The sequence below is a fragment of the Seohaeicola sp. 4SK31 genome (assembly GCF_028802875.1).
GTDB lineage: Bacteria > Pseudomonadota > Alphaproteobacteria > Rhodobacterales > Rhodobacteraceae > Seohaeicola.
Genome location: NZ_JARAMP010000005.1, coordinates 110,928 through 166,420 on the forward strand (window position 1 = coordinate 110,928; position 55,493 = coordinate 166,420).

58 protein-coding genes and 1 riboswitch (1 of these 59 only partly in view) are annotated in these 55,493 nt (G+C 64.6%); of the genes, 29 read left to right on the forward strand and 29 right to left on the reverse strand.

The genetic code is table 11. The annotated features are described in order from the left end of the window. Positions 1-49: 49 nt before the first annotated feature. Positions 50-1,330 carry a polyhydroxyalkanoate depolymerase gene (phaZ, locus tag PVW27_RS05980; protein ID WP_274555987.1) on the reverse strand — a complete coding sequence of 427 codons (1,281 nt, stop codon included), beginning with the start codon at positions 1,328-1,330 and terminating at the stop codon, positions 50-52. Between the two features lie 109 nt (positions 1,331-1,439). On the opposite strand from phaZ, the gene PVW27_RS05985 reads away from it, so the two are divergent. The 4 genes from PVW27_RS05985 to PVW27_RS06000 all read left to right on the forward strand — a co-directional run bounded on the left by PVW27_RS05985 (position 1,440) and on the right by PVW27_RS06000 (position 5,497). After that, entirely contained in the window at positions 1,440-3,233 is a 1,794-nt protein-coding gene (locus PVW27_RS05985) for a PHA/PHB synthase family protein (RefSeq protein ID WP_274555989.1), read from the forward strand. Between the two features lie 130 nt (positions 3,234-3,363). Continuing rightward, positions 3,364-3,807, forward strand: coding sequence for a phasin, PhaP (locus tag PVW27_RS05990; protein ID WP_274555991.1), 444 nt, complete (start codon positions 3,364-3,366; stop codon positions 3,805-3,807). A gap of 147 nt (positions 3,808-3,954) precedes the next feature. Next, complete coding sequence (phaR, locus tag PVW27_RS05995; protein ID WP_274555992.1) at positions 3,955-4,524, forward strand: polyhydroxyalkanoate synthesis repressor PhaR; 570 nt, start codon at positions 3,955-3,957, stop codon at positions 4,522-4,524. 7 nt (positions 4,525-4,531) lie between these two features. Next, the gene (locus PVW27_RS06000; protein WP_274555994.1) at positions 4,532-5,497 is read left to right on the forward strand and encodes a LysR family transcriptional regulator; all 966 of its coding nucleotides are present in this window, start codon (positions 4,532-4,534) and stop codon (positions 5,495-5,497) included. Here the strand turns inward: PVW27_RS06000 and PVW27_RS06005 are convergent. The 13 genes from PVW27_RS06005 to PVW27_RS06065 all read right to left on the reverse strand — a co-directional run bounded on the left by PVW27_RS06005 (position 5,494) and on the right by PVW27_RS06065 (position 17,934). Then, positions 5,494-6,726 carry a DegT/DnrJ/EryC1/StrS family aminotransferase gene (locus tag PVW27_RS06005; protein ID WP_274555996.1) on the reverse strand — a complete coding sequence of 411 codons (1,233 nt, stop codon included), beginning with the start codon at positions 6,724-6,726 and terminating at the stop codon, positions 5,494-5,496. The genes PVW27_RS06000 and PVW27_RS06005 overlap by 4 nt on opposite strands. Before the next feature lie 92 nt (positions 6,727-6,818). Further along, entirely contained in the window at positions 6,819-8,123 is a 1,305-nt protein-coding gene (locus tag PVW27_RS06010) for an NAD(P)/FAD-dependent oxidoreductase (protein ID WP_274555998.1), read from the reverse strand. 102 nt (positions 8,124-8,225) lie between these two features. After that, a complete protein-coding gene (locus PVW27_RS06015) occupies positions 8,226-9,584 on the reverse strand; it encodes a glutamine synthetase family protein (protein WP_274556000.1) in 1,359 nt (452 codons plus the stop codon). 1 nt (position 9,585) lies between these two features. After that, positions 9,586-10,263 carry a type 1 glutamine amidotransferase gene (locus tag PVW27_RS06020; protein ID WP_274556002.1) on the reverse strand — a complete coding sequence of 226 codons (678 nt, stop codon included), beginning with the start codon at positions 10,261-10,263 and terminating at the stop codon, positions 9,586-9,588. A 106-nt stretch (positions 10,264-10,369) separates the two neighbouring features. Further along, the gene (locus PVW27_RS06025; RefSeq protein WP_274556003.1) at positions 10,370-11,704 is read right to left on the reverse strand and encodes a glutamine synthetase family protein; all 1,335 of its coding nucleotides are present in this window, start codon (positions 11,702-11,704) and stop codon (positions 10,370-10,372) included. Positions 11,705-11,891: 187 nt separating this feature from the next. Then, positions 11,892-12,698, reverse strand: a complete 807-nt coding sequence (locus PVW27_RS06030; protein ID WP_274556005.1) for an ABC transporter permease — start codon at positions 12,696-12,698, stop codon at positions 11,892-11,894. Next, complete coding sequence (locus PVW27_RS06035) at positions 12,695-13,579, reverse strand: ABC transporter permease (RefSeq protein ID WP_274556007.1); 885 nt, start codon at positions 13,577-13,579, stop codon at positions 12,695-12,697. Before PVW27_RS06035 ends, PVW27_RS06030 begins: the two co-directional genes overlap by 4 nt. Positions 13,580-13,675: 96 nt before the next feature. Further along, positions 13,676-14,404, reverse strand: a complete 729-nt coding sequence (locus PVW27_RS06040) for a transporter substrate-binding domain-containing protein (RefSeq protein WP_274556133.1) — start codon at positions 14,402-14,404, stop codon at positions 13,676-13,678. A 71-nt stretch (positions 14,405-14,475) separates the two neighbouring features. Next, on the reverse strand, positions 14,476-15,252 hold the full coding sequence (locus PVW27_RS06045; protein WP_274556008.1) for an ABC transporter ATP-binding protein: 777 nt from the start codon (positions 15,250-15,252) through the stop codon (positions 14,476-14,478). 147 nt (positions 15,253-15,399) lie between these two features. After that, positions 15,400-16,143 carry a phosphate/phosphite/phosphonate ABC transporter substrate-binding protein gene (locus tag PVW27_RS06050; RefSeq protein WP_274556010.1) on the reverse strand — a complete coding sequence of 248 codons (744 nt, stop codon included), beginning with the start codon at positions 16,141-16,143 and terminating at the stop codon, positions 15,400-15,402. Continuing rightward, entirely contained in the window at positions 16,140-16,583 is a 444-nt protein-coding gene (locus PVW27_RS06055; protein ID WP_274556012.1) for a tellurite resistance TerB family protein, read from the reverse strand. Before PVW27_RS06055 ends, PVW27_RS06050 begins: the two co-directional genes overlap by 4 nt. Positions 16,584-16,658: 75 nt before the next feature. After that, positions 16,659-17,102, reverse strand: a complete 444-nt coding sequence (locus PVW27_RS06060; RefSeq protein ID WP_274556013.1) for a tellurite resistance TerB family protein — start codon at positions 17,100-17,102, stop codon at positions 16,659-16,661. Continuing rightward, positions 17,062-17,934 (reverse strand): hypothetical protein, encoded by an 873-nt coding sequence (locus PVW27_RS06065; protein WP_274556014.1) that lies wholly within the window; start codon positions 17,932-17,934, stop codon positions 17,062-17,064. Before PVW27_RS06065 ends, PVW27_RS06060 begins: the two co-directional genes overlap by 41 nt. A gap of 72 nt (positions 17,935-18,006) precedes the next feature. On the opposite strand from PVW27_RS06065, the gene PVW27_RS06070 reads away from it, so the two are divergent. After that, positions 18,007-18,564, forward strand: a complete 558-nt coding sequence (locus PVW27_RS06070; RefSeq protein ID WP_274556015.1) for a hypothetical protein — start codon at positions 18,007-18,009, stop codon at positions 18,562-18,564. Between the two features lie 12 nt (positions 18,565-18,576). On the opposite strand, the gene PVW27_RS06075 is transcribed toward PVW27_RS06070, so the two are convergent. Continuing rightward, positions 18,577-20,220, reverse strand: coding sequence for a CTP synthase (locus PVW27_RS06075; RefSeq protein ID WP_274556016.1), 1,644 nt, complete (start codon positions 20,218-20,220; stop codon positions 18,577-18,579). A gap of 171 nt (positions 20,221-20,391) precedes the next feature. Further along, positions 20,392-20,748: a preprotein translocase subunit SecG gene (secG, locus tag PVW27_RS06080; RefSeq protein ID WP_274556018.1), complete on the reverse strand. Its 357-nt coding sequence runs from the start codon at positions 20,746-20,748 to the stop codon at positions 20,392-20,394. Positions 20,749-20,968: 220 nt separating this feature from the next. On the opposite strand from secG, the gene PVW27_RS06085 reads away from it, so the two are divergent. Both PVW27_RS06085 and PVW27_RS06090 read left to right on the forward strand, forming a co-directional pair. After that, a complete protein-coding gene (locus PVW27_RS06085) occupies positions 20,969-22,261 on the forward strand; it encodes an adenylosuccinate synthase (RefSeq protein ID WP_274556019.1) in 1,293 nt (430 codons plus the stop codon). A gap of 22 nt (positions 22,262-22,283) precedes the next feature. Continuing rightward, on the forward strand, positions 22,284-22,520 hold the full coding sequence (locus PVW27_RS06090) for a DUF2842 domain-containing protein (RefSeq protein ID WP_274556020.1): 237 nt from the start codon (positions 22,284-22,286) through the stop codon (positions 22,518-22,520). 77 nt (positions 22,521-22,597) lie between these two features. Here PVW27_RS06090 and PVW27_RS06095 read toward each other — a convergent pair whose 3' ends face one another. Beyond that, complete coding sequence (locus PVW27_RS06095; protein WP_274556021.1) at positions 22,598-24,649, reverse strand: hypothetical protein; 2,052 nt, start codon at positions 24,647-24,649, stop codon at positions 22,598-22,600. Positions 24,650-24,872: 223 nt separating this feature from the next. Between PVW27_RS06095 and PVW27_RS06100 the strand changes: the two genes are divergently transcribed. Next, positions 24,873-25,550, forward strand: a complete 678-nt coding sequence (locus PVW27_RS06100) for a thiamine diphosphokinase (protein WP_274556022.1) — start codon at positions 24,873-24,875, stop codon at positions 25,548-25,550. Here the strand turns inward: PVW27_RS06100 and PVW27_RS06105 are convergent. The 4 genes from PVW27_RS06105 to PVW27_RS06120 form a co-directional block, all read right to left on the reverse strand. Further along, positions 25,535-26,488: a DMT family transporter gene (locus PVW27_RS06105; protein WP_274556023.1), complete on the reverse strand. Its 954-nt coding sequence runs from the start codon at positions 26,486-26,488 to the stop codon at positions 25,535-25,537. The genes PVW27_RS06100 and PVW27_RS06105 overlap by 16 nt on opposite strands. A gap of 114 nt (positions 26,489-26,602) precedes the next feature. Continuing rightward, complete coding sequence (locus tag PVW27_RS06110) at positions 26,603-27,541, reverse strand: DMT family transporter (protein ID WP_274556024.1); 939 nt, start codon at positions 27,539-27,541, stop codon at positions 26,603-26,605. A gap of 101 nt (positions 27,542-27,642) precedes the next feature. After that, complete coding sequence (locus PVW27_RS06115) at positions 27,643-29,016, reverse strand: L-serine ammonia-lyase (protein WP_274556025.1); 1,374 nt, start codon at positions 29,014-29,016, stop codon at positions 27,643-27,645. Beyond that, complete coding sequence (locus PVW27_RS06120; protein WP_274556026.1) at positions 29,016-29,720, reverse strand: glutathione S-transferase family protein; 705 nt, start codon at positions 29,718-29,720, stop codon at positions 29,016-29,018. Before PVW27_RS06120 ends, PVW27_RS06115 begins: the two co-directional genes overlap by 1 nt. A 146-nt stretch (positions 29,721-29,866) precedes the next feature. On the opposite strand from PVW27_RS06120, the gene rpiA reads away from it, so the two are divergent. After that, complete coding sequence (rpiA, locus tag PVW27_RS06125; RefSeq protein WP_274556028.1) at positions 29,867-30,655, forward strand: ribose-5-phosphate isomerase RpiA; 789 nt, start codon at positions 29,867-29,869, stop codon at positions 30,653-30,655. A gap of 172 nt (positions 30,656-30,827) precedes the next feature. Next, positions 30,828-31,637 carry a glycosyltransferase family 25 protein gene (locus PVW27_RS06130; protein WP_274556030.1) on the forward strand — a complete coding sequence of 270 codons (810 nt, stop codon included), beginning with the start codon at positions 30,828-30,830 and terminating at the stop codon, positions 31,635-31,637. Between the two features lie 18 nt (positions 31,638-31,655). On the opposite strand, the gene PVW27_RS06135 is transcribed toward PVW27_RS06130, so the two are convergent. Then, positions 31,656-32,831 carry a benzoate/H(+) symporter BenE family transporter gene (locus PVW27_RS06135; RefSeq protein ID WP_274556031.1) on the reverse strand — a complete coding sequence of 392 codons (1,176 nt, stop codon included), beginning with the start codon at positions 32,829-32,831 and terminating at the stop codon, positions 31,656-31,658. A gap of 177 nt (positions 32,832-33,008) precedes the next feature. Here PVW27_RS06135 and gor point away from each other — a divergent pair, with 177 nt between their 5' ends. The 7 genes from gor to PVW27_RS06170 all read left to right on the forward strand — a co-directional run bounded on the left by gor (position 33,009) and on the right by PVW27_RS06170 (position 39,936). Further along, positions 33,009-34,367, forward strand: coding sequence for a glutathione-disulfide reductase (gor, locus tag PVW27_RS06140; RefSeq protein ID WP_274556033.1), 1,359 nt, complete (start codon positions 33,009-33,011; stop codon positions 34,365-34,367). 78 nt (positions 34,368-34,445) lie between these two features. Continuing rightward, positions 34,446-35,603: an FtsH protease activity modulator HflK gene (gene hflK, locus PVW27_RS06145; protein ID WP_274556035.1), complete on the forward strand. Its 1,158-nt coding sequence runs from the start codon at positions 34,446-34,448 to the stop codon at positions 35,601-35,603. 4 nt (positions 35,604-35,607) lie between these two features. After that, positions 35,608-36,519: a protease modulator HflC gene (hflC, locus tag PVW27_RS06150; protein WP_274556036.1), complete on the forward strand. Its 912-nt coding sequence runs from the start codon at positions 35,608-35,610 to the stop codon at positions 36,517-36,519. Next, a complete protein-coding gene (locus PVW27_RS06155) occupies positions 36,519-36,716 on the forward strand; it encodes a DUF2065 domain-containing protein (protein ID WP_274556038.1) in 198 nt (65 codons plus the stop codon). Before hflC ends, PVW27_RS06155 begins: the two co-directional genes overlap by 1 nt. 218 nt (positions 36,717-36,934) lie before the next feature. Continuing rightward, on the forward strand, positions 36,935-38,311 hold the full coding sequence (locus PVW27_RS06160; protein WP_274556135.1) for a DegQ family serine endoprotease: 1,377 nt from the start codon (positions 36,935-36,937) through the stop codon (positions 38,309-38,311). 123 nt (positions 38,312-38,434) lie between these two features. Then, positions 38,435-39,649: a GTP-binding protein gene (locus PVW27_RS06165; protein WP_274556040.1), complete on the forward strand. Its 1,215-nt coding sequence runs from the start codon at positions 38,435-38,437 to the stop codon at positions 39,647-39,649. A gap of 11 nt (positions 39,650-39,660) precedes the next feature. Beyond that, positions 39,661-39,936, forward strand: coding sequence for a DUF6525 family protein (locus PVW27_RS06170; RefSeq protein ID WP_274556042.1), 276 nt, complete (start codon positions 39,661-39,663; stop codon positions 39,934-39,936). Between the two features lie 9 nt (positions 39,937-39,945). On the opposite strand, the gene PVW27_RS06175 is transcribed toward PVW27_RS06170, so the two are convergent. Next, on the reverse strand, positions 39,946-40,485 hold the full coding sequence (locus tag PVW27_RS06175; protein WP_274556044.1) for a peptidoglycan-binding domain-containing protein: 540 nt from the start codon (positions 40,483-40,485) through the stop codon (positions 39,946-39,948). A 180-nt stretch (positions 40,486-40,665) separates the two neighbouring features. Next, positions 40,666-41,046, reverse strand: coding sequence for an OB-fold nucleic acid binding domain-containing protein (locus PVW27_RS06180; RefSeq protein WP_274556046.1), 381 nt, complete (start codon positions 41,044-41,046; stop codon positions 40,666-40,668). A 152-nt stretch (positions 41,047-41,198) separates the two neighbouring features. Between PVW27_RS06180 and PVW27_RS06185 the strand changes: the two genes are divergently transcribed. Continuing rightward, positions 41,199-41,522: a 2Fe-2S iron-sulfur cluster-binding protein gene (locus PVW27_RS06185; protein WP_274556047.1), complete on the forward strand. Its 324-nt coding sequence runs from the start codon at positions 41,199-41,201 to the stop codon at positions 41,520-41,522. A 237-nt stretch (positions 41,523-41,759) separates the two neighbouring features. Here the strand turns inward: PVW27_RS06185 and PVW27_RS06190 are convergent, their stop codons facing one another. Further along, entirely contained in the window at positions 41,760-42,344 is a 585-nt protein-coding gene (locus PVW27_RS06190; protein WP_274556048.1) for a hypothetical protein, read from the reverse strand. Next, a complete protein-coding gene (purD, locus tag PVW27_RS06195) occupies positions 42,341-43,603 on the reverse strand; it encodes a phosphoribosylamine--glycine ligase (RefSeq protein ID WP_274556049.1) in 1,263 nt (420 codons plus the stop codon). The genes PVW27_RS06190 and purD overlap by 4 nt, the downstream gene beginning before the upstream one ends. Positions 43,604-43,686: 83 nt before the next feature. On the opposite strand from purD, the gene xseA reads away from it, so the two are divergent. Beyond that, positions 43,687-45,183, forward strand: coding sequence for an exodeoxyribonuclease VII large subunit (xseA, locus tag PVW27_RS06200; RefSeq protein ID WP_274556050.1), 1,497 nt, complete (start codon positions 43,687-43,689; stop codon positions 45,181-45,183). Here xseA and PVW27_RS06205 read toward each other — a convergent pair. Continuing rightward, positions 45,180-46,199, reverse strand: coding sequence for an alkane 1-monooxygenase (locus tag PVW27_RS06205; RefSeq protein ID WP_274556052.1), 1,020 nt, complete (start codon positions 46,197-46,199; stop codon positions 45,180-45,182). The genes xseA and PVW27_RS06205 overlap by 4 nt on opposite strands. Before the next feature lie 53 nt (positions 46,200-46,252). After that, positions 46,253-46,708 (reverse strand): hypothetical protein, encoded by a 456-nt coding sequence (locus PVW27_RS06210; RefSeq protein WP_432762058.1) that lies wholly within the window; start codon positions 46,706-46,708, stop codon positions 46,253-46,255. A 191-nt stretch (positions 46,709-46,899) separates the two neighbouring features. Between PVW27_RS06210 and ftsY the strand changes: the two genes are divergently transcribed. From ftsY to metZ, 5 genes are all read left to right on the forward strand, one after another. Then, the gene (gene ftsY, locus PVW27_RS06215) at positions 46,900-48,330 is read left to right on the forward strand and encodes a signal recognition particle-docking protein FtsY (RefSeq protein ID WP_274556054.1); all 1,431 of its coding nucleotides are present in this window, start codon (positions 46,900-46,902) and stop codon (positions 48,328-48,330) included. Positions 48,331-48,342: 12 nt separating this feature from the next. Continuing rightward, positions 48,343-48,759 carry a hypothetical protein gene (locus PVW27_RS06220; RefSeq protein WP_274556055.1) on the forward strand — a complete coding sequence of 139 codons (417 nt, stop codon included), beginning with the start codon at positions 48,343-48,345 and terminating at the stop codon, positions 48,757-48,759. Then, on the forward strand, positions 48,756-49,664 hold the full coding sequence (locus PVW27_RS06225; protein WP_274556056.1) for an EamA family transporter: 909 nt from the start codon (positions 48,756-48,758) through the stop codon (positions 49,662-49,664). Before PVW27_RS06220 ends, PVW27_RS06225 begins: the two co-directional genes overlap by 4 nt. A gap of 11 nt (positions 49,665-49,675) precedes the next feature. Then, positions 49,676-50,293, forward strand: a complete 618-nt coding sequence (locus tag PVW27_RS06230; RefSeq protein WP_274556058.1) for an inner membrane-spanning protein YciB — start codon at positions 49,676-49,678, stop codon at positions 50,291-50,293. Between the two features lie 110 nt (positions 50,294-50,403). After that, positions 50,404-50,481, forward strand: a riboswitch (SAM riboswitch). A 62-nt stretch (positions 50,482-50,543) separates the two neighbouring features. Further along, entirely contained in the window at positions 50,544-51,725 is a 1,182-nt protein-coding gene (gene metZ, locus PVW27_RS06235) for an O-succinylhomoserine sulfhydrylase (protein WP_274556059.1), read from the forward strand. Positions 51,726-51,739: 14 nt separating this feature from the next. On the opposite strand, the gene PVW27_RS06240 is transcribed toward metZ, so the two are convergent. After that, positions 51,740-52,294 carry an NYN domain-containing protein gene (locus PVW27_RS06240; protein WP_274556060.1) on the reverse strand — a complete coding sequence of 185 codons (555 nt, stop codon included), beginning with the start codon at positions 52,292-52,294 and terminating at the stop codon, positions 51,740-51,742. Between the two features lie 209 nt (positions 52,295-52,503). Between PVW27_RS06240 and PVW27_RS06245 the strand changes: the two genes are divergently transcribed. The 5 genes from PVW27_RS06245 to PVW27_RS06265 all read left to right on the forward strand — a co-directional run. Further along, positions 52,504-52,968, forward strand: a complete 465-nt coding sequence (locus tag PVW27_RS06245; protein ID WP_274556061.1) for a hypothetical protein — start codon at positions 52,504-52,506, stop codon at positions 52,966-52,968. 186 nt (positions 52,969-53,154) lie between these two features. Continuing rightward, on the forward strand, positions 53,155-54,255 hold the full coding sequence (gene folE2 / locus PVW27_RS06250; RefSeq protein WP_274556063.1) for a GTP cyclohydrolase FolE2: 1,101 nt from the start codon (positions 53,155-53,157) through the stop codon (positions 54,253-54,255). Positions 54,256-54,480: 225 nt separating this feature from the next. Continuing rightward, positions 54,481-54,699 carry a hypothetical protein gene (locus PVW27_RS06255; protein ID WP_274556064.1) on the forward strand — a complete coding sequence of 73 codons (219 nt, stop codon included), beginning with the start codon at positions 54,481-54,483 and terminating at the stop codon, positions 54,697-54,699. A gap of 222 nt (positions 54,700-54,921) precedes the next feature. Next, on the forward strand, positions 54,922-55,158 hold the full coding sequence (locus PVW27_RS06260) for a hypothetical protein (RefSeq protein ID WP_274556066.1): 237 nt from the start codon (positions 54,922-54,924) through the stop codon (positions 55,156-55,158). A gap of 104 nt (positions 55,159-55,262) precedes the next feature. Then, positions 55,263-55,493 carry the beginning of a TrkH family potassium uptake protein gene (locus tag PVW27_RS06265; RefSeq protein WP_274556068.1) on the forward strand. The gene runs 1,218 nt beyond the window's last position, so only the first 231 of its 1,449 coding nucleotides appear in the window; it begins with the start codon at positions 55,263-55,265; the stop codon falls past the right edge of the window.

Consider the following 55,493-nt stretch of genomic DNA (forward strand, 5'->3'; position numbering starts at 1 on the left):
AAAAGGCCGGGCGCTGGGCCCGGCCTTCTTTTGTCTCTATCGCAAAATCTTACTTCGCGGCGGCGTTCTTGTTTGCGGCCTTGATCTTGGGCTTGGCCGGGCCGCTGTTGGCGTCGATGAAGTTCAGCACCAGCGGGCGGATGTTGTTGCGCCAGCTTTTGCCCGCGAAGATGCCATAGTGACCGGCATCGGGTTCGACATGGCTGGCCTTCTTGCTGTCCGGCAGGCCGGTGCACAGGGCGAGCGCGGCGATGCACTGACCGGGGGCCGAGATATCGTCCTTGGCGCCTTCCACCGTCTTGACGGCGACATCGGTGATCTTGCCGATATCGACATGGCGGCCATTTACGGTGAATGCGTTCTTGGCGATCTCGCGGTTCTTGAAGATCCGCTCGACCGTGGACAGGTAGAATTCGGCGGTCATGTCCATGACAGCCAGATATTCGTCATAGAAACGGTTATGGGCGTCATGATCCGACGCCTCGCCGCGGGCGGTGCGGGCGATCTGATCCATGAAGGCCTTGGCATGGCGGTCGCCGTTCATCGAGATGAAGGAGGACAGCTGCAACAGGCCCGGATAGACCATGCGCCCCACGCCGGGGTATTTGAACCCGACGCGCTGGATCATCGACTGCTCCAACTGGCCCATGGTCACCCGCGCGCCGAAATCGGTCACGTCGGTGGGGGTGGCGTCCGGGTCGATCGGTCCACCGATCAGCGTCAGGCTGCGCGGCTGGGCGGAGGGGTCCTCCTCGGCCAGATAGGCGGTGGCGGCCAGCGCCAGCGGCGCGGGCTGACAGACGGCGATCACATGAGTGTCCGGTCCCATGTGGCGCATGAAATCCACCAGATAGAGGGTGTAATCCTCGACATCGAACTTGCCGGCGCTGACGGGGATGTCGCGGGCATTGTGCCAGTCGGTGATATAGACCTCGCAATCGACAAGCAGGCTTTTCACGGTCGAGCGCAGCAGGGTGGCGTAATGGCCCGACATCGGCGCGACCAGAAGCACCTTGCGGTGGCTGGGCTCGCGTCCGGCGACGCGGAAATGGACAAGGTTGCCGAAGGGTTTGTCCACGACGGTGTCGATATGGACCAGATGGTCCTTGCCATCGGCGCCGGTAAAGGTGCGGATGCCCCAGTCCGGTTTCGCGACCATGCGCTTGAAGCTGCGCTCGGTCACTTCGCCCCAGGCGGCCATCCATTGCAAAGCAGGGTTTGGCACCATGCTGAAAACCGGATAGGATGCCAGTGACAGGGCGGAGGCACCCAGCCATTGGTTCGTATTACGCATCGTTTCCATAAGGTCGTAAGCGGCCATGTAACGCATCGGCGTCTCCTCGGTATACCATACGCAGGGGTGGTCATCATGCCGCTGGCCTCCCCGACAGGACGGCAACAATGCTGCGTAGCAGCAAGAATACGGGGAATTTTTGAATATGACAACTGAAGAGGCTGGTCAGGGCGAAAATTTAGAGCGTCTGAACGCCAATCTGGCCAAAGTCGAGGAATTGTCCCAGCGACTTGTCTCTGCATTGTCACACCGCAAGGCGGCGAATCCCACCTTGAACGCACCGGATCAGGAGATGTTCGCCAAGGCTGCGGGCACCTACTGGACCCGGATGATGCAGAACCCGGCGCATCTGTTCGAGACTCAGGTCGAATATTGGGGCAGCGCGGTCAAACATTTCCTTGAGGCGCAGCAAGCCCTTGCCAGCGGCAAGTTGCAGGCGCCCGAGGATCACACGCCCGATGACCGGCGCTTTGCCAACCCGATGTGGAAGACGCATCCCTATTTCAACTTCATCAAGCAGCAATACATGATCAACGCGCAGGCCATCGAGAAGGCCGTGGCCGAGATCGACGACATGACGCCCAAGGAAAAGAAGCGTCTGGAATATTTCGCGCGCCAGATCGTCGACATGATGGCACCCACGAATTTCCTGACCACCAATCCCGACGCGCTGGAACGCGCCGTCGCCACCGAGGGTGAGTCGCTGGTCAAGGGGCTGGAGAATCTGGTCGCCGATATCGAGGCCAATCAGGGCGAGATGCTCGTGCGGCTGGCCGATGACAGCGCTTTCCGTCTGGGCGAGAATATCGCCACCACGCCGGGGCAGGTCGTTTACCGCAACCGGATGATGGAACTGATCCAGTTCGCGCCAACGACCGACACGGTTCATGCGATCCCGCTGATCATCTTTCCGCCTTGGATCAACAAATACTACATCATGGATCTGAAGCCCGAGAACAGCCTGATCAAATGGATCACCGATCAGGGCTTTACCCTGTTCGTCGTGTCCTGGGTGAACCCGGACGAAAGCTACCGTGACGTGGGGCTGGATGATTACATCAACGACGGTTACCTGACCGCGATCCGCGAGGTGAAGGCGATCACCGGGCAAAAGCAGGTCAACGCCGTGGGCTATTGCATCGCGGGCACGACGCTGTCGATGGTGCTGGCGCTGCTGAAACAGCGCGGCGACAATTCAATCAAGTCGGCGACCTTCTTCACGGCGCTGACGGATTTTTCCGAACAGGGCGAATTCACGCCCTTCCTTCAGGATGATTTCATCGACGGGATCGAGGCCGAGGTGGCCGAGAATGGCGTGTTGCGGTCCTTCATCATGGCGCGGACGTTCTCGTTCCTGCGGTCGAACGACCTGATTTATGGGCCTGCCATCAAAAGCTATATGCTGGGCGAGGCACCGCCCGCCTTTGATCTGCTGTATTGGAACGGCGACGGCACGAACCTGCCCGCGCGCATGGTGGTGGAGTATCTGCGCTGGCTCTGCCAGCAGAACCGTTTCGCCGGAGAGGGGATCGACTTGCTGGGCACGCGGTTGCATCTGTCCGAGGTGGATCTGCCCGTCTGTCTGATCGCCTGCGAGACCGATCACATCGCGGCCTGGAAGGACAGCTATCGCGGCGCGCAGGGCATGGGGTCGAATGACCGCACCTTCATCCTGTCGCAGTCGGGCCATATCGCGGGGATCATCAACCCGCCCACCAAGAAGAAATACGGCCATTACACCAACGAGGACATGAGCCTGCCCGCCGACGACTGGAAGGGCAAGGCTGACTTCCACGAGGGCAGCTGGTGGCCGCGCTGGGGCAAGTGGCTGGCAAAGCGGTCGGGCAAGACGGTTGACGCTAGGGAACCGGGTGATTCTACCCATCCACCGCTGTGTCCGGCACCCGGAACATATGTGCTTCCGCCTGCAAGGGACTGATTCACAAGACATAAAAGAAATTATGCTGCGATGCGGCATAAAATCCTTGAAATGCCGCGTTGCAGCATGCATATTGGGTGCAGCTTCAAACACCGGGGTGGGCCCGGAAAGCACGAAAAGGATCAAGACAATGGCCAAGACGCAAGATTTCACCGCCATGATGAAAGACATGATGGGCGCATTCCCCGTTGACACCAAGTCGATGGAAGACGCCTTCAAGACTCAGGCGACCCTGAACGAGAAACTGTCGGGTCTGGCCCTGACCGCGGCCGAGAAATCGACCGAGATCTCGACCAAATGGACCAAGGACACGCTGTCCAAGCTGGCCGAAATGACCAAAGTGAAGGCAGAGCCTGCCGATTACGCCAAAGCCATGACCGATTTCGCATCGGCTCAGGCAGAAGCATCGGCCGAGTACATGGCCGCTTTCGCCGAAGTCGCCAAGAAAATGCAGATGGACACCGTCGAACTGCTGATGGCTGCCGGCAAGGACATGACCGAGGAAGCTTCTGCCGCTGTGCAGAAAGCCGCCAAGGACGCGACCACCGTGGCGAAAAAAGCCGCTGCGAAGTAATCGCGGACGGTAACGAACGCACTGACGCATCCTTCTCCTCCTCCCTGGGATGCGACACGCGAGGGCGGGCCATTGTGCCCGCCCTTTCTTTTTGTTCTGCATGGGCCTAAGCTATGCTGCAGTGCTGCATCAAGGGGAGGGTCGCCCGTGGCCGAAGACAAGAAACCGCTTCTGATCAAGCGTTATGCCAGTCGCCGTTTGTACAATACCGAAACCAGCGATTACGTCACGCTTGAGGATATCGCCGGTTTCATCCGCGAGGGTCGCGAGGTGCAGATCGTCGATCTGAAATCCGGCGACGACCTGACGCGGCAATATCTGCTGCAGATCATCGCCGAACATGAAAGCCGGGGCGAGACGATGCTGCCGGTGAATGTGCTGACCGATCTGGTGCGCAGCTATACCACGCAGGCCGGGTCGGTTGTGCCGCAATTCCTGGCCATGTCCTTTGACATGCTGCGCGACAGCCAGTCCAAGATGATGGAAAACATGGCCCGGGTCACGCCCATGGCCAAGCTGCCCGGATTCGAGGCGATGCAGGCCCAGCAGGAGGCGTTCCTGAAGGCGATGACCGGCGGTCTGAAAGGCGGATGGCCCGTGGGATCGTCCGGCCCTGCGCGCGAGGCGGATACCGACAAGGATGACGAGGCCGGGCTGGACGAGATCAAGCGCCAGTTGCAGGACTTGCAGACGAAACTGTCCAAGATGGGCAAGTGATCCCGTCATGGTCGACAGCCCCGGTCGCATAACCCTCTGGGGGATCGAGGTTTTCGTGGCCACGGCGGAAGAGGGTAGCATCTCGGCCGCCGCGCGCCGCCTTGGCGCCAGCGCCTCGGCGGTCAGCCAGCAATTGACCAATCTGGAAGGCGCGATCGGGGCCACGCTGCTGCAACGCAACGCGCGCCCCGTGACCCTGACCCCGGCGGGCGAGTTGTTCCGCAGGCGGGCGGGCATCATTCTGAACGAGGCGTCTTTGGCGCGGGCCGAGCTGGCGATGGCCGATCTGTCGGCCTTGACCCGGTTCAGGCTGGGCATGATCGAGGATTTCGAGGCCGATGTGACGCCGCGCCTGCTGACCGATCTGGCGGCCAGTCTGAAAGGCTGCCAGTTCCTGCTGGAAACCGGGGCCAGCCATCACCTGCATGACCAGTTGGACGCGCGCGCGCTGGATGTGATCGTGGCCGCCGATATGGGGGCCGAGGCCGACTGGATGGAGCTGCATCCGCTTTTGACCGAAGGCTTCGTCGTGGCCACCGCCAAGGGGGCGTTGCGCCCGGATCGTGACGTGCTCAAGCAGTTGAAAACCCTGCCTTTGGTGCAATACACGACGCGGCATTACATGGGCCGGTTGATCGCGGCGCATCTGGCGCGGCAGAACCTGACGCTGGCGCATCGGTTCGAACTGGACAGCTATCACGCCATTCTGGCGCTGGTAGCGCAGGGCGCGGGCTGGACGATCCTGACGCCGCTGGCCCTGATGCGGGCGCGGCGCTTTGCCGACCGGCTGGATGTGTTCGAACTGCCCTTCGCGCCGCTGTCGCGCACGATTTCCCTGACGGCGCGCAAGGGCGTGTTGCAGGACATGCCCGCTCAGGTGGCAGAGCGGCTAAGGCCGCTGTTGCGTGACATCATCGTGACCCCGGCCATTCAGGCGCATCCCTTCATGGCCGGGCAATTGACGCTTATCTAGGTGGCATAGGCCCGCAGATTGCCCATCACCTCTTGCGCGGCGGCGATCAGGGCATCGGCGATCACATCCAGTTCCGGCAGCTGCAGGCGCGCGGGCAGGCGGGTGTCGCAGGCGCGCATCAGCATGGCGCGGGTCTGGGGCAGGGCGGGGATATCGCCCAGAAACTGCCAGTTCCAGAAGGCGCGGGCGTTATCGGCACTCATCCCGAAAACCTGCACCTTGACGCCGCGCCGGGCGGCGGCATCCGCAAAGGCGCGGATATCGTCATCCGACATGCCGACCATGTTGAACTGGATGGAATCGGGCGCGCGTTCTTCGGGGGCCAGTTTCTCGGGCACCTCGATCCAGGGCGAGGCGTTCAGTTTCGCCGCCACATAATCATGGTTGCGCCGCCCATCCGCCACGCGCCGGGCCATTTCCGCCAGTTGCGGCCGGATCAGCGCCGCGCTCAGGTTGTTGAGGCGCAGATTGTAAAGCGGCAGCTTGTTCTGCCAGCGGGCAAAGGCTGCCTCCAGATCGGCCTGCGCGGCCGGATCCAGACTGCCGTGTTTCTTCCAGTTATGCTCGTAAGCGCCGGACATGATGATGGCGCGGGCCACCAGATCGGCATCGTCGGAAATCAGGATGCCACCCTCGCCCGCGTTCAGGAGCTTGTAGCTCTGGAACGAAAAACAGCCCATCTTGCCGATGCTGCCGATGATCTTGCCATGCCATGTGGTGCCCAGGGAATGGGCCGCATCCTCGATCACCGGGACCCCTGCCGCGTCAGACAGCGCCATGATCGCATCCATGTCGGATGTGTGCCCGCGCATATGGCTGATCATCACGGCCTGCACGCCGGGCAGCTTGGCCGCGAAATCGGCCATGTCGATGCGGTAATTCTCGCCCACCTCGCACAGGACCGGGACGCAATCGGCATGCACGATGGACGAGGGCACGGCGGCAAAGGTAAAGGCCGGGATCAGCACCTTTGCCCCCCGTGGCAGGTCCAGCGCCTTGAGCGACAGGAACAACGCGGCGGAGCAGGAGGAGACCGCCAAAGCATAGCGCACGCCCATCATCGCCGCGAACTCCCGTTCCAGAAGCGCCACCGGCGACGCCTCGGTCGAGGTGTAACGGAACAGGTCCCCCGTTTGCAGCAGGCGTTCGATCTCGGCCCGGGCCGCGGGCGGGATGGGTTCCGCGTCATAGGTGTTGGGGGGAAGGGCGGCAGGGGTATCGAGCGACATGCGTTTCGGCTTTCCTGAATACTCTTTTCAGGATTTCTAAACGATTATCGCTGTCACTCAAGCCCCAAATGCGCGCAAGGCGGGTTTCTGTCTCAGATCCCTAGACGGTCGCGCAGGGAATACCATGTCATCGCCAGGACCAGCAGCGGGTTGCGGAAGGCCGCGCCACCGGGGAAGGGCGTGGTCGGAATGCGCGCCATGGTGTCGAAGCCTTCGGCCTGCCCGCCGATGGCCTTGGCCATGAGATAGCCCGCATGGGTCGCGGTGCCGACACCGTGGCCGGAATAGCCCGACGCGGACAGGATATTGGGCGCCACCCGGGCCAGATAGGGCAGGCGTTTCATGGTGATGGCCAAAGTGCCGCCCCAGGCGTAATCCAGACGGATATCCGCCAGATGCGGAAAAATCTCGGACATCGGCTTGCGCACCAGTGCCGCGATGTCGCGCGGGAAACGGTAGCCATAGGATTCCCCGCCCCCGAACAAAAGCCGCTTGTCCGCACTCAGGCGGAAGTAATTGACCACGAATTTGCTGTCCGCCACCGCCACGTCGCGGGTCAGCACGCGGCCGGCGTCATCGCCCAGCGGTTCGGTTGCCACGATGAAATTGTTGATGGGCATCACCCGCGCGGCCACCTTGCGGTTCAACCCGCCAAGGTATCCGTTGCAGGCCAGGATCAGGTGATCCGCCTCGATCCGTCCCTGTCCGGTCTGCACGGCGATCCTTGCGCCCTCGGTGATGTGATGCACATGGCTGTTCTCGAAGATCCGCACCCCCGCCGCCACCGCCGCACGGGCCAGTCCCAGCGCGAAGTTCAGCGGATGCAGATGCGCGGCCCCCATGTCCAGCACCCCGCCTTTATAGACGGGCGAGGGGCAGAGCGCGTGGCAGGCCGCCGCGTCCAGCGCCTCGATCCCGGCGTAGCCATAATCGCGCTGCAAGAGATCCGCATAGCGGTGCAGGTCATCCACCTCGCGCGGGGAAAATCCGGTCCAGGCGACGCCGGGTTTCAGATCGCAGTCGATCCCATGCCGCGCGATCAGCCCCTTGACCAGATCCTTGGCCTCCTCGCCCAGATCCCACAATTGCCGCGCCGCAGGCTTGCCCAGCATCTTTTCAAGGCTGGCCTGATCCTGTCGCTGTCCCGATCCCAACTGCCCGCCATTGCGCCCCGAGGCCCCGAAGCCCACGCGATGCGCCTCCAGCAGCACCACGTCAAAGCCCGCTTCCGCCAGATGGAGCGCCGCCGAGAGACCCGTGTAGCCCGCGCCCACGACGCAGACATCGGCCCGCGCCGTGCCTTTCAACGCCGGGTGACGCGGGGCGTCATGGGCGGTGGCGGCATACCAGCTTGGCGGATACTCGCCCTGACGGTCATTGGAAAATAGCAGGTTCACGGCGCCCCTCCTGTTCTGGTGACGGACGTTCTGTTTCTTTTTGCGGAAAATATCCCGGGGGGCGGCCGCAGGCCGGGGGGCAGCGCCCCCCAGCGCCCGCGATCACACGTTCAACAGCAGATGTTCCCGCTCCCACGGGCTGATGACTTGCAGGAATTCTTCGTATTCCGTGCGCTTCACGATGGAATAGACGCGGGCGAAATCAGGGCCCAGCACCTCGTGCAGGTCCTTGGCCTCCTCGAACAGGTCCAGCGCATCGCCCATCACGCGGGGGATATCGCCCTCGCCCTCATAGGCGTCGCCCTTGAACTGCTTTTCGGGCCAGATTTCCTGCATCATGCCCAGATAGCCGCAGGCCAGACTTGCGGCGATGCCCAGATAGGGGTTGCAATCCATGCCCGCCAGACGGTTTTCCACCCGGCGCGCGGCGGGGCTGGACAGGGGCACGCGGATGCCGGTCGTGCGGTTGTCGCGGCCCCATTCCAGATTGATGGGCGCGGCATGGCCCACCACATAGCGGCGATAGCTGTTCACATAGGGCGCCAGCACCGCGATCGCCGAGGGCAGGTGTTTCTGCATGCCGCCGATGAAGTGGAAAAACGCATCCGTCTCGCCGCCCTGCGGGCCGGAGAAAAGGTTCTGCCCCGTTTCCATGTCAAGAACGGAATGGTGGATATGCATGGCGCTGCCGGGTTCATCGGCGATGGGTTTGGCCATGAAGGTGGCGAAACAGTCGTGGCGCAGCGCGGCTTCGCGGATCAGGCGTTTGAAATAGAACACCTCATCGGCCAGCTTGATCGGATCGCCATGCAGCAGGTTGATCTCCAGCTGCCCGGCGCCGCCTTCCTGGGTGATGCCGTCGATCTCGAAACCCTGAGCTTCGGCGAAATCATAGATGTCGTCGATCACGGGGCCGAATTCATCCACGGCGGTCATCGAATAGGCCTGACGCGCGGCGGCGGGACGGCCCGAGCGGCCCATCATCGGCTCGATCTTCTTGGCCGGGTCCAGATTGCGCGCAACCAGATAGAATTCCATCTCGGGGGCGACGACGGGTTCCCATCCCTGTTTGTGATAAAGGTCGATCACGCGCTTGAGCACGTTGCGCGGGGCGAAGGGGATCGCGTTGCCCTTGCGGTCATAGGCGTCGTGGATCACCTGAAGGGTCCAGTCGCCGGTCCAGGGCGCAGCGGTGGCGGTGCTCATGTCGGGGCGCAGGATCATGTCGCGCTCGATGAAGCCTTCGGCACCTGCCGCCTCGCCCCAGTCGCCGGTGATGGTCTGGTAGAAGATCGAATCCGGCAGGTGGAAGTAATCCTGCCGCGCGAATTTGCTGGCAGGCACAGCCTTGCCGCGCGCGATGCCGGGCAGGTCCGAGATGATGCATTCCACCTCGTCCAATCGTCGGTTTTCCAGAAACAGGCGCGCGGCCTCGGGCAGGTGGTCGGTCCAGTCTTTCATCTCATGCGGTCCTTTTGAGGAAGGCCGCCATGCGGTCAGCAAAGCGGGCGGAATCCAGCGGCGCGTCCAGCTTGTCGCGGGCGGCGGCGATCTGGTCTGCGGGCACGACACCGGGGGCGCGGTGGGTGATCAGCCCGTCAAGCAGCGGTTTGCCGAATTCCGGATGGGGTTGGATGGTCAGGATGGTGTCGCCATAGGCAAGCGCGGCATTGGCGCAGAAATCGTTGGAGGCCAGCACCTTTGCGCCTTCGGGCAGGACCGTGACCTGATCCTGATGCCAGGCGTTCAGGGTCATGATCTCGTCCCCGAAATCGTAATTGGTGGGGCCCACGGCCCAGCCGCCGGCGAATTTCTCGACCTTGCCGCCAAGGGCCTGGGCGATGATCTGATGGCCGAAGCAGACGCCGATCAGCGGTTTGCCCGCATCGCGTATGGCGCGGATCAGGTCTTCCAGCGGGGGAATCCAGGGATGATCCTCATAGGCGCCGTGTTTGGAGCCGGTGATCAGCCAGCCATCGGCATCATCCGGGCCTGCGGGGAATTGGCCATCCACCACGTTGAAGGTGACGAAGTCGAAGCCGTGCCCGCCCAGAAGGCGCGCGAACATGTCGGAGTAATCGCCAAGCGCGCCCCTGACCTCGTCAGGGGAATGGCCGGTTTGCAGGATGCCGATTTTCATGGAACACCAGTTTTGGAATGGTCGTCATGGTAGCCAAGCCCCCGTGTCACGGCAAGGGGGGCAGGGCAAGGGGGGGCGGGCAAGACCGCCCCCCGATCCCATGGCGTCAGACGGTGTCGAGATAGATCTCGACCCGTTCTTCGGGGGTCAACTCGCCCATGTAATGCAATTCCTGCCGTTTGGTCAGCACGAAGTTGCGGATCAGTTCGGGGGCGAAGATGCCGGCGATTTCGGGACTTGTCTCGAAGGTGTTGATCGCATCGACCCATGTGGTGGGCACCTGCGGCAGGTCCAGCGCATAGGCGTTGCCGGTGATCGGGGCGGGTGGTTCGGCCTGTGCCTCGATCCCGTTCAGCGCGGCCCCCAGGATGGCGGCCAGCATCAGATAGGGGTTCACGTCGCCGCCAGCCACGCGATGCTCGATCCGCCGGGCGCGGCTGCTGCCGGACGGAATACGCACCGCCGCCGTGCGGTTCTCATAGCCCCAGCAGATGCCGGTCGGGGCATGGGCGTCGGGCACAAGGCGGTCATAGCTGTTCCAGTGCGGGGCGAAGATCAGCGTCGAGCCAGACATGGCGTTCAGGCAGCCAGCCACCGCATGGCGCAACTTTTCTGTGCCCAAAGGCCCGCCATCATCAAAAATGTTGCGTCCTTCTGCGTCCAGAACCGAGAAATGTGTGTGAAGGCCGGAGCCTGCGTAATCCTCATAGGGCTTGGCCATGAAGGAGGCGGCAAAGCCGTGCCGCCGCGCCAGACCCTTGACCAGCATCTTGAAAAGCCAGGCATCGTCGGCGGCGCGCAGGGCGTCGTCGCAATGCATGAGGTTGACTTCGAACTGGCCCAGACCTGCCTCGGAAATGGCGGTGTCGGCGGGGATGTCCATCTCCTCGCAGGCCTCGTAAAGGTCGGTGAAGAAGGTATCGAAGGCATCCAGCGCGCGGATCGACAGGGTTTCCGCCGCCTTGCGCCGCTTGCCCGAGCGCGGGCTGACCGGAACCTGCAACTTGCGGCCCGAGTCGTCGATCAGGAAGAATTCCAGTTCGACCGCGACCACGGGGGTCAGGCCATGGGCCTTGTAGCGGTCCACCACGGCGCGCAGGGCGTGGCGGGGATCGCCCTCATAGGGGCGGCCATCCTCGCGGAACATCCAGATCGGCAGCAGCGCCGTCGGCGCCTCCAGCCAGGGCATCGGCATGAAGCCACGCTCGGTCGGTTTCAGCACGCCGTCGGCATCGCCGGTTTCAAACACCAGAGGGCTGTCATCGATATCCTCGCCCCAGATATCGAGGTTCAGCACGGAAAGCGGAAAGCGCGTCCCCTCGTCCACCACCTTGTCGGCATAGCGCGTGGGCACGCGCTTGCCGCGCGCCTGGGCGTTCAGATCGGCGGCGGCCACGCGGATCGTGCGCACCTCGGGGTGCTTTCTCAGCCAGTTCTTCATCGTCTCACCTGACGGGTTGAGGGCTGGCATGCATCGACAGGGCGCGATTGCCGCGTCCCGACGATATCAGGTCCATGCCCTTGGTCCTTTGTTTATGATCAAATTTCACGAGATAGGTTGTAGCTGCCCGCCGCATCAGAAAAAGCGGATCGGATCACACCCAAATAATTTGATCAAAATATTGATACTACCGGATCAGATTCGGACGCAAGCGAATTTTGCGACGTTGTTCGGGCGGCAGGTGGCGGTTCAGGTGGCGGTTGACCAGCCCGAAGAGGCCGATGATGGCCAGTGTCAGCAGGATGAAATAGCCCGCAAGGATCGGGTAGGGCACGAAGGGGTTGAAGGTCTGATCCGCGAAATACCGCGCGTAGTAAAGCGCGTCGCCCTTTTGCTGCTGCGCGGGAAAGCCCGAAAAGAACACCAGCGTCGTGGCGTGGAACAGGAAGATCGCCTCGTTCGTGTAGCCGGGCCAGGCCAGCCGCAGCATGGTGGGCCAGATGATCCGGCGAAAGCGCGGCCAGCCCGACATGCCGTAGGCATCCGCCGCCTCGACATCGCCGCGCGGGATGGATTTCAGCGCGCCATAGAAAATCTCGGCCGAATAGGCGGCGGTGTTGAAGAACAGCACCACCAGCGCGCCCAGCCAGGCCGAACTGAACGGGTCAAAGACCGGATGCACGGATTTCAGGCTGAGGAACAGGAAATAGGCGAAGAAGAACTGGATGAAGAGGGGCGAGCCGCGAAAGATGAAGATGAACCATTCGGACGGCTTGCGGATGACCCGCGCGCGGGCACCCTTGCCCAGGGCCAGCGCGGTGGCCAGAAAGAACCCCGCCGCCAGCGCCAGCACGCCGAAATAGACGTTCCAGATCAGCCCCGAGCCGATCAGCGTGAATTGCTGGCAGAGCGTGAAATCCGAGCGCGGCAGCAGCCGTTCGCCATATCCGAGGCTGCGCAGCCCGTAATCCGTGATGGTCTGGAGGCAGCTCATGTTTCGGCCCTTCGCTGGGCTTCGCCGCCCGTGGTGGCCTGCCCGAGCGTGAGCCGCGCCATGAGGCGGTCCAGCACGACCTCGGACACACGGGTGAAGGCAAGGTAGAAGACCAGCAGGACAAGGAAATACCACATGCGCCAGTCGCCATGCGGGTAATCGGTGAAGCGCGGTGTCTTGGAGCCGCCCAGTTCACGCGCCCAGTAGACGATATCCTCGACCCCCAGCAGGAACAGCAGCGGCGTGGATTTGATCAGCACCATCCAGAGATTCGACAGGCCCGGCAGGGCATAGACCCACATCTGCGGCACGACGATGCGCCGGAATGTCTGGCGCTGCGACATGCCATAGGCCTCGGCGGTTTCAAGCTGGCTGCGGGGCACGGCGCGCATGGCCCCGTAAAGGACATTGGCGGCAAAAGCCCCGAACACGATGGCGAAGGTGAAGGCGGCGACGAAGAAGCTGTAGGTCTTGTGGACCCATTGGGGCGAGGTGCCCAGCGGCACCTTGGCCGCCTGACAGACGATGAAGTCATTGCCCTGCCGGATCGCCTGATCCCAGTCGGGGCAGACCCATTGGTGCTTGAGATATTCCAGCCCCTGATCCAGTGCGATGACGAAGAACAGGAAAAAGGCGATGTCGGGCACGCCGCGCACGATGGCGATATAGGTCTTGCCGACAAGGCTGAGCGGGGCAAAGCGCGACCGCGCGGCCGAGGCGCCTGCAAAGCCGAAGGCCAGCGCCGCGGGCGCGGTGATCGCCAGCAGCAGCAGCACGGTGCCGAAAGCCCAGTAGAAATTCAGGTGTTTCCCGGTCGTCAGATAGCAGGCCATCCATGGCAGATCGGACAGCGTGGCTGGATCTGTGCAGAAACTGAACATGACGGGCCCTGACGCGGAGGTGCGGATTGAGTATTTGCAGCAAGATGAAGCAGGGGGCGCCGCGCATCCGTGGCGGCGTCCCCTGTCAGGCGTGGATCAGAAGGTTGCGGCGTCTTCGCCGAACCATTTGGTGATCAGCGTGTTCAGCGTGCCGTCATCCTTCATCGACTGGATGGCCGCGTCGAATTTCGCGCGCAGCTCGGTGTCGCTTTCGCGCAGGCCGATGCCGATACCGCCGCCCAGCTGGACATCCTCGCCCACGAAGCTGAGTTCGCCGCCCGATTCCTCGACGATCGGGATCAGGTAATCCTTGTCGGCAAAGACGGCATCCGCCTCGCCGTTGCGCACCGAGGCGACGGTTTCTTCAGGCGTGGCGAATTCCAGCAAGGTGGCCCCGCTGGCCGCGACATGGCCGGCCTGAATGGTCGAGGCCTGTGCCGACACGACAGCGCTGGTCACGTCGATATCCGCGGTCAGGCCGACATAGGCCGATGCTGCGGGGGGGAAGTAGTTTTGCGTGAAATCAATCACTTCATCGCGTTCGGCGGTGATGCTCATGCCCGCGATGATGGTGTCGTAGTTGCCCGACACGAGGTTGGGGATGATGCCGTCCCAATCGGTGGTGACCCATTCGCAGGTCAGCTCGGCCCGCTTGCACAGCTCGTCACCGACCTCGCGCTCGAAGCCGTCAACCTCGCCCTTGTCGTTGAGGAAGTTGTAGGGAGGGTAGGCGCCTTCGGTGCCCATGCGGATGGTCTGGCTTTGGGCCAGCGCCATCCCTGCGGTCAGGGCCAGTGCGGCGGTGGTCAGGATCAGTGTCTTCATTGTCATCAACTCCTAGTGAAGGGGGTAACAGGCACGCAAACAGGATACTGGTCAGGAAAGGGGAACGCCGGTCAGGCCGGGACCGAGGCGGACAGGAATTGTTGCAGCCGTTCTGTCTTGGGCGCGCTGAACAGGGTGGCGGGCGGTCCCTGTTCCTCGATCCGGCCCAGATGCAGAAAGACCACGTGATCCGAGACATCGGCGGCCATGCGCATGTCATGGGTCACGATCATCATCGTGCGCCCCTCGGCGGCCAGATCCTTGATGACCTTGACCACTTCCTGCTCCAGTTCCGGATCAAGCGCCGAGGTGGGTTCGTCGAACAAAAGCGCCTCGGGCTCCATGCACAGGGCGCGGGCGATGGCGGCGCGCTGCTGCTGCCCGCCCGACAACTGCGCGGGATAGGCGTCGCATTTGTCGCCGATGCCGACCTTGTCCAGATAGCGGCGGGCGGATGCCTCGACCTCGGCCCGGTCGCGCTTGAGCACCGTCACGGGCGCTTCCATCACGTTTTGCAGGATCGTCATGTGGGACCACAGGTTGAACTGCTGGAACACCATGGACAGATTGGTGCGGATACGCAGCACCTGCCCCGGATCGGCCGGATGGCGGTTCAGCCCCGTCCCCCGCCAGCGCACGGGTTCGCCCTTGAACAGGATCTCGCCCTGCTGGCTGTCCTCAAGCAGATTGGCGCAGCGCAGCAACGTCGATTTGCCGGAGCCGGAGGAGCCGATCAGCGAGACCACATCGCCGCGCCGGGCCGAGATGTCCACGCCCTTGAGCACTTCGAGCGCGCCATAGGCTTTGTGCAGATTGCGGATCTCGATGACAGGCGGGGCGTCGGTCAAGGGGGCGTCCATTGTTCAGGGCGGGTTCATCGTGATGTTAGCGTCACAATAGGGCGGAAAAAATGGCCTATTGCAACTTCCAAAACGGAAGAATTCGCGCCGTGGCGGGCGAAATGACCCTTGGTCAAGCCCGGAACGGAGGCTGGTTCACGCCACCGGCGCGTCCGGCGTGGGCACGGACAGATAGGCGCTGACAGGGATCTGGACGAGGCCGCGCAGCATCAGGGCGGCGCGCGTGTCCGCATCCAGCCCGGCGATGGCGGTTGCGATGGCGGCGGCCAGGGGCGCGGGGTCAGCGTGGCGCGCGGTGATATAGGGCAGGCCGGGGGTGGGGGCGGTGCGGTCCAGCACCCGCAGCCGGGCGGTGGCGGGATCATGGCGACGGGCCAGTTCCCATGTCACGGCGTCGATGGCGGCCATGGCGGCGCGGCCTTCGGCCACGGCGCGCAGCGCGGCACGGTGCGATCCGGTGGCCGATGGCCGTGTCAGGCGCAGGTTATGCGCGGCAAAATAGGTGGCCGGCGCGGCCCAGCCCGATTGCGATCCGCCCTCGTTATAGGCGAAGATATCGCCAGCGAAATCAGACAGTTGTGCGCGGTCGTCCTGTGCGTTCACGACCAGAACGCTGCAATAATGGCCCGGCGCGCAGCCGGGCAGGCCGAAATCCGGCGTTCCGACCAGCGTCACCCTGTCATGCAGGCGGGTGCGGAACGGCATCCCGCAGGTCTGCGACAGCAGCAGGTCGGGCCGCTGCCAATGGTCCATGTAATCGGTGAACCCACGTGTCAGCGCGGCAGGGCCATGGCCCAATGCGCCGCGGATCGCCTGCCAATATGTATCCGTCGCGGCCCGCAGTTCGGGCCAGTCATACATCGGCAGGCTGGCGATCATCCGCGCGCCTGTATCCGTTGGCGCGCCACGGCGCTGTCCTGATCAGAGACCCCCAGCATGGACGAGACCATGCGGACCAGCGCATCCTCGGCCCCGTCGCGGGCCCCATCGGCCAGCGCCACCTGCCACAGCGCCTCGATCACGGCGAGACGATCCTCATAGGGGACGGCGTCCTTGATCGCGCGGGTGAAGCGCACGGTATCGGGTGCCTCGCTTTCCAGCACCTCTGCCTCTTTTCGCAGCGCAATGGTGGCGTGCGGGGCAAGACCATAGCGCTGCATCAGGATGCGGTCGATTCTGTGCAGTTCGGTTTCGGCATAGTCGCCATCGGCGCGGGCGATCCGCACCAGCAGCGCGCCAAGCGCCAGACGCGCATCCGCATCGGGCAGCGGGCGATCTGGGCTGGATTGGGTCAGGCGTTTCAGAAGATCGGCAAACATCGGGGCGGTCTTTCTTTTGGCATGATGCGGCAGAGGCCGCGTTGACCCCTAAGGATGAGGCGTATGGTGCACAGGTCAACCGCTCTCGGCGCGGGCGCGGGTCAGGGCTTCGTGAAGATCCGCCTCGTCCAGACCCAACATGACGCGGGTGGTGTGGATTTCCTCGATCTCTTCGACATGGGGCATGCCATCGGCCAGCATCACCTCGCACAGCGCCTCGAGCGCGGAGAGGCGATGCGCGTGATCCAGTTCCGCCCGGATCAGTTCGGCGAACGCATCGGTATGCGGCGCGCGGGCGTCCAGCTTTTCGCAGGTGGCGCGCATCTTGGCCGCCGCGACCGGGTTCAGGCCGAACAGCCGTGCCAGCAGGCGGTCGATGCGCTGAATCTCGGTCAGTTTGTAGCTGTGATCGGACTTGGCCACCCGCACCATCAGCGCGCCAAGCGCCAGTTGCGCGTCCGGTTGCGGCAGCGGCACCTCATGGCTGGAGCGGAAGGATTTGAGCAGTTTTCCAAGCATGCGGCGAGAGTATCGCGCGCCTGTCAGCGTGCCAAGATACCGCCCTGCGGTTGAGTGGTGACTGTTGCATTCTGCCCATGACGGCAACGCGCGAATAGAGGATATCATCCACCGCGATCCCGCCCGGATCGGTGTTCAGCACCACAAGCCCCGCGATGGCGGGTGCGCCGCTGGCGGTGCCGAAGCCCAACGCGGTGAGTCCGCTGGACAGCCCTGTGACGGGGCGGGCCAGAACATGGCCGTCGCGGTCCAGCACGATTACCTCGACCGTGCCGCGCGGGGCGGGGCGCGTGCCCAGCGGATCGGCGTAATCGGCATGGACCAGCAGGCCCACCGCGGCCTGATCGTGATCGAACAGGATCGCCAGCGACCCCTCGCCACGTCCCGACAGGGCCGCAAACCCGTCTGGCCCGATGGGAAAGACCGCGTTCGATCCAAAGCCGCGATGCTGCGCGATGGCGATGCCCTGATCCGGCGGGCCTGTCTCAAGCTGCAAGGGGGGCAAGGCGCGGGCGATGGCGAGCGTGTCGAAACGCGCCCCCGTCTGCTGCGTCAGGATGGCGGGGGATTGTCCGGTGAAATGGCTGGCGACCCGGATGCCATCGCCGCGATGGGGGGCAGACAGAAGATGGCCCGGTTCGGGGCGGGCGGGCCATGCCTCGAACCCTTCGATCCGGTCAAGTTCCTGTCGCAGCACCTCATAGGGGCGAGGCAGGATGGAGTCGGCTTGGGCCGGGCCGCCCGCCCAGATCGCGGTGCAGAAGATCAGCGCGGCCACGCCGCACCGACGCGCGATTGCGGAATAATAGCGCAGGTTGCACAGGCTTGTCACATTCGCTCCTCAAATTCACCCTTTTGCGGTGCCAGCGTGGTGCGATGTTACAGCGCGAAGGGACAGTCTGCCATGACCAGCGCCTCGGAACCGACGGGTTACCATATCGCGGGCACTGCCGAAGCGGTGGCCGGGCCTTTGCGGCATGAGGCGCTGTCCTTCGATTGGGACGGCGACGATCTGGACCGGCTGCGGCGGATGATGTCGCGCAAAGGTGTGGATCTGGAAACGGCGGCACAGGTGTTTTTCAAAGGCTTGCCAGAACGTTACAACATGATTGCCAAGACTGACCTGCTGCCGCAGGCGCAGGCGCGCTGCAATCTTCTGGACAGTATCCACCGGCGCATTGCCTGTGGCTTCTACCTGCCCGATCCCGAGCGCGGTCTGGGCCATGCACGCGGGCAGATGCAGCTCTGGATCGAGCGTCAGCGGGTGGACGGGACGGCCGGACGCTCGGGCCGCTGGGTGTTTGACAACAGCCTGCTGGACATTCAGGTGACAGGGCCCGCCCGCCCCATCATCGTGCAGCGCCCGGTCGAACCTGCGGCACTGGACAGCCTGTGGAAGCGCCTTGCGCGGATGCTGCGGCGCGAGCGTCAGATCAAGCCACCCTGCGAGTTGGAGAACTGAGGCCGCACAGCCTCAGACCAGACGCGAGGTTTCCACGGCGGCGCGCACGAAATCGGCGAAAAGCGGATGCGGCGCGAAGGGTTTCGACTTCAGCTCGGGGTGGAACTGCACGCCGATGAACCACGGGTGATCCTTCCATTCCACGATCTCTGGCAGGCTGCCATCGGGGGACATGCCCGAGAATTGCAGCCCGCAGCTTTCCAGTTTTTCGCGGTAGCGGATATCCACCTCATAGCGGTGGCGGTGGCGTTCCTCGATCGTGGTGGTGCCGTAGACGCGCGCCACCAGTGACCCCGGTGCCAGAGTCGCGTCATAGGCGCCCAGACGCATGGTGCCGCCTTTGTCGTCACCCAGTTTGCGTTCGACCTTGTGGTTGCCCTGCACCCATTCCTTGAGGTGATAGACCACAGGTTCAAACCGCTTCTTGCCGGATTCGTGGTCGAACTCCTCGGACCCGGCGGTGGTCAGGCCCGCCACATTGCGCGCGGCCTCGATCACGGCCATCTGCATGCCCAGACAGATGCCCAGATAGGGGATGTTGCGGGTGCGGGCGAATTCGGCGGCCTTGATCTTGCCCTCCGTGCCGCGCTCGCCAAACCCGCCGGGCACCAGAATGGCGTGGAAACCCTCCAGATACGGGGCGGGGTCCTGGGTGTCGAAAATCTCGGCATCGACCCATTCCACATTGACCTTGACCCGGTTGGCCATGCCGCCATGGGTCAAAGCCTCCTTGATGGATTTATAGGCATCCTCAAGCTGGGTGTATTTGCCCACGATGGCCACGTTCACCGCGCCATCGGTATTGTGGATGCGGTCCACCACATCCTCCCACACGGTCAGGTCGGGGCGCGGGGCGGGGCTGATCTGGAACGCGTCAAGCACGGCCTGATCCAGACCTTCGCGGTGATAGGCCAGCGGCGCCTCATAGATCGAGTTCAGGTCATAGGCGGCAACAACCGCCTCTTTGCGGACGTTGCAGAACAGCGCGATCTTCTCGCGTTCCTTTTCCGGGATCGGATGTTCCGACCGGCAGACAAGGATATCGGGCGCGATACCGATGCTTTGCAATTCCTTGACCGAGTGCTGGGTGGGTTTCGTCTTCAACTCGCCGCTCGCCGCCAGATAGGGCAGCAGCGTCAGATGCATAAAGATGCACTGGCCGCGCGGGCGGTCATGGGAAAACTGGCGGATCGCCTCGAAGAACGGCAGGCCCTCGATATCGCCGACGGTGCCGCCGATCTCGCACAGCATGAAATCGACCTCGTCGGAGCCTACCGCCAGGAAATCCTTGATCTCGTTGGTGACATGCGGGATCACCTGAATGGTCTTGCCCAGGTAATCGCCACGGCGTTCCTTTTCCAGCACGTTGGAATAGATGCGCCCGGAACTGACCGAGTCGGTCTTGCGCGCGGCCACGCCGGTGAAGCGCTCGTAATGGCCAAGGTCCAGATCGGTTTCCGCGCCGTCATCTGTCACGAACACCTCTCCATGCTCGAAAGGCGACATCGTGCCGGGATCGACGTTCAGATAGGGGTCCAGCTTGCGCAACCGCACGGAAAAGCCGCGCGCCTGCAACAGTGCGCCCAAAGCCGCCGAAGCCAGACCCTTGCCCAGCGACGATACAACCCCGCCCGTGATGAAAATATAGCGTGCCATCGGTTGGCGTCCCCCGTCGTTCAGGCTGCGTCTCTCAGCGAATTAGCGCCTTTTGCGGATGTCTCCGACCGCAGCACCACGGGATTTGACCCATAGAGGATTCGCGGACAAAAGGCAAGCTGGCCGCAACATGATGTTGCGGCGAGCGATGGTGTCTCAATCCCTTGTGGATCAGTCGGCGCGCGGCACCAGCGGGGCGTTGTCGCCAGCGGGCGGGGGCAGCAAATCGCCTGCCGGCACCGCCGGATCGGCCGCCGGGGCCGACCTTTCGGTCCCGATGCGGTCCAGCACCGAAGAGCCTGCCGATTTCTGCGCCGCGATGATGGTCAGCGTGATCGAGGTGCAGATGAAGGCAATCGCCAGAACCCATGTCACCTTGGCCAGCGCCGTCGCCGCCGAGCGGCCCGACATCACGCCACCACCGCCGCCACCCATGCCAAGACCGCCGCCCTCGGACCGCTGCATCAGCACGACGCCGATCAGCGCCAGCGCCAGAAGAAGGTGGATGATGAGGATGACGTTTTCCATGGACGATCGCCTGACTGGTCTGGGTGGGCCGTGTTCTGCCGTGCTATCTAGGCAATTTGATCACGCGGGGCAACCCGCGAAACGGGGCGGCCTCATGTCCTGCCTGGCAAGCGGTGCAGAAAGCGGTGTGATTGGGGGGGTGCCCTCCAGTTTCCGGTTTCATGTGGCCGCATGGGTCGATATGAAGGCGCGGGTTTGATCCAGCAAAGAAGGACTCGCAATGGCGAACGTGGTGGTAGTCGGGGCCCAATGGGGCGATGAGGGCAAAGGCAAGATCGTCGATTGGCTGTCCGAGCGCGCCGATGTGATCGCGCGCTTTCAGGGCGGACACAATGCGGGCCACACGCTGGTCATCGACGGCAATGTCTTCAAACTGGCGATCCTGCCCTCGGGCATCGTGCGCGGCGGCAAGCTGAGCGTGATCGGCAATGGCGTGGTGCTGGACCCCTGGCATCTGGTCAAGGAGATCGCCAGCCTGCGCGAGCGTGGCGTCTCGATCACCCCGGAAACCCTGATGATCGCGGAGAATACCCCCCTGATCCTGCCCTTCCATGGCGAGTTGGACCGCGCGCGGGAAGAGGCTGTGGGTGTGGCCAAGATTGGCACCACCGGGCGCGGCATCGGCCCCGCCTATGAGGACAAGGTTGGTCGTCGCGCCATCCGCGTGGCCGATCTGGCCGATTCCGCCACGCTGGAAAGCCGCGTGGACCGTGCTCTGGTGCACCACGATGCGCTGCGCCGGGGTCTGGGGATGGAACCGGTGGACCGCGCCGCGCTGATCAAGGCGCTGGCCGAGATCGCGCCTGCGGTGCTGGAATACGCCGCGCCCGTCTGGAAAGTGCTGAACGACAAGCGCAAGGCGGGCAAGCGCATCCTGTTCGAGGGGGCGCAGGGGGCGCTTCTGGATATCGACTTCGGCACCTATCCCTATGTCACCTCGTCCAATGTCATCGCGGGGCAGGCGGCCACGGGCGTGGGCCTTGGGCCGGGGGCGATTGATTTCGTGCTGGGTATCGTCAAGGCCTATACGACCCGCGTGGGCGAAGGCCCGTTCCCGGCGGAACTGCATGACGCGGACGGAGAACGTCTGGGCGAGCGCGGGCATGAATTCGGCACCAATACCGGGCGCAAGCGCCGCTGCGGCTGGTTCGATGCGGTGCTGGTGCGCCAGACCTGCGCGACATCGGGCGTCAACGGGATCGCCCTGACCAAGCTGGACGTCCTGGACGGGTTCGAGACGCTGAAGATCTGCGTCGGTTACGAACTGGACGGCGCGCGGATCGACTATCTGCCCACCGCCGCCGATCATCAGGCGCGCTGCAAGCCCATCTACGAGGAATTGCCGGGCTGGAGCGAATCGACCGAAGGCGCGCGCAGCTGGGCCGACCTGCCTGCGGCGGCGATCAAATATGTCCGCCGCGTCGAGGAGTTGATCGACTGCCCTGTCGCGCTACTGTCCACCTCACCCGAGCGGGAGGATACGATCCTCGTGACCGACCCGTTCGAGGATTGAGACACACAGACGGGGAAAGCCCATGGCGCTGAGTTACAAGGCCCGCCGTCGCTGGTCACTGGTGATCCTGCTGATCGGTCTGCCGGTCTATATTACCGTGGCGGTGAACGTGGTCGAGATGTTCGACCGCCCGCCGCTATGGCTGGAACTGCTGATCTTTGTGGGTTTGGGCTTCTTGTGGATGATGCCCTTCAAATTCGTGTTCCGCGGTATCGGTCAGGCCGACCCGGACGCGCCGCGGGACAGCGACAAGGGCTGACCGACGCCGACGCGCGGACATGACAAAGGGCGACCGAAGCGGTCGCCCTTTTTTCGTTCGGGATCCTTGGACAGGGTTTAGCCAGCGCGGCGGGCGGCGGGTTTGAAGCCGATATCCTCGGCCGCGGTGAAGCGCCCGCCCCGGATCTTCTGGATCTTGCCCTGACGCAGCAACTGGCCGAAAGCGCGCAGACCGTCCTCGCGGCTGAGCGACGAGGACGCACCCTGACGGGCCTTGCTCATCAGTTGCGGGCGCGAGAATTCGGCCTGTCCCTCCACATGCACAAGATAGGCCGCGGCGGCCTCCAGCACGTCGGGCAGGGCGGTTGCCGCCATCTTGCGGGCGAAATCGGCAAACTCGCCCTCGGCCACGGCCGGGGCGGCAGGACTGGTGGCGGGCGCTTCGGCCTCGTCCGCGGTGGGGGCAAGCGACACCCGGCGCGGCCGCACGGGCGAGGCGGTGCGATCCATCTGCAGATCGACGCGCTGCTCGGCCACCAGCTTGAGCGGCGCGGGGCGCGTCTCGGCAGGGCGCGGCGTGGCAGAGGCGGTCTCACCCACCGGGCGGCGCGGGCGCACCACACTGGCCAGATCATCGCGGAACGCATTGGCCGCAGGATCGCGGACGGGGATGTTGCCTGCCGACTGTTCGGCCTTGGTCGCGGCCACAGCGGCGCGCAGATGCGCGATGGCATTGCGGCGGCTGGCGCTTTCGGGTTCGGTCATGGCGCTTTCGGCTTTGGCCATCAGGCGCGACATGTCATCCTCGGCGCGGACATTGACCAGTTGCTCGCGTGGATCGCGCAGCACAAGCGGTCTGCTGTCCTGTGCGGCATCTTCCTCGTCATCCTCGTCGAAAAGCGAGGTCAGATCATCATCTTCTTCGTCATCGAAGGCGCTGGTCGCGCGGGGATCGGCGTGATCCTCGGTGTCGCGGTAGATGTCGACCAGTTCCGCCTCGACGGCGGCCAGTTCGCGGCGCAGGTCGTCTTCTTCCTCAGGGCTGAGGTCGGCATCGGGCCGGATCCGCAGCGTATCGGCGCGCGGGGCGGGCGACTCATTCTCGTCAGCGGCAGAGGTCTCGGCCTCGTCCTCATCGGCGGCGACCAATGCGCCGCTCGCGAGGGCGGCTTCGAAATCCTCGCGCTTGATCTTGATGACGCGACCGGACAGGGCGGCAGGGGCCAGATCGTCCTCGTCCACCTGATCCAGAACGATACCGCCCGCGTCGGGCTGATCATCCCCGGCCGTGTCGTCCAACTCGGCATCGGGCAGATCTTCGGCGACCAGATCGTCTTCGGCCAGATCGTCGGCGATCAGTGCCGCATCCAGATCCTGCGCAACGCCCTCATCGGCGTGATCTTCCGCCACTTCCTCATCAACCGGCGCTTCTGCGACAGCCTCCGCAGGCTGCGCGTCGCCGGTCAGACGGCTCAGCAGGGCTGCGATCTCGTCGCCATCCTCCTCATCGGTGTCCTGATCGGCGGCAGCGTCCTGGGCCAGGGCGGTCTCGATGCTTGCGGTTGCTTCCGCAAGGAAGCTCTCGGCATGTTCATCCTCGGAATAGGCGTCGGGCGCAGGGGTGGCCGCGGTCTTGGTGACCACGTCGCGGATGCGCTGCAACTTGGCCGCCACGCTGTCCGGATCGGGATGCGGGACAGGGGTCGGTCGCTGCGGCGCGGCGGCGGCAGGCGTCGCCACCTCCTCGGTCGAGAAATCCTCAAGCGAGACGTCTTCCCATTCGTCTGCGGCGGGCGCTTCGGCGGCCGCAGCATTCTCCGTGTCGGACCAGGCCGGGGCTGGCGTCGGTGCGGGCGCTTCGGCCACAGGCTGGGCCACGGCGGCCGTCGCAGCGGGTTGGGACACGGGGGCGGCCTGCGGGGCGGCTTGGGGTGCTGTGGGGGCAGGGGCAAAAGCTGCGGCGGGTTGCGGGGCCAGCGGTGCGGCCACGGCCCCATAAGGTGCGGCGCGCAGCACGATGCTGCCGCGTTCCTCACGCGCCTCGACCCGGCGGGCGATCTCGCGCTCGGCGATGCGGGCCAGCATGTCGGCATCCGGCACCGGCGGTTCCGCGCCGAAATACCGATCCTCCGCGGCGAGATCCCGGAAATACTCCGCAATGGCCTTCATGGTCTCGAAAGAATCGTCGAATCCTTCAAGCGTGCATGAAAATGTTCCATAGGAGACCGTAAGAATCTTGCTGGTGCTCACCATTGGTCACTCGCTTTCTTTTGCCTGTAATCCATGTGTTTACCATGTGATAGGCGTCGAAACCTGAACGAATCTTCGATATTTACCGTATCATTTTGTGTTTACATTGTGATCTGTTTCCTGAAAGGACGTTAATCCCGCCATGCAAGATGTCATTGTCCACGCCGATGAGCCTGTCACCCTGATCGGCGGCGGTCAGACCGATGCCGAGACCCTGGCACAGGTCCTTGGTCTTGGTCCACGGCTGGTTGCCGCCGATGGCGGTGCGACGGCGGCGCTGGCGGCGGGACATGTCCCCGAGGCGGTGATCGGCGATATGGATTCGCTGTCGCCCGCCACGCGCGCCCGGTTGCAGGCGGACAGGATCCACCGGATCGACGAACAGGACAGCACGGATTTCGACAAATGCCTGATGGCGATCCGCGCACCTGTGGTGCTGGGGCTGGGCTTCACTGGCCCGCGTCTGGATCATCAGATGGCGGCCTTCAATAGTCTGGTGCGCCACTACCGGCAGCGCTGCATTCTTGTCGGCCCGCGCGAGATCGTGATGCTGGCCCCGCCCGCGCTGCGGCTGGATCTGGAGCCGGGGGCGACCGTCTCGCTTTTTCCCATGGGCGCGGTCGAGGCAAAGTCCGAAGGGTTGCACTGGCCCGTCGGGGGCCTGAGCTTCGCGCCCGATGGCCGCGTGGGCACGTCCAATCGCGCGACGGGGCCGATCTGGCTGGCGGTGACCGCGCCCAAGATGCTGCTGTTCCTGCCGCGCGGGGTGCTGGGGCAACTGGTTGCGACCCTGCTGGACCGTCCCTATGGCTGGGATTGAGCCAGCCGGGCGGCATCCCGGCTGAGGTTGCGCTCGCGCATCACGATATAGAGGCCCGAGGCGATCGTGATCGTGATGCCGATGGCGGCCAGACCGTCGGGCAGGTCGCGCCAGATCAGCCAGCCGATCACGGTGGCGAAGGGGATCTCCAGATATTGCATCGGGGCCAATGTCGCGGCGGGGGCATAGCGCAGCGACCATGTCATCAGCAGGTGCCCCACCGTGCCCAGCACACCCACCCCGATGAGCAGGCCCCAGTCGCGGGCATCGGGGATCATCAGGCGCAACTGATCCGGCCCGCTGTCGCTGCTGCCAAAGATCAGCAGCACCGGCAGCAGCACAACGCTGGCCATGACGCCGCTGACCGCCTGCAACCCGATCGGGTCGGTGTCGCGCGCGACCAGCCGGGTGACAAGGATGAAGGCGGCAAAGACCACCGCCACGCCCACGGGCAGCAGGGCGGGCCAGCCGACTTCCGCGAAACTTGGCTGGATCACCAGCAGCGTGCCGATGAAGCCCACGATACAGGCGATCAGGCGGCGGGGGCCGACCTCTTCCTTGAGGATGAGATGCCCCAGCAACAGCAGCACGAAGGGCATGACGAAGGCGATGGCGATGGCATCGGCCAGCGGCAGGAATGTCAGCGCGCTGAACATCAGCGTGATCCCCGCGATATGCAGCGCGGTGCGCAGGATCACCAGATGCAGCATCCGCCCCTTCAGGCGCCAGACCCGCCCGCCGGTGATCACCAGCGGTACCAGCAGGATCGCCTGCACCGCGAATCGGGCAAAGACCGCCATCATCAGGGGCACGGTTTCGCCAAGGATCTTGGCCACAGCATCGGCCATGGGGGCCACGGCGCAAAAGCCAAGCATCAGCAGGATACCCAGCAGCGGGCGGTCAGGGGGATGAAGGGCGGGGGGCGTGGTCGTTGTCATGCGCGCCACGCTAAAGCATGTTGCGCAAAAGTGGGAACCGGTTTTGCGCGGAAAAACATGCGCAAACACAAAATCTTGGGCGCTTCGACAATGGCAATCGCAGGCGATGCGCGCTCAGCCGGTTTTCCGCGCGGCCCGCTCCTGCACCCTTTCGCGGTGAAAGATATACAGACCCGACGCCGTGATCACCGCCATGCCTGCGAAGGTCATCGCATTGGGCAGGTCCGAAAAGAACAGCCAGCCAAAGGCGACCGCGCTCAGGATTTCCAGATAATGCAGGGGCGCCACCGTGGCCGAGGGCGCAAAGCGCAGCGCATAGCTGATCATCAGATGCGACAGGGCCGAGGCCGCGCCCACGGCGAAAAGCCATGTCCACTCGATCCCCGCCGGCCAGACCGGGCTGATCGTGGGGATCTCGATGCCCATCCCCAGCACCATGAAGGGCAGGCAGATCAGCGCCGCAATGGCCGATGTATGAAACTGCATCGGCACCGGATGCATCTGCCGCGACAGGCTGCGCGTCACCAGCATGTAGAAGGCGAAGAACAGCGCCGTACCCAGCGGAAACAGCGCCACCAGACCAAAGGCGGCAAGGCTTGGCTGGATCACCAGAAGCGCGCCTGCAAATCCCACCACGCTGGCCCCCAGACGGCGCGGCCCCACTTCCTCGCCATACATGTATTTGCCCAGCAGCAGCAGGATGAACGGCTCCACGAATACGATCACCAGCGCATCGGCGATGGGCATCACCTTCACGGCGGCCACGAAGAAATACGTGGACAGGATCAGGAACAGCGCCCGCAGCACCAGCCGCCCCGCCACCCCCGGCGGCAGGCGCAGCGCATGCCCCATCAACCAGCAGAGCGGCAGCATCAGCGCGCCCTGCACGATGAACCGCGCGGTTGTGATCTGCCCCACCGGGATGGTCTGCGCCGCCAGTTTCGACGCCACATCAATCAGCGGCGCCGTCAGGCAAAAGCCCAGCATCAAGACCACGCCCAGCACGACGCGGTCATTCAGATAGGGAAGGGAAGGCGCGCGGATATCACTCATATCCCGGCCTTACCGCGCCTCGCGCGCCCCTGCCATGCCAAAAGCGACGCGCCTTTCATCTTGCCAAAAATACTCAAAATCCCCGCCCCGCGCCCCGCGCATCAGCAGTTGGGCACATTGACTGCCAGCCCGCCAAGGGATGTCTCTTTATACTTCTCGGACATGTCCTCGCCGGTCTGGCGCATCGTCTCGATGCAGACATCCAGCGACACAAGATGCTGCCCGTCGCCGCGCATCGCCAAGGACGCCGCCGATACCGCCTTGATGGCACCCAGCCCGTTGCGTTCGATACAGGGCACCTGCACCAGCCCTTTGACCGGGTCGCAGGTCATGCCCAGATGATGTTCCAGCGCGATTTCGGCCGCGTTCTCGATCTGCTCGGGTGTGCCACCCAGAACGGCGCACAGGCCAGCGGCGGCCATGGCGGCGGCGCTGCCCACTTCCGCCTGACACCCGGCCTCGGCCCCCGAGATCGAGGCGTTGTATTTCACCAGCCCCCCGATGGCGGCAGCGGTCAGCAGGAATTCATCCACGCGGGCCGGATTCGCCCCCGGCACATGATCCAGCCAGTAGCGGATCACTGCGGGCATCACCCCCGCCGCCCCATTGGTGGGCGCGGTGACGACCTGCCCCCCGGCCGCGTTCTCCTCGTTCACGGCCATGGCATAGGTGCTCATCCAGTCGTTGATGACATGCGGCGCGGTCAGGTTCAGCCCGCGCTCGGCCAAAAGCGCCTGATGGATGCCGCGCGCCCGGCGGCGCACGTTCAACCCACCGGGCAGGATGCCGTCATGCTCCAACCCCCGGTCGATGCAGTCATTCATCACCTGCCAAATGCGCTTGATCCCGTGGTCCAGTTCCGTGCGCGGACGCCGCGACAGCTCATTGGCGCGTTTCATTTCGGCGATGGTCTTGCCCGAGGCTTTCGCCATCGCCAGCATCTCGTCGGCGGATTTGAACGGATAGGGCACCGGCGCGCCATCATCCGTGTCCTTGCCTGCGGCCAGTTCGGCCTCTGTCATCACGAAGCCGCCGCCGATGGAATAATAGGTCTCGCGCAGGATGACGTCGCCCTGCTTGTCGGTGGCCATCAGTTTCATTCCATTGGCGTGGCCCGGCAGGGCGGGGCCGAAATCGAAGACCAGATCGGCCAGCGGATCGAAATGCAAGGGCGGCAGGCCATCAACCTCGATCACCTTTGTGTCACGGATGCTGATCATCAAGGCTTCGGCCTTTTCATGGTCGTAACTGTCCGGCTTCAACCCCGCCAGACCCAGAATCGTGGCGCGGTCCGTGGCATGGCCCACCCCGGTAAAGGCCAGCGACCCATGCAATGACGCGCGCAGCCCGTGCGCCGTGAAAGGCTGGCTGCGCAACAGGTCCAGAAACCGCGCGGCGGCCACCATCGGCCCCATCGTGTGGGAGGATGAGGGGCCGATGCCGACCTTGAACATCTCGAAAACGGACAGGAACATTATGTAGCACTTCCTTCAGGCGGGATCGGATAATCGGGCAGGGTGAAGGGATGCTCTCCCAACCCCTCGGCCATGGCACAGGCACGGGTGGCGGGCCGCGCCTCGATCCGCGCGCACAGCCTTGCCAGATGCGGGGCCGCGTCCCGGTCCCACCAGCCTGCCCTATCACGGGGATAAAGCGCGATCCAGCGCAGGCAGGCCGCCAGATAGAGGTCCAGCACCGTGGGGGTGTCGCCGTTCAGCCACGCATGCCCTGCACCCGCCACAGCCTCCAGCCGCGCCAGATGGGCGGCGAGCGAGACGCGCAGGCCATCGCGCAGGGCGGCATGATGCGCGGGGTCAGGACCGATATAGATCTCGGGGTAGAACAGCATCCTCAGTTCCGCATGCAGCGTGTTCGACAGGAAAAACAGCCATTTCAGCGCATCCCCCCGGTCGGGGTGATCCGGCGCGGGACACAGCCCGCCATGCCTGTCCGCCAGCCAGAGCAGGATCGCGCCCGTCTCGAAGATCGCGCCATCCGGGGTTTCCAGCACCGGGATGCGCCCATGCGGATTCAGCGCCAGATAAGGCGCCGACCGCTGCGCCTGTGCTTTGCGGTCCACCAGCACCGCCGTGTAAGGCAGGTGCAATTCCTCCAGCGCCAGCCGGATGATCAAGGATGCGTTGTCGGGCGCGTAATGCAGGCGGTAGCGGTGCGTCATGGGCGCAATCTGCCGCCATTTGGCCTCCGTCGCCTTGGCGGAAAACGACCTCTGCGGCGGCTTTCGCGCAAATCGGCGCGATTGCCCCCTCGCAGGCGGGCCACATCTTTCCTATAAGCGACCCGCAACCAGACGGAGTCGCTGCCATGCCCGGAGAATTGTCACCCATCGACAAGGCCAAGTTTGTCGCCGCGAAACGCGCGGTGGATTATGTCGAGGACGGGATGCGCGTGGGCCTTGGCACCGGATCGACCGCCGCATGGATGGTCCGCTGTCTGGGCGAGTTGGTGCGCGAGGATGGTCTGAAGATCAAGGGCGTGCCCACATCGACCCGCACCGCTGCGCTGGCCCGTGAGGTCGGGATCGAGGTGATCAGTCTGGATGAGGCCAAGTGGCTGGACCTGACGATCGACGGGGCGGATGAATTCGATGGCGAGCTGAACCTGATCAAGGGCGGCGGCGGGGCGCTGTTGCAGGAAAAGATCGTGGCCACGGCCAGCGACCAGATGATCGTGATCGCGGATGTCGGCAAGGAGGTTGAAACGCTGGGCGCCTTCCCCCTGCCCATCGAGGTGATCCCCTTCGGCTGGCAGACCACCCGCGCGCTGGTCGAGGAGATGCTGATCTCGATGGATGTGCTGGGCCGCGACGTGACGCTGCGCATGAATGGCGACCGCCCCTTCATCACCGACGAGGGCAATCACATTCTTGACCTGCATCTGAACCGCATCGGCAATGCGCGGCAACTGGCGATGGTTCTCAATCAGGTGCCGGGCGTGGTCGAGAACGGCCTTTTCATCGACATCTGCGATATCGTGATCGTGGGCTATGGCGATGGCCGTGTGGAAACCCGCGACATCAATCAGGGCACGATCGAACAGGACCGTCTGGATTTCGTGGAGAACGACAACCTCTTCACCGATCTGGCGGATTGAGCCTGCCGTGACAGGGGGGCGGCCTGTTCTGGCCTGTCCCCCGTCCTGCGGCAATGCCGTCTCTTGATACGGTGACGGGCGCGCGCTATCGATTTTGTGTGCAGGGCGGTGGACCCGGTCCGCACGGGCCGAGACCCCAAGCCTTTAACAATGTATCCATGTTGTGTGCCCCATGCGCGATCTTCGGGATGTGCCTGCCTACCTGATCAACCTTGACGGAAATGCCGAAAGATTGGCTTCCAGCACCGAGGCGCTGACCCGTGCTGGTCTTGCGTTTACCCGCGTGCCGGCCGTGGACGGGCGCGGGCTGGACCTGGACAGCGTTCCCGATTGCGACACGCAAGCCGCGCTCAGGCGATATGGCCGCCCCCTCAAGGGCGGGGAATATGGCTGCTACAAAAGCCACCTCGCCTGCGCGCAGCGGATGCTGGACGAGGGGCATTCCCATGCGCTGGTCTTCGAGGATGACGTCTGCCTCGCGCCGGATTTTCTGATCCATCTGCGGTCTGTTCTGGCCTGTCTGGCACACAGCGACATCGACTGGCATCTGGTCAATCTGGGCGCACCCTCCACGCGGATCTTCACGCCACTGGCCGATCTGGGCGCGGGCCATCGCCTTGTGGCGGCGCATTACTTTCCGCAGACCGCCCATGCCCTGTTGTGGAGCAGGGCAGGGGCGGCGGCCTTTGTCCGTGATCATGCCCGCGTCACGATGACGGTGGACAACCTGTTCCGCCATATGATGATCCGCTCGGGCAAGGGGCTGGCGGTGACGCCGCCGCTGGCCCGCGCTTATGACGGCCCCTCGGTCATCGATGCGGGGACCAAGGCGAGCCGCTATGCGGGGCGGCGCTGGACCTATGGTCTGCTCAAGCAGAAGCGGTTCTGGGTGAACCGTGTGCTGGCGCTTTATCGCAAGGCGCTCTATCAGCCTCCGGCCATCGAAGCACCTCCACCGGGCCTGCCCGATCCGACGGCGTGATCCCAACGACCATGGCCCCTATCGCGGGGCGGTGCGTGCCTTGACCACCCAGACAATCGTGCCCGCGAGCACACCCCAGAAGGCACCGCTGATGCCCATCAGGGTCATGCCGCTGGCCGCGATCAGGAACGTCAGGGCTGGCCCCTCGACCTGACCCGGCACGCTGAAGGCCGCGGACAGCGACCCCACCAGCGCCGGGATCAGCGCCAGCCCCGCCACCGCCGTGATCAGCGCCGCAGGGGCGACACTCGCCAGCGCCGCGACAAGCCCCGCCATGCAGGCAAGCCCGATATAGGCCAGCCCGCAGATCATCGCCGCCCAGTAACGCCGGGCGGGGTCGGTACCGGCATCCTCGCCCGCCATGATGGCGGCGGTGATGGCGGACATGTTCACCGGGATCGCCCCGAACGGCGCGATGGCCAGACTGACCAACCCGGTTTTCAACAGCATCGGCTGACGCTCCACCCGGTAGCCGTTCAGGTCCAGCACCGCGAAACCGGGGATATTCTGCCCCGCCATCGTCACCAGATACAAAGGCAGCGCGACCGAGATCAGCGCCTGCCATGTGAACACCGGCGTCACCAGCGCCAGATCGGGCAGAAGCGCCCGCCCATCCTCAGGCGTGGCCCCGCCCGGATCGACAGTGAACATCAGCACCAGCGCAAAGGCGATCACCGCGCATGGCATCGCGGCCAGACGGTTCCACCGCAGCCCCACCAGCCAGGCCAGCAGCACGGGCAACACCAGACCCGGAATCTCGCCCAGTGCCAGCGCGGGCGCAAAGCACAGCTTCAGCAGCACCCCTGCCAGCAACCCATTGGCCACGGGCTTGGGGATGGCCGCCACGGCCCGGCCCAGCACGGGCACGACTCCGGTGATCACGATCAACGCGGCACAGGCGATCATCGCGCCCACCGCCTCGCCGAACCCGCCGGGCAGGGCCCCGCTGCCCGCCAGAAAGGCCGCGCCGGGTGTGGACCATGCCACCGCCGCCGGAATGCGCGTGGTCACGGACAGCCACAGCCCGCACACCCCCATGCCCAAGGTTGCGAAAAACAGCCCCGTCGCCGCCTGCGCCGGGCTGGCCCCCATCGCATCCAGCCCTGCCAGCACGATGGCAAAGGACGCGGCATAGCCGACGAAGGCCGCCAGAAGCCCCATGGCCACGGCGCGGAGGGTGATGTCCTTGATCATGCTTGCTGCCGCTTTCCCGACTGTCTGCCCGCCACAGGCCCTGACCGGCCCCGCGCGATCATGGCAAAGCGCGCCTGCGGATACCAGAGCCCGCGTTCTTGATCCGCTCACCCGCTTTCGCTGGCCCTTCCCGCCCTGATGTGAAATACCTGTGCCCGATCAAGGCAGGGGGATCTGATGAGCGATTTCGACTATGATCTGTTCGTCATCGGCGGCGGCTCGGGCGGCGTGCGCGCGGCGCGTGTCGCGGCGCAGCGCGGCGTCAAGGTGGCGCTGGCCGAAGAGGACCGCTACGGCGGCACCTGCGTCATCCGGGGCTGCGTGCCCAAGAAGCTGATGGTCTTTGCCAGCGAATATGCCGGGATCGCCGAAGAAGCCCGCGCCTATGGCTGGGACATGCAGGCGGGGGACTTCGACTGGTCCGCCTTCCGCACGCGCCTGCATGCCGAACTGGACCGGCTGGAAGGCGTCTACCGCAACATCCTCAAGTCCAACGGGGTCGAGACTTACGACGCACGCGCCACGCTGGTCGATCCGCATACGGTGGAACTGGCGGACGGCACCCGCAAGACGGCCAAGCATATCCTGCTGGCGATGGGTGGACGGCCGGTCAAGCCCGACATGCCGGGGGCGGAACTGGGCATCACCTCGAACGACATCTTCCATCTGGACCGGCTGCCCAAGTCCATCCTGATCATCGGCGGCGGCTATATCGCCTGCGAATTCGCCTGCATCCTCAACGGATTGGGGGTCGAGGTCACGCAGTATTATCGCGGCGCGCAGATCCTGCGCGGTTTCGACGACGAGGCGCGCGGACTGGTCGCCGAGGAAATGCAGCAAAACGGCATCAAGCTGCATCTGGGCACCAATATCCTGTCGCTGGACCGTGAAGGCGACGCCATCCGCACCAAGGCCACCAATGGCGACGAAAAGCTGTTCGATCAGGTCATGTTCGCCACCGGCCGCGCACCCAATACCGAGGACATGGGCCTCAAGGCGCTGGGCGTCGAACTGGGCCGCAACGGGCAGGTGGTGGTGGACAAGTATTCGCAGACGGCCATCCCTTCGATCTATGCGGTGGGCGATGTGACCGACCGCGTGAACCTGACCCCCGTGGCGATCCGCGAAGGCATGGCCTTTGTCGAGACGGTCTTTGGCGGCAATCCCACGCCCGTCGATCACGACCTGATCCCGACCGCGATCTTCACCCAGCCCGAGATGGGCACCATCGGCCTGTCCGAAGAGGCCGCGCGTGACCTCGAGCCGGTCGAGATCTACTGCACCTCGTTCAAGCCGATGCAGAGCGCCTTTGCCGGCAGCCCGCGCCGTGTGCTCATGAAACTGGTTGTCAGCATCGCCACGCGAAAGGTATTGGGCTGTCATATCGTCGCGCCTCAGGCCGGGGAAATGATCCAGATGGCGGGGATCGCGATCAAGATGGGGGCCACGAAAGAGGATTTTGACCGCACCGTGGCGGTTCATCCCACCATGGCCGAGGAAATGGTGACGATGAAATCGCCCACGCGGACTGCTTGAAATTTCGCGCCGGCCTCACAGGTTAGGGGCAGGTGTTCAGAACCGATCAAAAGAAGACAACAAGGGGAACTCAGGTCAATGGCTGGAAATTCGGGCGGCCCATGGGGCGGCGGCGGCGGTAACAAGGGCGGTGGTGACGATGATCGCCGCAACAACGGGGGCGGACGCCGTCCCGGTGACGAGAGCGGGCCGCAGATCCCGGAAATCGACGAATTGATGCGCAAGGGGCAAGAGCAACTGCGCGTCCTGATGGGCGGTCGCGGGGGTCGCGGCGGCACCGGCGGCGGTGGCGAGGGTGGCCCGCGCGGCCCGATCTTCACCCGCTCGACCGTGGGTCTGGGTATTCTGGCGGCGGTGGGCCTGTGGGCTTTCACCAGCTTCTATACCGTGCGCCCGGAAGAACAGTCCGTCGAATTGTTCCTTGGGGAATTCTACAAGATCGGCAATCCCGGTCTGAACTTCGCGCCCTGGCCTCTGGTCACCGCCGAAGTGGTGAACGTCACCTCGGAACGGACCGAGGATGTGGGCGTCGCGCGCGGCAGCGAATCGACGGGCCTGATGCTGACCACAGATGCCAATATCGTGGATATCGACTTTCAGGTCGTCTGGAACATCAACGATCCGGCCAAGCTGCTGTTCAACCTGCGCGACCCGCGCCAGACCGTGCAGTCCGTGTCGGAATCCGTCATGCGCGAGATCATCGCCGCGTCGAACCTGTCCCCGATCCTCAACCGGGACCGTGGTCTGATCGCGGATACCGCGATGCAGAACATTCAGGCGACGATGGATGACTATGACAGCGGCATCACCATCGTCCGCGTCAACCTTGACCGCGCCGACCCGCCGGCCGAAGTCATCAACAGCTTCCGTGAGGTGCAGGCCGCCGAGCAGGAGCGCGACCGTCTCCAGCGTCAGGCCGATGCCTATGCCAACCGCGTTCTGGCCGAGGCACGCGGTGAAGCCGCACAGATCCTTGAACAGGCCGAAGGCTATCGCGCCCAGGTCGTCAACCAGGCGCTGGGTGAGGCAAGCCGCTTCAACTCGGTCCTGGCCGAGTATGAAAAGGCCGAGGATGTGACCCGCAGCCGTCTTTACATCGAAACGATGGAGCGCGTTCTGGGCAATATCGACAAGACCATCCTCGACAGCTCGATCGTGGGCGGCGAAGGCGGGCAGGGTGTCGTGCCCTATCTGCCGCTGAACGAATTGCGGCGTCCCGCAACACAGGGGAACTGAGATCATGCGCAAGACAACATTTCTTCTTCCCATCGTCGTGGTCCTGATCGCGACGGCGCTGTCCTCGATCTTCGTCGTGGACGAGCGTGAAAAAGCGCTGGTTCTGCAATTCGGCCAGATCAAGGCCGTCAAGGAACAACCGGGTCTGGCCTTCAAGATCCCCCTGATCCAGGAGGTCGTGCGCTATGACGACCGCATCCTGTCGCTGGATACCGACACGATCGAAGTGACGCCCTCGGACGATCGCCGTCTGGTCGTCGATGCTTTCGCCCGCTACCGCATCGCCGATGTGGTGCAGTTCCGTCAGGCCGTCGGCGTCGGTGGCCTGCGCGCCGCCGAGGATCGTCTGTCCTCGATCCTGAACGCACAGATCCGTGAGGTTCTGGGTGCGGATCAGGTGACGTCCGACACGATCCTGTCGCAGGACCGCCGCATCCTGATGAACCGTATCCGCGATCAGGCGCAAACCTCGGCACGGGGTCTGGGGCTGGACGTGGTGGATGTGCGGTTGAAGCAGACCAACCTGCCCGCGCAGAACCTTGACGCCACCTTCGCCCGGATGCGGGCCGAGCGGGAACGCGAAGCCGCGGACGAGATCGCACGCGGTAACGAAGCCGCGCAGCGTGTGCGCGCGCTGGCCGACCGGACCGTGGTCGAGACGCTGTCCGAAGCCGAGCGCGAGGCCCAGATCACGCGTGGTGAGGCGGATGCAGAACGCAACGCCATTCTGGCCGAAGCCTTTGGTGCCAATCAGGAATTTTTCACCTTCTACCGCTCGATGCAGGCCTATGAGACGGCCTTGCAGGGGTCGAATTCCTCGATGGTGATGACGCCGGACAGCCAGTTCTTCGATTACCTGCGCTCGGATCGCCCGACGCGGACCGAAGAGCCGGCGGCACCGGCCGTGAAGAACTGATGATCGAGACGGCACTTCTGGCCCTTGGGCTGGTGCTGATCGTGGAGGGGCTGGCCTATGCGCTGGCCCCTTCGCTTGTCGAGACCCTGCTGGCCGCCCTGCGCGAAATCCCCGAACCCGCGCGCCGCACCCTTGGCTTGCTGGCCATCGTGGCCGGCGTCGCTTTCGTCTGGCTGGCGAAGCTGATCGCAGCGTGATCCGCCTCCATCACACCCTCTTGAGCGGGTGGATCGGTCCTTGGTCTTGCAACGGGCAACGACTACATTGCCACAGATGATAGCGCGCTGGATGACGGCCAGGCCGCCACCGCGCATTGAATAGAGGAGTTACGGGAGTGAACTACACAGCGGTTTCGATCCCCGATCAACGACCCGGCCTCGTCCGCGCCGTATGGCTGGGCTTTGTGACAAGTGTGATGATGCTGATGATGGCCGTGCAGGCGCAGGCGCGGCCCGAGAGTTTCGCAGATCTCGCCGACAAGATCAGCCCGGCGGTCGTGAACATCACCACCTCCACCACGGTCGCGGCAGGCACGGGTCCAAATCCCATCGTGCCCGAAGGCAGCCCGTTCGAGGACTTCTTCCGCGAGTTTCAGGACCGCAACGGCCCTCCGGGCGACCGGCCGCGCCGGTCCTCGGCCCTTGGGTCGGGCTTTGTGATCTCGGAAGATGGTTTCATCGTCACGAACAACCATGTCATTGAAAGCGCAGATGAAATCACTATCGAGTTCTTCACTGGCGAGGAGCTGGTGGCCAAGGTTATCGGCACCGACCCCAACACCGATATCGCCCTTCTGAAGGTCGAGGCGGATGCGCCGCTGCCCTATGTCAGCTTTGGCGACAGCGATACCGCGCGTGTGGGTGACTGGGTCGTGGCCATGGGCAACCCGCTGGGGCAGGGCTTCTCGGTCAGTGCCGGGATCGTCTCGGCCCGCAACCGGGCCCTGTCGGGCAGCTATGACGACTACATCCAGACCGATGCCGCGATCAACCGGGGCAATTCGGGCGGACCGCTGTTCAACATGGATGGCGAAGTGGTTGGCGTGAACACCGCAATCCTGTCGCCCAATGGCGGCTCGATCGGGATCGGCTTCTCGATGGCCTCGAATGTGGTGACCCGCGTGGTCGATCAGCTCAAGGAATTCGGCGAGACGCGCCGCGGCTGGCTGGGTGTGCGCATTCAGGACGTGACCGATGACGTGGCCGAGGCGATGGGTCTGGAAAAGACCGCAGGGGCGCTGGTCACCGACGTGCCCGAAGGCCCCGGCAAGGAAGCCGGCATCATGCAAGGCGATGTGATCCTGTCCTTTGACGGCAAGGATGTGGCCGATACGCGCGGATTGGTGCGTCAGGTCGGCAATACCGAAGTGGGCAAGGCTGTCCGCGTGATGGTCTGGCGCGACGGCAAGACGCAGAACCTTCTGGTGACGCTGGGCCGCCGGGAAGAGGCCGAAGGCGCCGTGCCTGCCGTGCAACCCTCTGATGCGCCGGAAGAACCGGCCGAAATGATGGGCCTGTCGCTGAGCCCCATCACGGAAGAGTTGCGCGCCGAGCTTGATCTGCCCGCAGGGGCCACCGGACTGGTCGTGGTCGATGTCGATGAGACGTCGGAAGCCTATGAAAAGGGCATGCGCGCCGGCGATCTGATCACCGAAGCCGGTCAGCAGAAGGTCGAGACCGCCAGCGATCTGACCGACCGCGTCGAAGAGGCGCGCGAGGCCGGGCGCAAGTCGCTGCTGCTGCTGGTGCGGCGCGGTGGCGATCCGCGCTTTGTGGCGCTGTCGCTGGACTGATCACGGGTCAGTCGGCCGAAATCCGGAAAGGGGCGTCCTGCGGGCGCCCCTTTTTTCATGGCGGGGGCTTGTCCTGAACCTGTTATGTTATGTAATAACATAACATAAATCACGGAGAACCCCATGCCACGCACCGATTCACGCCTGCCCGTCACCGTCCTGTCCGGCTTTCTGGGCGCGGGCAAGACGACGCTCCTCAACGCCGTTCTGAACAATCGCGACGGGCGGCGCGTGGCCGTGATCGTCAACGACATGGCCGAGGTCAACATCGACGCGGATCTGGTGCGCGCAGGCACGAGCCTGTCCCAGACCGAGGAAACGCTGGTCGAGATGTCGAACGGTTGCATCTGCTGCACCCTTCGCGATGATCTTCTGCAAGAGGTGCGGCGTCTGTCCGAGGCGGGGCGCTTCGACTATCTGCTGATCGAATCGACGGGCGTGTCGGAACCCTTGCCGGTGGCGACGACCTTCGAATTCCGCGACGCGGCGGGCGACAGTCTGTCCGATGTGGCGCGGCTCGACACGATGGTCACTGTGGTCGATGCGGTGAACCTGCTGCGCGACTATGCCAGCCACGATGTCCTGTCCGATCGGGGCGAAGTCGCGGGCGAGGGGGATACCCGCACGCTGGTGCATCTGCTGACCGACCAGATCGAATTCGCCGATGTCATCGTGCTGAACAAGGTGGGTGATGCCGGGGCCGCGCGGACGGATGCCGCGCGCAAGATCATTCGCGCGCTGAACCCCGATGCGCGGTTGATCGAGACTGATTTTTCGCGTGTCGATCCCGCTGCCATCTTCGACACGGGGCTGTTCGATTTCGCCACCGCCCATGACCACCCGATGTGGGCCAAGGAGCTTTACGGTTTTGCCGATCATGTGCCCGAGACCGCCGAATACGGCGTGACCCATTTCACCTATCGCGCGCGGCGGCCCTTCGATCCGGCACGGCTATACGATGTGCTCAACGGCGACCTGCCCGGCGTGATCCGCGCCAAGGGGCATTTCTGGATCGCCTCACGCCCAGATTTCGTGGCCGAATTCTCGCTGGCAGGCGCGTTGAGCGGGGTGACACCTTTGGGCACATGGTGGGCCGCCGTGCCGCGCAACCGCTGGCCCGACACTCAGGCCGCCCGCGACTATGCGGCGCGCCACTGGATCGAGCCTTGGGGCGACCGGCGGCAGGAATTGGTCTTTATCGGCGCAGGCATGGACGAGGCGGCGATCCGCGCCGCCCTCGACACCTGCCTGATCGGGGACGAGTCAACCGGGCTCCAGCCGCATTGGGCCAAACTGCCCGATCCCTTTCCGGTCTGGCGCCGCCCGGACGCGGCCTGAGGCGCGCTCCCATGCCCCGCGCCAATCTCTGCTCCGCGCTCAGCCGGCGCCGCAAGGCGCGGCCCATGCGTGATCCGATGGCGGAATTCGACCGTCTGCCGGCCGACCTGCGCCGCTGGCTGGCCGGGGCCGCCCTGCCATGGAGCCCGCGTTCCGCCCATCGCGCCTATCTGCGCGCCCTGGCCGAAGTGCAGGCCCCGCAAGAGGCCCTGGCCCGTCTGGACGCCCTGCAATCCGCAAGGCTGCGGCGCGACCGGATGGCGTCAGGCGGGGCGCGTCAGACCTGACCTGCCGTCCTAGTCATTGTCCAACTGGTCCAGCGGCGTGGCGATCAGGCCAAGGGCGCGGGCAGCGGCCAGCGACAGGATCGGGCTGTCCAGTCCGGTTTCGGATTGATAGAGCCTGACCGCCGCGCTGGTGGCGGGGTCGATCCTGCCGCTGATCGGACCGGCATAAAGATCCCGCACGGCCAGCGCGCGTTGCAGGGTGGCGATCAACTCGGGTGTCATGGCGGCGGGGCAGGGGGTTTCGAACCATGTCACCTCGCGTTCGGTCAGGATCCGCTGACGCGTTTCGGTGCGAAAGGTGGCGGGGGTTTCGACCGTGCCATCGGCGGCCAGCCGGGCCGGGGTCACCAGCACCTGTTCGGTCACGGTCTCGATCAGGGCGGGGCTGACGATCTTGCCCCAGCAGGTGCCGGGCGGCGCGCCCTCGGGCACATCCAGCATGCTGCCCATCAGCAGATCGGCAGGATTCTCGGTGCCCACGGGCATGCAGGCGGCAAGGCCCATCAGCACCATGAGCGCCAGACGCAAGAAGGGGCGGGGTCGGATCATCGGTCGGTCATCTGCTCTGTTGCCCCCGGTCTGGCCCGGCTGTCCTGCCGGGGCTTTGCCCGGTTCGGGTGAACCTAGCGGCTTTTGGGCAGGGCGCAATGCCTCTTGACGGGGGCAGAACCTGTTGCGCTCACTCAAATGCAGGTCTGCATGGGTGCACACAAGTCATGACAACAGGCTTTAGCGGCGGGGCGGCGGGATCAGCGCGGCCTCGTCCTGCAACAGCAGGTCCAGCATGTCCGAGATATCCTCGATCCGTTCCGCGATCAGATGCGACACGCCTCCCTCATGCTGCATCCGGCCCGTCACGCGCAACAGGCGGCCCGCGATGATGGCGCGGCGGAACTGCTCATAGAACTTGCGCCAGACGATCACATTGATCACGCCCGTCTCATCCTCCAGCGTCAGGAAGATCACGCCCTTGGCGGTGCCGGGCCGCTGGCGCAGGATCACCAGCCCCGCCACGGTCACGCGGTGCCCCGTGCTGACATAGCCCAGATGCGCCGCAGGGGTGCAAGCGGGGGCAGGCGGAGAGGTAGGGGAAGCGGGTCTGGCAGGCATGAGAACAATATAGGAACATCTGGCCAATGCCGCAAGCCGGGATCACAGGGCGCGCGCGCCCTTGGGGAAAACTGCACAAAAGGGGCTGGAACGCCCTGCGATGCTTGTCTAGGTAGGGGTGAAACAGGACATCAACCGGAGTCTGCACGGACATGGCGAAAATCACATATATCGAGCATAACGGAACCGAACATGTCGTCGAGGTGCCCAACGGTCTGACCGTGATGGAAGGTGCCCGCGACAACAACATCCCCGGCATCGAGGCCGATTGCGGCGGCGCCTGCGCCTGCTCGACCTGCCATGTCTATATCCATCCCGACTGGGTGGAAAAACTGCCCGCCAAGGACGACATGGAAGAGGATATGCTGGACTTCGCCTATCAGCCCGACACCGCCCGCTCGCGCCTGACCTGCCAGATCAAGGTGACCGACGCGCTGGACGGTCTGGTCGTGCAGATGCCGGAAAAGCAGATCTGATCTATCAGGCACCCGCACTGGATCAAGGCGCGCGATCGCTGACATGCGGGGTGGCGATGCAACGGTTGTTTGGGGCAGTTTATCCCTGCAACATTATCGAACCTCAGTTCATGCCGCAGCGGTAGCCGATCGCCGCCCCGGGGGTGGCGTGTCGGCGATCGCGCGGCGGTGCTGCGCACCTTGATTCCGCGCGGGGTACCTGTTGGCAACCGTGCGGACTGTCTCGACCCTATGACGTCAAACCCCCTCGACCTCCGCCACCACCTCGGCCGGAGTCCGTTGCCGCCGCCCGCGCCCCGGCGCATAGGTCCGCAGCAGCGCCAGACCCAGAAGGCCGATCAGCGTGACGGGAATCCCCCAGTTCACGAAGGCCATCAGATCCTGCCCCGTCGCCAGCGCCAGAACCGGCGCGGCCAGAGCCCCCGCCAGCAGCGCCACACCCAGAACCCGCAGCGCCGCCGCCGTGCCCGCCGACGGCTCGCTCTCCACATCCAGCCCCGGTTGCGCCGCCATAAGCGCGCGCAGCACATCCGCCACGCAGGCGCGGAAAGCCATGTCATCCGGCCCGCCCACCAGCGCGCGGCGATAGAGATGCTGCCGGATCGCGCGGCGCTGCGTGCCGTCCTCCAGCCGCAACACCCGCGTCAGGCTTTGCCCCGCCCGCGACGCGCTCCAATGGGCAAAGGTCACCGCCGCAAGCTCCATCCGCCAGAGCGTGCCGCCCTTGGCGTCCTCGCAAACCAGCGCCCCGTCCGCCAGCACATAGGTCAGGGGCGATTTGATCAGCGCGGGCTTGACCGCGTGGCGGCGCGGTTTTCTCACAGCGCCCGCCAGCCGATGTCGCGGCGGCAGAACCCGCCGGGCCAGTCGATCGCATCGACCATCGCATAAGCGCGCGCCTGCGCCTCGGCCAGTGTCGCGCCCCGCGCGGTCACGTTCAGCACGCGGCCGCCATTGGCGGTGAACTGACCCTTGTCCCGCGCCGTGCCGGCGTGGAAACACATATGGAAACTGTCCTCGGGCAATCCGTCCAGCCCGCCGATCACGCTGCCCTTGGCATAATCGCCCGGATAGCCATTGGCCGCCATCACCACGGTCAACGCATGGTCATCCGCCCAATGCACCTGCGCATCCGCCAGACGCCCCTCGGCACAGGCCAGCATCAGGTCCAGCGCCTGCGCGCCCAGCCGCATCATCAGCACCTGACATTCGGGATCGCCAAATCGCACGTTGTATTCCACCAGGCGGGGCTGGCCGTCCTTGATCATCAACCCGGCATAGAGCACGCCCTGATAGGGCATCCCGCGCCGCGCCATTTCATCCATGCAGGGCTTGACGATCTGCTCCATCGCCAAGGTCGCTATGGCATCCGACAACACCGGGGCAGGGGAATAGGCCCCCATCCCGCCGGTATTCGGCCCCGTGTCGCCATCGCCCACGCGCTTGTGATCCTGCGCCGTGCCGATGGCCAGCACATCCTTGCCATCGCACAGGACAAAGAACGACGCCTCCTCGCCCTCCATGAACTCTTCGATCACCACTTCGGCCCCCGCGCCACCAAAGGCTCCGCCGAACATGTCATCGACCGCGGCCAAGGCTTCCGCCTCGGTCATCGCCACGATCACGCCCTTGCCCGCGGCCAGACCATCGGCCTTGACCACGATGGGCGCGCCCTGTTCGCGGATATGGGCGCGCGCGGCGTCCGCATCGGAGAAATGGCCATAGCCTGCGGTGGGCGCATTCACAGCCGCGCAGATCTCCTTGGTGAAGGCCTTGCTCGCCTCCAGCATCGCTGCCGCCTTCGAGGGGCCAAACACGTTGAACCCCGCCTCGCGCAGACGGTCGCTGATGCCTGCGGCCAAGGGGGCTTCCGGCCCCACGATGATGAAATCAATGGCGTTCTCGTCGCAGAAATTCACCACCGCCGCGCCGTTGAGCACATCCAGATCTGCACATTCCGCGATCTGCGCGATGCCCGCATTGCCCGGCGCCACGATCAGCTTGTCGCATTTGGGGTTCTGCATCACGGCCCATGCCAGCGCATGTTCACGCCCGCCGCTGCCGAGGATCAGGATATTCATGGCGCTCTCCCGCTTGGCCTTTGTCGTGCCCCGCTTTAAGGTGCCGCGACCCCTTAGACAAGCCAGAGGGAAGGCCCGCCCGCATGTCCGATCTTCTCGACGATGACGCCCCCCTGCCGCAAGGCGGGCAGAACAACCCCGAATACACCGTATCCGAGATTTCGGGCGCCGTGAAACGGGTGCTGGAGGGCGAGTTTTCCCATGTCCGCATCCGGGGCGAGCTGGGCCGCGTGACCATGCCGCGCTCAGGGCATATCTATCTGGATCTCAAGGATGACCGCTCGGTGCTGGCCGCGGTGATCTGGAAAGGTGTCGCCGCCCGCCTGTCGGTGCAGCCCGAAGAGGGGATGGAAGTGATCGCCACGGGCCGCATCACCACCTTCGGCGGGCAATCGAAATACCAGCTGATCATCGAGGATATCGAACCCGCAGGGGCAGGGGCCTTGATGGCGATGCTGGACAAGCGCCGTCGGATGCTGGCCGCCGAGGGGCTGTTTGACGACACCCGCAAGCAGCCGATCCCCTATCTGCCCGAGATCATCGGCGTCGTCACCTCTCCCACCGGGGCGGTGATCCGCGATATCCTGCACCGCCTGCGCGACCGTTTCCCGCGCAAGGTGCTGATCTGGCCTGTCGCCGTGCAGGGCGCCAATTGCGCGGCGGAAGTCGCCCGCGCCATCCACGGCTTCAACGCCATGACACCCGGCGGCGCGCTGCCACGCCCCGATCTGATCATCGTGGCGCGCGGTGGCGGCTCGCTTGAGGATCTGTGGGGGTTCAACGAGGAAATCGTCGTCCGCGCCGCTGCCGCCTCGCGCATCCCGCTGATTTCCGCCGTGGGGCACGAAACCGATACGACCCTCATCGACTATGCCGCCGACCGCCGCGCGCCCACGCCCACGGCGGCGGCGGAAATGGCCGTGCCCGTGCGGCTGGACCTTCTGGCATGGCTGGACGGGCAATCGGGCCGCCTGACCCGCGCCTTGACGGGCGGCGTATCCTTGCGCGCCCAACGCCTGCGCGATCTGTCCCGCGCCTTGCCGCGCGCCGAGACGCTGCTCGACGCCCCGCGCCAGCGGCTTGACGTGATGTCCGACCGCCTGCCCGCCGCCCTGATCCGCTCGGTCCAGTTGCGCCGCGTCGCCCTGTCCGATCACGCGGGCGCGCTGCGCCCGGCCCTCCTGCGCCGTGCCATTCAGGCCGAGCGGCGCAATCTGGCCGTGGCATCGGATCGCCTCAGCCTTGACCGTTTCCGCGCCGATCTGGAGCGCAAGAACCGCGACCTCACAACCCTCTCGCGCCGCCTGTCGGATGCGGGCCAGCGACAGGTGAAGTCTTGGCGGCAACGCATTGAAGAACAAGACCGCCTGCGCCTGACACTGGGATACGAGGCGACCTTGCAGCGCGGCTATGCCGTGGTGCGCGGCGAGGATGGCGCGGTGCTGACCACCAAGGCAGACGCCGCCAAGGCCCGCGCGCTGGAAATCCAGTTCAGCGATGGCCGGCTTGCCGTCGGCGGCAAACCCGCACCCAAACCGGCTGGCAAGATCCCGCCACCAGAACAGGGCAGTCTGCTTTAACGGCCCATCCAGCGCCGCGCGCGCCGGTCCATCATCCGCCGCCAGAGCGGCGGAACCAGCGCCGCCACCGCCATCACCGGCACGGCACGCGGCAGCAGCGGCATTTCCGCCTCAAGCCGCAGCGCCGGGTAGGGGCGCGCAGGATGCGCATGATGATCCGAATGGCGCGGCGCGTTCAGCATCATCGCGCTCGACCACGCCTGCGGCGCGTTCCACGAATGACGCGCCCCGACGGGTTCCAGCCGCCCATCCGCCAGCCTTGCCCGCGTCAGCCCGTAATGCTGGATGTAATCCGACAGCAGGATCTGCACCTGCGCATAGGCCGCGATCCCCAGCAGGCCCGGAACACCGCCCCACCCCGCCAGCCCAAAGGCCAGCGCCAGCGCCAGCAACGCACCCAGACCATAGCCCAGATAGGGATGCGTCCACCCCGGCGCAGGCACCGATGCCCGCGCGCGCAGCGCCGACTCCGCCCGTAGCCCCGCCATGAACGATCCCGCCCAGGCGCGCGGCGCATAGCGCCAGAACCCCATCCCCAGCGGGGCGGAGGCCGGATCGTCGGCGGTGCCCACATGCACATGATGCACCCGCAGATGGCTGGAGGCGTGATGCCCCATCAGCACCGCACAATAAACCGCGCGCCCCAAGACCCGCATCCATGTCGCCCGCCGATGAATCAGCTCATGCGCCACCGGATGGCCGATCTGGCCAAAGGCCAGCCCCCAGCCGATCACCAGCCCCAGCAGTTCCACCGCCGCAAAGCCCGCGCCGAAGGCCCGCACCGCCAGAACCAGCCCCGCCAGCAACAGCAGCGCCAGCACCACGGCCAGCCCGTCACCGCTGGGAAATTCGTCATCCCGCCCTGTCACCGCCGCTGCGTGGCGCATCAGGTGGTCGGCGGCCCATGTAAAGACGGTGATCATCACAATGCCCGCCGCGACCCACCAGCCGCCAACAAGGCTGCCAAGGATCAGCAGGGTCAGGGGGGCAATCGTGGCAATGGCAAACAGGAACATGGCAAACCGGTCCGCGTCGGGTCAGGTCCGCCGCAGCGGGGTCAGAGCCCGCGTCACGTCCCCACCTCCGGGCCAAGGCACATCATCGGCTCGGGGCTGCGCGTGATCTCGTAAAGCGTGGTCTGGCTTGGATCATCCTCGAACCGGGCCACGATCCCGCCGGGGGTCTGATAGAAGCTCCAGCATTGCGGATCGGGATTGTCGTCATAGACAAAGCAGATCATGCCGTTCTCCTCATACCACTCCCCTTCCTGACAGCGGCCATCCAGAAAGGACCAGCGCACCCGACGGTTGTCCATATACTCCTCGGCACCATAGGGCGCGGCCCCGGTGCCATAGGTAAAGGTCTGCCCGCGCGTATAGGCATCAAAGGCGGCCCCATCCATCGGGCTGCCTGTCTGCGCGCGCAGGGTGATGGCGGACAAAAGCAGCAGACCCACTGCCAGAAGGGCCGACAGGATCAGACGGGGCAGGGCGGGTGCGAACAGGGGGGGTAACGGATGTCTCATGCGCGCATCCTGCCCCAGTCCACCCCGATTTGGCCAGTGATCAAACAGTCGCGGCACAGGGGTCAGCGGATATCCCCAACGGCGCCCGCACACCTGCACGGCCGCGTGACCCATGGGACAGATTGACCCTGGGGGGCTTTCAAAACCGACCAAGAGGGTCTAGGTGAAAGCAAACACCCCGCGAGGCCGCCATGTCATTTTTCGGCAAACTCAAACAACGCCTGTTCACCTCCTCGTCCCGGCTGGACCAGGGGCTGGATGCGATCGTGGCACAGGGCGGCGCGGCAGAGGTCGAAGACGACACGCGCCTGACGTCGCAGGACCCCGATCCCACCCCCGAGGTCGAGCCTGTCCCCGCGCCGGAGCCGGAGCCTGTGCCCGAACCGGACACGCCTGCACCGGAACCCGAACCCTTGCCTGTGCCCGAACCGCAGGAACCCGAGGAACCGGACTATCCCGCCGAAGTGCCCGAAGACCCCGACACCCCCGAAGAGGCACCCGAGGAAATCCCCGGCTATGACCAGCCCGAGGAAATGCCCGGCGACTGGCCCTCGGAAGTGCCCGCCCCGCAGGGGGACATCATGCCCGGCCCGGCGCCGATGGAAATTCCCTTGGGCACACCGTCCGAAATGCCGATGGACCGGGCCATGGCCGTGGCCGACTCCGGGGCCGCGAAGGTCGGTTTTCTGGGCCGTCTGCTGGGCCGCTCTGCCGCGTCCACATCCGCCGCTGTGGCCGAAGCCGAACCCGTTGCCAGAATCCCTGCCGCGCCTGCCGGTCCGGTGGTGCGCCGCGTGCTGGACGATGCGATGCTGGAACAGCTTGAAGAGTTGCTCATCGCCTCTGATATGGGCGTGGACACCGCGCTGCGCGTGACGGCCAACCTTGCCGAAGGGCGCTATGGCCGGAAACTCTCGGTCACCGATATCAAGCGCGCTCTGGCGGATGAGATCGCGCGCATCATGGAACCCGTGGCCCGCCCCATGCCGATTTTCCCCAAGACCCCGCAGGTCGTGCTGGTCGTGGGCGTGAACGGCTCGGGCAAGACCACGACCATCGGCAAGCTGGCCAGCCAGTTCCGCGCCGCCGGCAAGACCGTGATCATCGCCGCAGGCGACACCTTCCGCGCCGCCGCTGTGGAACAGTTGCAGGTCTGGGGACAGCGCGCGGGCGTGCCCGTCCTGACCGCGCCCGAAGGATCGGACCCCGCCAGCCTTGCCTTCGACGCCATGACACGGGCCGAGGCCGAGGGCGCGGACCTGCTCTTGATCGACACGGCAGGCCGCTTGCAGAACCGCGCCGATCTGATGGAGGAGCTGTCCAAGATCGTCCGCGTCATCCGCAAGAAGGACCCGTCCGCCCCCCACAACACCCTGCTGGTGCTGGACGCCACGACCGGCCAGAACGCGCTCAGCCAGGTGGAAATCTTCCGCAAGCTGGCCGATGTGTCGGGCCTCGTGATGACCAAGCTGGACGGTACCGCCAAGGGCGGCGTGCTGGTGGCGCTGGCCGACAAGTTCGGTCTGCCCATCCATGCGATCGGCGTGGGCGAGCAGATCGACGATCTGGCACCTTTCGACCCCGAGGATTTCGCAAAGGCGCTGACGGGTCTGGATGCGTGAGAATTGACCTTGATGCTTGAAATAAGACGGACAACGGATTTCCAGCCCGACATCACCGCCCTCGAGGCGGTGATCGACGGCGCACGCCTGCGCGAGGCGGACGAGATCGAGGACTGGCCCGATGACCGGCTGGTCATGAGCGAATGCGTGGTCTTGAACGACGGTCAGGTCGTGGGCTTTGGCCGCATGATCTGGGACGCGCATCTGGATGTGCCGCCGCGCATCTTCGATCTGTGCCTGCTGCCCGAACATCGCAACACCTTCGTGCTGGACACGCTGGAACAGGAACTGATCGACGAATACGCCTTCGCCGCCGAAGGGGGCGATATCGTGATCGGCCGCGAGGGCGATGAGATCGACATTTCCCGCCGCGCCCGCGAACTCCATGACGAAAGCCTTGGGCGCAGCCCCGGACGGCTGCGCGCATGAGCGCCTGGCTCGTCTCGCTGGAGGGAACTCCGGCGGGCAGTCAGGTGGCCATGATGCTGGCGCTGCTGGCGGCGGTGCTGCATGCGATTTTCGGCGCGCTGCAAAAGGGCCGCCACGACCCCTGGCTGATGCGCGGGGCCATCGACATCAACTATGCGATGATCGCCGCCCCTTTCGCGCTGTTCGTGGTGCCCTTTCCCGAACCGCATATGTGGCCCATCTTCGCGGGGGCCTTCGTGATCCACACCGCCTATAAATTCCTCCAAGCCATGGCCTATACACGCGGCGCCTATACCGTGGTCTATCCGGTGGTGCGCGGGACGGGGCCGCTTTTTGCCGTGATCGGCGCATGGCTGATCTTCGGCGAGGTCTTTACCCTGACGCAATGGCTGGGCGTGGCCGTCCTGCTCTGCGGCATCTTCGGCCTTGCCGTCTATAACCTGATCCATGTCACGCTGAACCGCGACACGCTGAACATGGCGCTGGGTCTGGCGGTGCTGACGGGCCTTTTCGTGGCGCTTTACACCACCTATGACGCCTACGGCATCCGGGCGACGGCGGACCCCTTCACCTTTTTGATGTGGTTCTTCATGATCGACGGTCTGGTCATGCCCGTCGTGGCAAGCCTGCGCTGGCGCGCGATGGCCACGCATCTGCGCCCACCCGTCCTGCCCTTGATGCAGCGCGGCGTGGTCGGCGCGGTGATCGCCTTTTTCAGCTTCGGCTCTATCATGTTGGCCACCCGTCTGGACAAGGTCGGCGAGGCGGCGGTGCTGCGCGAGACATCCACCGTCTTTGCCGCTCTGATCGGCTGGCTGGTGCTGAAGGAAACCGTAGGCCCACGGCGCATCGCGCTGATGTGCCTGATCGCGCTGGGCGCGGTCATCGTGCAATTCGGAAGCTAGGAGACTGCTTCATGACCCAAAAGGACATCAACCCGCTGGTAAAGACCGCCCTGGAACTGGGGCCGGTGCTGGCCTTTTTCGTGGCCTATATCGCGCTCAAGGACCGGGTCTTCACCATCAATGGCACCGAATATGGCGGCTTCATCGTGGCCACGGCGGCGCTGATTCCGCTTCTGCTGCTCAGCACCGGCATCCTGTGGAAACTCACGGGTCGCCTGTCGCGGATGCAGATCATGACCATGGTGCTGGTCGTGCTCTTCGGCGGGCTGACCGTCTGGCTGAATGACGAACGCTTCCTCAAGATCAAGCCCACGATCGTCTATCTGGTCTTTGCCGGACTGCTGGGGATCGGCCTCATGCGGGGGCGGTCCTATCTGCAATATGTGATGGAGGAGATGATCCCCATGACGGAAACCGGCTGGATGATCCTGACCCGCCGCCTGACCGCGCTGTTCTTCGGTCTGGCGGTGTCGAACGAGATCGTCTGGCGCTTCATGAGCACCGAGGCCTGGGTCTATTTTGAGACCTTCGTGCTGACGGCGGCGGTCTTTGTCTTCTTCATCACGCAAGGCAGGCTCTTCGAAACCCATGCCATCAAGACGGAGGCCCCGGACGCGCAGGATCGGTAACGGCGCGCGCGCGGTGGGGGCAGATGCCTCCGGCGGGGATATTTGAGGCAAGTAGAAACCGCCCTGCGAGGGCTGGCGCGGGCAGTTGACGCAACGCTCTGACAGGCGTATCAGCGGCGCGTGGCGATTTGTTACCGGATTGCGGGCCACGTTAAACATCCCGCTAAAGAGGTCAGGATGAAGGAAGCCCCTTTCGCTTGACCGCGACGGGGCTTTTTTTATTGGGCCATGCCGCCCGACGGAGAATGAGATGAGCAAGGACTGGAACAAGCGCACCACGCTGGTGCATGGCGGAACCCGCCGCTCGCAATATAACGAGGTATCCGAGGCGATCTTCCTGACGCAGGGCTTCGTCTATGACAGCGCCGAACAGGCCGAGGCGCGGTTTCTGAAAGCCGGACCGGACGAGTTCATCTATGCCCGCTACGGCAACCCCACCGTGGCCATGTTCGAGGACCGCATCGCCGCGCTGGAAGGGGCCGAGGATGCCTTTGCCACCGCTTCCGGCATGGCGGCTGTGTCAGGCGCGCTGACGGCGATGCTGCGGGCCGGCGATCACGTCGTCGCGGCACGCGCGCTGTTCGGGTCCTGTCTTTATATCCTCGAAGAGGTCCTGACCCGCTACGGGGTCGAGGTGACGCTGGTCGATGGCACCGATCTGGAACAATGGCGCGCGGCGATGCGCGCCGATACGAAAGTGGCGTTTTTCGAGTCGATCTCGAACCCCACGCTGGAAGTGATCGACATCCGCGCTGTGTCCGACATCGCCCATGCGGTAGGCGCCACCGTGGTGGTGGACAATGTCTTCGCCACGCCCGTCTTTTCCCGCGCGCTGGATCTGGGCGCCGATGTGGTGATCTATTCCGCCACCAAACATATCGACGGGCAGGGCCGCGCGCTGGGCGGCGTGATCCTTGGCACCCGCGACTATATCCGCGGCGTGGTCGAGCCTTACATGAAGCATACCGGCGGCGCGATGAGCCCCTTTACCGCCTGGATCATGCTCAAGGGTCTGGAGACAATGGACCTGCGCGTGCGTGCGCAGGCCGCCACCGCCCTGACCGTGGCGGATGCGCTGCAGGGCCATCCCAAACTGTCCCGCGTGATCTATCCGGGCCATCCCAGCCACCCCCAGCAGGACCTGACGCTGGCGCAGATGGATGCTGGCGGCACGGTGATCGCGCTGGATCTGGCGGGCGGGCAGGAGGCCGCGTTCCGCTTTCTCAACGCGCTGGGGATCGTCATCATCTCGAACAACCTTGGCGATGCGAAATCCATCGCGACCCATCCTGCCACGACGACACATCAACGTCTGCCTGCGGACCAGAAAGCGCATCTGGGCATCACGCCGGGTCTGGTGCGCCTGAGCCTTGGGCTGGAGGATGCCCGCGATCTGCTGGGCGATATCCTGCAGGCACTGGACAAGGCCTAGATCAGGGCAGGGGGCTACAGATCCAGCCAGAGCTGCCCGCCCCTGTAGCCGCCACAGATGAGGGTGCCCGCTGTGGCGATCTCGGGAAAGCTGTCGGCCCAGTCGCGGAACTTGTCATTCGTGACGATCCGCACCCCGTGGTCGCGCGCGGCAGCCAGCAGGGTCGGGTCGGCCGGTTCCCCCCGTGGCACGATCATCACGCGACCCTCCGGCAATCCCAGCGCCGCGGCGAGCTTGCGGTTGTCCAGATAATGACCGACCAGCTTGTAGCCCGCATTGGCGTCAAAGACGACACCGGGGGCAAAGCCCGCCCGCTCCAGGGCGACGATCACCTCGCGCAGCGTCTCGATCTGCGGGGTGTCGTCGCGCCAATGCATGACATTCGAGCCGTCAAGGATCACCCAGGGCAGTTCCGCCGCCACCACGCGGCCAAGCGCCTTGAGCCAGAGGATCAGGCTGGCCAGGGCCGATGGGACAGCCAGCAACAGCCAGTCCGTGGCCCCCGGAATGAGCAGCGCGCAAAGAAGACCCGCGACCGATAGCAGGAGCAGAACAAGAGGGGCGATCATCCGGGCAGGCTACACCCTGATCGCGCTTTTGCAATGCCGCCCTGTCGGGGGCAGAGGCCCTGCGCATCCCGGAACGCCCCGTCGTGTCAGACCCGGTCCACTGTCTGATCCGCTCCTGCCAAGGCGTTGATGTGACGCCCCCATTGCATTATCCTGCCCGACGTGATCCTGTGACCTGCCCCGGTCAGGTTTTTTCGGAGTGGTATGGTATGAGTAGACTGGCACGCCATGTGGCGGCGATTTTCCTGTTGCTGTCCTCGTCTGTGGGGGCGCAAACGGCAACACCGGAAGTGCCCACCCCCGGTCTGAACGACATCGCAGTGGTGGTCGCACACCCCAATTCCCCGACGGGGGCCGTCATCCTGTTCAACCCGTCCCTCTGTCAGCAGATCGGACTGGCCTGCCGCTTCTTTGCGGTGCATGAGCATTGTCACGTCCTGTTGGGGCATCACCTGAATCCGGGCGGCAACACGATGCTGAAAGAACGGGATGCGGATCGCTGCGCCGCCCAGAACGCACCGCCACAGGCCGTTATGGCGGCATGGACCCTGTTCATGAATGGCGGCAGCAGTTCCGATTGGCATACCTATGGCCCGCCACAGGATCGGGCCCGCAGGCTTTGCCTGTTCGCGGCCCAGACGGGCAACTGGGGCGGACCGTTTCCCTGCCCATGACGGGGCCAAGGGCGCTGCCGCCGCGGGTCTGCCACGGGATTGCCGACCGGCCCCGCGTTTTTCATCGCAATGATCGCCGCAGTGTTGATCCGATCTGTCGCGTCCGACGTAATTCCTTTCGTTATTGGCAATCTGCCACCGCCCATCCTATTTAAGGATGGCACCATGATGCGAAGGGGCCCCCTCATGAACATTCATACGCCGGATCTGGACCGCCATTTCACCCGCGAGGATGCGGCGGATGCGTTGGAGCGTCTGCGCCACTGGGCGGCGCGCGCCTCCGAGGCCGAGATTGCCGATCTCGACCCCGCACTGGCGCGGTTGCTGCCGGGCACCGATGCCGCGGCCTATCCTGTGCTGTCGCGCACCTACCCCCATGCGTTCGAGGTGGACGCAGCCTACAAGGACAGCCTGCCGGATCTGCAGAACGGCCCTTCCAGCCTGATCCGTGGCGCCCGCCAGCAGATCCAGCATGTGGGGATTTCCAATTTCCGCCTGCCGATCCGCTTTCACACCCGCGACAACGGCGATCTGACGCTGGAAACCAGCGTGACCGGCACCGTCAGCCTCGAGGCCGACAAGAAGGGCATCAACATGTCCCGGATCATGCGGTCCTTCTACAAGCATTCCGAAAAGACCTTCAGCTTCGAGGTGATCGAAGCCGCGCTCGAAGATTACATGACCGATCTGGACAGCTTCGATGCCCGCATCCAGATGCGCTTCTCCTATCCGGTCAAGATCATGTCCCTGCGCTCGGGTCTGGAAGGCTATCAGTATTACGACATCGCGCTGGAACTGATCGAGAAAGCGGGCCTGCGCAAGAAGATCATCCATCTGGACTATGTCTATTCCTCGACCTGCCCCTGTTCGCTGGAACTGTCCGAACATGCCCGCCAGACGCGCGGGCAACTGGCAACACCCCATTCGCAGCGTTCCGTCGCGCGGATTTCCCTCGAAGTCATGAACGGCGCCTGCCTCTGGTTCGAGGATGTGATCGAAATGGCCCGCCGCGCCGTGCCCACGGAAACGCAGGTCATGGTCAAGCGCGAGGATGAGCAGGCTTTTGCAGAACTCAACGCCGCCAATCCGATCTTTGTCGAGGATGCGGCGCGCCTGTTCTGCGCGCAACTCCAGCAGGACGAACGGGTCGGTGATTTCCGCGTCGTCGCCAGCCATCAGGAAAGCCTGCACAGCCATGATGCCGTCAGCATCCTGACCGAAGGACCGACCTTCGCCAGCGACAGCGTCGATCCCAAGCTGTTCAACACCCTGTTCCACGTCGGCTGAGGTGGCGGGCGGTACGCCTGCCGCCCCGCGCACCCGCTGATTCCGCCGCCGCCCGGGCCCACCCCGGCGGCGGCTTTTTTGTTGCGTGATGCTGCATCGCGGCACAACAATGCTGCGTTGCGGAAAACGCAGGGCGGGGTTGCAGTTTTGGCGGTGGTTGCGGCGGTCCGGCTTGCCTATGTCACACCCGAGCCCGCAATCGGGTGACGCACAAGGACAAGTCTGATGAGCAGCAACACCACCAATATTTCCCTCTCCCACGGCGCCGGCTGGGCCGCCTTCACCGCATGGTTCGGCCGCGCTTTCGAGGCGTATGTCGCCCGCCGGTCGCGCACCGACCGCATTCAGGCGCTGGAAGCCCTGTCCGACAAGGAACTGTCCGCATTGGGCATCCGTCGGGACCAGATCGTGCAATATGTCTTCCGCGATCTCTACTGGAGCTGAGAGCGACCGCCACCCCTTCGGGTCGGCAAACGCCCCTGATCATGCAAAGGCTGCCCCATCGGGCAGCCTTTTGCCGTTTCTGTCAGCGGTTTGCCCAAGGCCAACGGGGCAGGCTTGCGCTGACGGCAATGCCGCAATGCAGCATTGGCCGTAGTAAAGTCATTATTGCTGACCTATCTTGGGTGCAGGGAGACACTTGAAACAAACTGAAAGAGGTTCCCAATGGCTACCCAAACCACCAACCTGACCCAAGCGACCGACACCCGTGCCCGTCTGATGGCGCGCGTCGATGCCTTCTTCGCAACTTTGGGCCAAGGCATGAACGCCTATATGCACCGCAAGTCGCGCATGGACGAAATCGAAGCGCTGCATGCCAAATCCGACGCCGAACTGGCCGAGATCGGCATCACGCGTGACGATATCCCGCGCTATGTGTTCCGCGATACCTTCTATATCTAAGGCCTGCTTGCGCTGACGCCGGACCACGGGTCAGGCACGTGATCAGGCGCTCTGTGGCGGCGTGGCGCTTGACAGCGACGCGCGCCACAGCCAAGCCTTGCCCCATGTTGGATATGCGACCCGTCGGATATGTGATCGGCCTTCTGGTCGCGACGCTTGGCCTGACCATGATCCCGCCTCTGGCGGTGGATCTGGCCGAGGGCAGGGGGCATTGGCCCGTCTTTGCCGAAAGCGCGATCCTGACCTTCCTCTGCGGCGCATTGGTGGCCTTGGCCTGTAGCAGCGGCGCGCGCGAAGGGTTGACCCTCCAGCAGACCTTCATCCTGACCAGTGGT

Excerpts from the sequence above, each read along its gene's own strand:
- PVW27_RS06090 (WP_274556020.1), top strand. The coding sequence starts at position 22,284 with ATGGCGCTGAGTTACAAGGCCCGCCGTCGCTGGTCACTGGTGATCCTG.
- PVW27_RS06120 (WP_274556026.1), bottom strand. The coding sequence starts at position 29,720 with ATGACGCACCGCTACCGCCTGCATTACGCGCCCGACAACGCATCCTTG.
- PVW27_RS06165 (WP_274556040.1), top strand. The coding sequence starts at position 38,435 with ATGCCACGCACCGATTCACGCCTGCCCGTCACCGTCCTGTCCGGCTTT.
- PVW27_RS06000 (WP_274555994.1), top strand. The coding sequence starts at position 4,532 with ATGGTCGACAGCCCCGGTCGCATAACCCTCTGGGGGATCGAGGTTTTC.
- purD (WP_274556049.1), bottom strand. The coding sequence starts at position 43,603 with ATGAATATCCTGATCCTCGGCAGCGGCGGGCGTGAACATGCGCTGGCA.
- ftsY (WP_274556054.1), top strand. The coding sequence starts at position 46,900 with ATGTCATTTTTCGGCAAACTCAAACAACGCCTGTTCACCTCCTCGTCC.
- PVW27_RS06025 (WP_274556003.1), bottom strand. The coding sequence starts at position 11,704 with ATGAAGAACTGGCTGAGAAAGCACCCCGAGGTGCGCACGATCCGCGTG.
- metZ (WP_274556059.1), top strand. The coding sequence starts at position 50,544 with ATGAGCAAGGACTGGAACAAGCGCACCACGCTGGTGCATGGCGGAACC.
- PVW27_RS06115 (WP_274556025.1), bottom strand. The coding sequence starts at position 29,016 with ATGTTCCTGTCCGTTTTCGAGATGTTCAAGGTCGGCATCGGCCCCTCA.
- secG (WP_274556018.1), bottom strand. The coding sequence starts at position 20,748 with ATGGAAAACGTCATCCTCATCATCCACCTTCTTCTGGCGCTGGCGCTG.
- PVW27_RS06180 (WP_274556046.1), bottom strand. The coding sequence starts at position 41,046 with ATGCCTGCCAGACCCGCTTCCCCTACCTCTCCGCCTGCCCCCGCTTGC.
- PVW27_RS06060 (WP_274556013.1), bottom strand. The coding sequence starts at position 17,102 with ATGCTTGGAAAACTGCTCAAATCCTTCCGCTCCAGCCATGAGGTGCCG.
- PVW27_RS06220 (WP_274556055.1), top strand. The coding sequence starts at position 48,343 with ATGCTTGAAATAAGACGGACAACGGATTTCCAGCCCGACATCACCGCC.
- PVW27_RS06255 (WP_274556064.1), top strand. The coding sequence starts at position 54,481 with ATGAGCAGCAACACCACCAATATTTCCCTCTCCCACGGCGCCGGCTGG.
- PVW27_RS06020 (WP_274556002.1), bottom strand. The coding sequence starts at position 10,263 with ATGAAAATCGGCATCCTGCAAACCGGCCATTCCCCTGACGAGGTCAGG.
- PVW27_RS06225 (WP_274556056.1), top strand. The coding sequence starts at position 48,756 with ATGAGCGCCTGGCTCGTCTCGCTGGAGGGAACTCCGGCGGGCAGTCAG.
- PVW27_RS06100 (WP_274556022.1), top strand. The coding sequence starts at position 24,873 with ATGCAAGATGTCATTGTCCACGCCGATGAGCCTGTCACCCTGATCGGC.
- PVW27_RS06070 (WP_274556015.1), top strand. The coding sequence starts at position 18,007 with ATGACCAGCGCCTCGGAACCGACGGGTTACCATATCGCGGGCACTGCC.
- PVW27_RS06035 (WP_274556007.1), bottom strand. The coding sequence starts at position 13,579 with ATGTTCAGTTTCTGCACAGATCCAGCCACGCTGTCCGATCTGCCATGG.
- phaZ (WP_274555987.1), bottom strand. The coding sequence starts at position 1,330 with ATGCGTTACATGGCCGCTTACGACCTTATGGAAACGATGCGTAATACG.
- PVW27_RS06240 (WP_274556060.1), bottom strand. The coding sequence starts at position 52,294 with ATGATCGCCCCTCTTGTTCTGCTCCTGCTATCGGTCGCGGGTCTTCTT.
- PVW27_RS05985 (WP_274555989.1), top strand. The coding sequence starts at position 1,440 with ATGACAACTGAAGAGGCTGGTCAGGGCGAAAATTTAGAGCGTCTGAAC.
- PVW27_RS06230 (WP_274556058.1), top strand. The coding sequence starts at position 49,676 with ATGACCCAAAAGGACATCAACCCGCTGGTAAAGACCGCCCTGGAACTG.
- PVW27_RS06245 (WP_274556061.1), top strand. The coding sequence starts at position 52,504 with ATGAGTAGACTGGCACGCCATGTGGCGGCGATTTTCCTGTTGCTGTCC.
- PVW27_RS06085 (WP_274556019.1), top strand. The coding sequence starts at position 20,969 with ATGGCGAACGTGGTGGTAGTCGGGGCCCAATGGGGCGATGAGGGCAAA.
- PVW27_RS06160 (WP_274556135.1), top strand. The coding sequence starts at position 36,935 with ATGATGCTGATGATGGCCGTGCAGGCGCAGGCGCGGCCCGAGAGTTTC.
- hflC (WP_274556036.1), top strand. The coding sequence starts at position 35,608 with ATGCGCAAGACAACATTTCTTCTTCCCATCGTCGTGGTCCTGATCGCG.
- PVW27_RS06075 (WP_274556016.1), bottom strand. The coding sequence starts at position 20,220 with ATGGCACGCTATATTTTCATCACGGGCGGGGTTGTATCGTCGCTGGGC.
- PVW27_RS06260 (WP_274556066.1), top strand. The coding sequence starts at position 54,922 with ATGGCTACCCAAACCACCAACCTGACCCAAGCGACCGACACCCGTGCC.
- PVW27_RS06175 (WP_274556044.1), bottom strand. The coding sequence starts at position 40,485 with ATGATCCGACCCCGCCCCTTCTTGCGTCTGGCGCTCATGGTGCTGATG.
- PVW27_RS06040 (WP_274556133.1), bottom strand. The coding sequence starts at position 14,404 with ATGAAGACACTGATCCTGACCACCGCCGCACTGGCCCTGACCGCAGGG.
- PVW27_RS06155 (WP_274556038.1), top strand. The coding sequence starts at position 36,519 with ATGATCGAGACGGCACTTCTGGCCCTTGGGCTGGTGCTGATCGTGGAG.
- PVW27_RS06055 (WP_274556012.1), bottom strand. The coding sequence starts at position 16,583 with ATGTTTGCCGATCTTCTGAAACGCCTGACCCAATCCAGCCCAGATCGC.
- PVW27_RS06135 (WP_274556031.1), bottom strand. The coding sequence starts at position 32,831 with ATGATCAAGGACATCACCCTCCGCGCCGTGGCCATGGGGCTTCTGGCG.
- rpiA (WP_274556028.1), top strand. The coding sequence starts at position 29,867 with ATGCCCGGAGAATTGTCACCCATCGACAAGGCCAAGTTTGTCGCCGCG.
- xseA (WP_274556050.1), top strand. The coding sequence starts at position 43,687 with ATGTCCGATCTTCTCGACGATGACGCCCCCCTGCCGCAAGGCGGGCAG.
- PVW27_RS05990 (WP_274555991.1), top strand. The coding sequence starts at position 3,364 with ATGGCCAAGACGCAAGATTTCACCGCCATGATGAAAGACATGATGGGC.
- PVW27_RS06105 (WP_274556023.1), bottom strand. The coding sequence starts at position 26,488 with ATGACAACGACCACGCCCCCCGCCCTTCATCCCCCTGACCGCCCGCTG.
- PVW27_RS06030 (WP_274556005.1), bottom strand. The coding sequence starts at position 12,698 with ATGAGCTGCCTCCAGACCATCACGGATTACGGGCTGCGCAGCCTCGGA.
- PVW27_RS06015 (WP_274556000.1), bottom strand. The coding sequence starts at position 9,584 with ATGAAAGACTGGACCGACCACCTGCCCGAGGCCGCGCGCCTGTTTCTG.
- PVW27_RS06095 (WP_274556021.1), bottom strand. The coding sequence starts at position 24,649 with ATGAAGGCCATTGCGGAGTATTTCCGGGATCTCGCCGCGGAGGATCGG.
- PVW27_RS06050 (WP_274556010.1), bottom strand. The coding sequence starts at position 16,143 with ATGATCGCCAGCCTGCCGATGTATGACTGGCCCGAACTGCGGGCCGCG.
- PVW27_RS06210 (WP_432762058.1), bottom strand. The coding sequence starts at position 46,708 with ATGAGACATCCGTTACCCCCCCTGTTCGCACCCGCCCTGCCCCGTCTG.
- PVW27_RS06205 (WP_274556052.1), bottom strand. The coding sequence starts at position 46,199 with ATGTTCCTGTTTGCCATTGCCACGATTGCCCCCCTGACCCTGCTGATC.
- PVW27_RS06170 (WP_274556042.1), top strand. The coding sequence starts at position 39,661 with ATGCCCCGCGCCAATCTCTGCTCCGCGCTCAGCCGGCGCCGCAAGGCG.
- PVW27_RS06185 (WP_274556047.1), top strand. The coding sequence starts at position 41,199 with ATGGCGAAAATCACATATATCGAGCATAACGGAACCGAACATGTCGTC.
- hflK (WP_274556035.1), top strand. The coding sequence starts at position 34,446 with ATGGCTGGAAATTCGGGCGGCCCATGGGGCGGCGGCGGCGGTAACAAG.
- PVW27_RS06130 (WP_274556030.1), top strand. The coding sequence starts at position 30,828 with ATGCGCGATCTTCGGGATGTGCCTGCCTACCTGATCAACCTTGACGGA.
- folE2 (WP_274556063.1), top strand. The coding sequence starts at position 53,155 with ATGAACATTCATACGCCGGATCTGGACCGCCATTTCACCCGCGAGGAT.
- PVW27_RS06005 (WP_274555996.1), bottom strand. The coding sequence starts at position 6,726 with ATGTCGCTCGATACCCCTGCCGCCCTTCCCCCCAACACCTATGACGCG.
- PVW27_RS06110 (WP_274556024.1), bottom strand. The coding sequence starts at position 27,541 with ATGAGTGATATCCGCGCGCCTTCCCTTCCCTATCTGAATGACCGCGTC.
- gor (WP_274556033.1), top strand. The coding sequence starts at position 33,009 with ATGAGCGATTTCGACTATGATCTGTTCGTCATCGGCGGCGGCTCGGGC.